Source organism: Streptomyces corchorusii (genome assembly GCF_001514055.1).
Classification (GTDB): Bacteria; Actinomycetota; Actinomycetes; order Streptomycetales; family Streptomycetaceae; genus Streptomyces; species Streptomyces olivaceoviridis.
Genome location: NZ_KQ948351.1, coordinates 1 through 57,671, shown reverse-complemented (window position 1 = coordinate 57,671; position 57,671 = coordinate 1). Strand labels below are relative to the sequence as shown.

Genomic DNA, 57,671 nt, shown 5'->3' with positions numbered 1-57,671 from the left:
CGGGCGCCACGTACGCGGGCGTGCCGACGAACTCGTGGGTGCGGGTCAGGCCCGGGGAGTCGGCGAGGCGGGCGATGCCGAAGTCGGTCAGCATCGGGTGCATCTGGCCGCCGTGCTGCATGAGCAGCACGTTGGCGGGCTTCAGATCGCGGTGGACGACGCCGTCGGCGTGGCTCGCGGCGAGGGCGTCGGCGATCTGGGCGGTCAGCAGGGCCGCGGCGACCGGGGTGAAGGGGCCGTTCTCGCGCAGGTAGCGGTGCAGGTCGGGGCCGTCGACGAGGTCCATGACCAGCGCCAGCAGATCACCCTCGACGACCAGGTCGCGGACCCGGACGATGTTCGGGTGGGTGAGCCGGAGCAGCACGGAACGCTCGCGCAGGAAGCGCATCACGATGTCCGGGTCGCTCGCCAGCTCCTCCTTCAGGACCTTGATCGCGACCGTCTCTCCCGGCTGTCCGGGCACGGCCGCCTCGGCGCCCGCGGTCTCGCGCTGGCGGGCACGCCAGACGGTGCCTGTGGCGCCGCGTCCGAGCGGTTCCTCAAGCAGGTATTTGCTGCCGACTGGCCGCACGTCTCGCGCTCCCTGCTGGTTGCTGTTGCTTCGCTTGCCTGCGTTCCGGTGCTCCGACCCACTGTAGGCCGTGCCCCGCGGCACCACGCACGCGTTCCCGACCGCGTTCGCGGGCTCGACGGGAAGACGCGCCTCCGGGTCCGCTGGTTGCCGGGGAGGGACGTGACCGATCTCAACTGATCGCCGGTGACGTATTGGTCAGGCACTTTTGGGGGCAGAGCCGACCAATCAAGATCACTTCTGCCCGGGTCACGGGCGCGTTGTCGGTGGCAGGTGCGAGGATGCGTGCAGCAGCTCCCTGGGATGCCTTCAGTGACTGCTGGCCGACGTGCTCGTGCGGGGGTGGGGGGAAGTCCGCGCCCGCGCAGATCCGCGCAGAAGGGACCGCTGACGCCGATGCAGATCCGGCTGACCGTCGTAGACCCGCTCGGCCCGTCCCCGCAGCGGGGCCGCGCCGCGAGCCGCGACGTGCTGGTCACGGCTCCCGCGGGCACGGAGCTGGCCGCGGTCGCGTCGGCGCTGGCCGGGGCGGTCACCGGAGAGGGCGGCACGGGGCGGGAGACCGGCGGCGCGTCCGTGGTGCTGTACGCGGGCACCGAGCGGCTCGACCCGCGCCGCAGCACGCTCGGCGAACCCCCGCTGGTCGACGGCGCCGTGCTGTCCCTGGGCGCCCCGGCGGCACCCGAGCCGCACCCCGAGCTGGACGACGCGCCGACCCAGCTGCACGTGGTCGCCGGCCCCGACGCGGGCGGGGTCCATCTGCTGCACGGCGGCCGGATCACGGTCGGCCGCTCCGCCGACGCCGACGTCCCGCTGGACGACCCCGACGTCTCCCGGCTGCACTGCGTGGTCACCGTCGGCGCGGACGGCCGGGTCTCGGTCGCCGACCTCGGCTCCACGAACGGCACGTCCCTCGACGGCGTACGGGTGACCGAGCGGCCGGTACGGGTCCCTGCCGGGGGCTTGCTGCGGATCGGCGAGTCCGCCCTGCGGGTGACTCCGTCCGGGGGACCCGGGATGCGGGTGCGGACGGTGGCCGACGGCGAGGGGTGCGTGCGGGTCGCCGTGGGCGAGGAGCGGGGGCCGTCGGACGCGGGTCCGCCGGAGGCCGGTGCCGCCGTGCCGCCCGCACGGACGCCTTCCCCCGGTGTGAGCGGGCCCGGCCGGGCGGGTGAGGCCGGTGCCGGTGGCGCGGGGCATCCGCACGGCGTGGCGCCTTCCGGCAGCGGGCGCTCCGGTGCCTGGGGGGCCTCCGGCGGTGCCCGGCACGCCTACGACGACGGCTCCGCAGGCTGGGACGCGGGCGCCCAGGAGCACCGGCGCGGGCAGTCGCCCGTCGTGCCGGGGCAGGCCGGCGCGCCGAGCGTGGAGAGCCCGCACGGCGGCTTTGCCGGTGCGCCCGGCGCGGCGTCCGGCGCGGACACGCACGCGGGCCGGTTCGGTGTCGCGGGGACCGGTGACGAGGACGCGCGGGCGCGCGGGCGCAAGGGGACCCCGCTGCGGGGCACCGACCTCCCGCACGGTGTCCGGCGGCGCGGGCTCGGGGCCTGGGCGCGTCGGCTGGCCGGCGGGCGCGGGGAGCAGCCGGCCGGACCGCAGGAGTACGGCGGCACGGCCGCCCCCGCCGGCGGCGCCCCGGCGGCCGATGCCCCGCGGCAGCCGGAGACCTGGCCGGACCCGGCCGCCCTGCTGCTCACCGCGCTCGGCCCCGGCCCCCGGCTGTGGGAGCGCGGGCCGGGACACCCCGAGGCGCTGACCGTGCGGCTCGGCACGGCCGACCGGAGCACGCCGGACGGCACGGGCCTGCTGCCGGCGGTGCCGGTGACGGCCGCGCTGCGGGAGGCGGGCGCGCTGGGCCTGGCCGGTCCGCGCCCCCGGCTGTCCGGGCTGGCCCGCGCGGTGCTGGCCCAGCTCGCCGCGCTGCACTCCCCCGACCTGCTGGAGATCGTGCTGATCAGCGCGGACCACTCGCGGCCGGTGGCGGACCGTACCGCCGAGTGGGCCTGGCTGGGCTGGCTCCCGCACGTCCGGCCGGGCCACGGCCAGGACTGCCGGCTGCTGCTGGCCTACGACCGTGAACAGGCGGCGGCCCGCGCGGAGGAACTGCTGCGCCGGGTGGAGGACCACGCGGCGACGGGCCGTACGACGGCCCACCCCACGCTCACGCACGACGAGGCGCCCGCGGCGGGGGCGACGGGCGTCCAGGGGCCCACCGCACCGACCGCGGTCTCCGGCGCCCCGACCGCCCCGGGCCCGGCCGGCACCGACGCCCCCCACGGACCGGACGCCTCCCACGGGACCTACGACGCCACCCACGCGGCCTTGGGGACCTACGGCGGCCCTGGACACGCGGTGCGCCCCGGCAGCCCCGGCACGCCCGCCCCGGCCGCTGCCCCCTCGCCCACCGAGCCGCCCGCCCGCCGCCCCTCCTGGGCCAGGGAAGCCCCCGGTGCCGGGGGCGGCTTCGGCGGACCGTTCACCGTCGTGGTCGTCGACGGGGATCCGGGCGGCGCCGGACTGCGGGACGCGCTCGCGCGGCTGGCCGTGGCCGGGCCGCGGGCCGGGGTCCACGTGGTGTGCCTCGCCGAGACCCCGACCGCGTCGCCCGCCGCCCCGCTGACGGAGACGTACGAGGCCGCCTGCGCGGTGACGCCGACGTTCCGGCACTGCGGTGCCGTGGCGCTGCTCGGCGGAGACGTCGCCGCCACGCTGCGGCTGACCCGGGTCGCCCCGGGCGGTCCCGTCGGCCCCGGTTCGCCCGCCACCGTCGACGCCGTCTCCGCCGCCTGGGCCGAGCGGTTCGCGCGGGCGCTCGCACCGCTGCGCCCGGACGGCCCCGCCGGCGAGCACCACGCGCGCGTGGCCACGCCACTGCCCCAGTCGGCCCGGCTGCTGGACGAGTTGGGGCTGGCCCGGGCCACCCCGGCGTCGCTGATGGCCCGCTGGGCCGACGCGGCCGACGACACGCGCTCGCTGGGCGGGCGGGCCCGCGCGGTGCTGGGCGCGGGGCCGCGCGGACCGGTCACCGTCGATCTCGTGGCCGACGGGCCGCATCTGCTGATCGAGGGGCCGGCCGGCAGCGGCCGTACCGAGCTGCTGCGGGCCATGGTCGCCTCGCTGGCCGCGGCCGAACGGCCGGACCGGCTGGCCATGGTCCTGCTCGACGGCCGGGACGGGGTCGGCATGGGCGCCGGCCGCGGTGAGGGCCTGCGCGTGTGCACGGACATACCGCACGTGACCACGCACCTCATCGCCAACGACCCGGTCCGCATGCGGGAGTTCGCGCAGTCGCTGGCCGCCGAGCTGAAGCGCCGGGCGGAGCTGCTGGGCCGGACCGACTTCGCCCAGTGGCACGCCGGGCAGGAGGTCTCCGGCCGGCTGGTCGCCCAGCGCACGCCCCACCCCGGTGCCGCGCCCTCCTCCGGTGACATCGAGACGCCCCCCAGTTCCACACTCCGGCTGCGGCCGGGTGCCGCCGCCCGGCAGCGGGCCGCGGCGGTGTCGCCGTTGCCCCGGCTGGTGGTGGTCGTGGACGACCTGGACGCACTGGTCTCCCCGGCGCTCGGTTCGCCGGGCCGGCCCGCCGCCGGTTCCGTGATACGCGCGCTGGAGGCGGTGGCCCGGGAGGGCGAGCGGCTCGGCGTCCACCTGGTGGCGGCGGCCGGGGCCGGCGGCCGTACGGCGGAGTCCGAGCCGGCGCGCCGGGCCGCGCTGCGGGTCACGCTGGACGCCCCGCAGCCGGGGCCGGACCAGCCGGCGCCGGGCCGGGGCACGCTGCTGCACGCGGACGGGCAGGCCACCGGCTTCCAGGGCGGCCGGGTGACGGGCCGTATCCCGCGGACCGCGACCCAGCGGCCCACCGTCGTCCCGCTGGACTGGGAGCGCATGGGCGACCCGCCGGCCCGCCGGCCCGTGCGGGAGCTGGGCAACGGCCCGACCGACCTGGCGCTGCTGGCGAGCGCGGTGGAGCGGGCGGCCCGTGAGGTCGCGGCGGCGGAGGTGCCCTCCCTTCTCTGACCCAACCGCGTCACCCCTCCGGGGGAACCCGGCCCCCTCCCCGGCGTACCCGCCCGCCCCCCGCGCCGTCGGAAATCCACGGGCATGCGCCCCTGGTCACGAGCCGGTCACGATGAGCCGGTGGACACCACCGGTGCTCTTGCCCACCCGTCGCGGCCCGGCGTACACCGGACCGACGGGACAGAGTTCTGACGTTCAACAGCGTTCAACGAAAGAACGACGAACGGGGAAGTGATGCGCAGCAAGAGCAGCACGTTCCGGACACACAGGGCCGTCACCACACTCGCCGCACTGCTCACGGGAGCGCTCGCGCTCTCCGCCTGCTCCGGCAGCGACGACGACAAGAAGGACAACGGGGACAAGAGCGGCGGGGCCACCGCCGGCTCCACCGTCACGTTGCCGAAGCTGAACGGCGCCCATCTGGAGGTGGCCGCCGTCTGGACCGGCGGGGAGCAGGCCAACTTCAAGAAGGTCCTCGCCGAGTTCGAGAAGCGGACCGGCGCGCAGGTCACCTTCGTGCCCGCGCAGGACCCCATCATCAACTTCCTCGGTTCGAAGATCGCGGGCGGCCAGCCGCCGGACGTGGCGCTGCTGCCGCAGCCCGGCGCGATCAAGCAGGCCGTCGACAAGGGCTGGGCCAAGCCGCTCGGGGCCGAGGCCCGGCAGGAGCTGGCGAAGAACTACTCGCAGGGCTGGCAGGACATCGGCAAGGTCGGCGGCAAGCAGTACGGCGTCTACTACAAGGCCGCCAACAAGTCGCTGATCTGGTACAACGCCAAGGTCTTCGAGAACGCGGGCGCCCAGGAGCCGAAGACCTGGAAGGACCTGCTGACCGCCACGCGCGCCGTGTACGACTCGGGTGTCACCCCGTTCTCGGTGGCCGGCGCGGACGGCTGGCCGCTGACCGACTGGTTCGAGAACGTGTACCTGTCGCAGGCGGGGCCGGAGAAGTACGACCAGCTCGCCCAGCACAAGATCAAGTGGACCGATCCGTCGGTGAAGCGGGCACTGACCACGCTCGCCGAGATCTGGGGCAAGAAGGACTATCTCGCGGGCGGCCAGAAGGGCGCGCTCCAGACGGAGTTCCCGCAGTCGGTCACCCAGACCTTCGCCGGCGGCGACCAGCCGAAGTCCGCGATGGTCTACGAGGGCGACTTCGTGCAGGTGAACATCGGCGAGACCAAGGCGAAGGTGGGCACGGACGCGAAGGTGTTCCCGTTCCCCGCGGTCGGCGCGAACGCGCCGGTGGTCTCCGGCGGTGACGCGGCGGTGATCCTGAAGGACTCCAAGGCGGCACAGGCCCTCGTCACCTTCCTCGCCTCCCCGGACGCGGCCACGATCCAGGCGAAGCTCGGCGGGTACCTCTCGCCGAACAGGAACGTGCCGATCTCTGCGTACCCGAACGCGGTGCAGCAGAAGATCGCCAAGGCGCTGATCGCGTCCGGCGACGACTTCCGCTTCGACATGTCCGACCAGGCCCCGCAGGCCTTCGGCGGGACGCCCGGCAAGGGCGAGTGGAAGGACCTCCAGGACTTCCTGAAGAACCCCGGGGACGTGGCGGGCGCCCAGGCGAAGCTGGAGAAGGACGCGGCGGCGGCGTACGGGAACGGGGGCTGATCCGGTCATGGCGTCGGCAGCGGCGGCCGGGGCCCCACCGGGTCCCGCCGCGCCCCGCAGTCGCAAGAGCGTGACCGGCACCCGCAGGACCGTGGCGGTGCTGTTCCTGCTGCCCGCGCTGGTGCTGCTGGGCGCGCTCGTGGTCTACCCGATCGGGTACTCGCTCGTCCGCAGTTTCTACAACGCCTCCGGCGACGGCTTCGCCGGCTTCGACAACTACACGACCCTCTTCACCGACGACGGCATCCGCACCGCGCTGAAGAACAACGTCCTGTGGGTGGTGTTCGCGCCGACGGTCTGCACCGCCCTCGGCCTGGTCTTCGCGGTGCTGACCGAACGGGTGCGCTGGGGAACGGCGTTCAAGCTGGTCGTCTTCATGCCGATGGCGATCTCGATGCTGGCCGCCGGGATCATCTTCCGGCTGGTGTACGACCAGGAGCCGGACAAGGGCGTGGCGAACGCGGTGTGGGTGGGCGTGCACGACACGTTCGCGCAGTCGTCGGCGTTCCCGAAGGCCCACCCGGGCCGCCGGTCGCCGCTCGTGGCCCAGGGCGGGGGCTTCATCACCAGGGCCGCGGTGCACGCCGGGCAGCCGGTCGCCCTGCCGCTCGTCGGCGTCGCCCCGGACCAGTTGCCGGACGACGCGGAGAGGGCCGCCGCCGCACGGCCGGAGCCGGGGAAGGTCACCGGCACCACCTGGCAGGACTTCACCCGGGGCAAGGGCGTCGGGAAGCTCGGCGCGCCCGATCCGTCCGAGGTGGGCTATGCCGGGATGCGGATCGAGGCGGTGAAGGACGGCGAGGTGGTCGCCTCGGCGAAGGCGTCCGGCGACGGCACCTTCACCCTGCCCGCGGCGGCCGACGGAGCCCGGCTCCGGCTGCCGGCGAGCAACTTCAGGGAGCCGTACAACGGTGTCGACTGGCTCGGCCCGGCCCTGGTCACCCCGGCGATCATCGGGTCCTACGTGTGGATGTGGGCGGGCTTCGCGATGGTGCTGATCGCGGCCGGGCTCGCGGGCGTCCCCCGGGAGCTGCTGGAGGCGGCACGGGTGGACGGCGCCACCGAGTGGCAGGTGTTCCGCAAGGTCACCGTGCCCTTGCTGGCGCCGGTGCTGGCGGTCGTCGTCGTCACGCTGATGATCAACGTGCTGAAGGTGTTCGACCTGGTGTTCATCATCGCGCCGGGCTCCTCCCAGGACGACGCGAACGTGCTGGCGCTGGAGCTGTACCGCAAGGGGTTCGCGGAGGGCCAGCCGGGCGTCGCGAGCGCGATCTCGGTGTTCCTGCTGCTGCTGGTGATTCCGGTGATGCTGTTCAACGTTCGTCGGCTCAGGCGGGAGGTGCGGCGATGACGGCGACCGCCGGAAGCATCGGGAAGGCCGACCCGGCCGGGACGGTGAAGGCCGGGCAGTCGGTGGCGTCCCGGATCACGGAGCGGCTGAGCGGCGGACTGGTCCGTGCGGTCCTGATCGTGGTGGGCCTGTTCTGGCTGGTGCCGACCATCGGCCTGCTCATCTCCTCGCTGCGCACCCCGCAGGACATGAGCGCGAGCGGCTGGTGGACGGTGTTCACCGAGCCGTCCCAGCTCACCGTGGACAGCTACCAGAAGCTGCTGGAGAACTCCGACATCACCCACTCCCTGGTGAACACGGTGCTGATCACGGTTCCGGCGACCGTCCTGGTCGTGGTGGTCGGGGCGCTGGCCGGGTACGCGTTCGCGTGGATGGAGTTCCCGGGCCGGGACTGGTGGTTCCTGGGCGTGGTGAGCCTGCTGGTGGTGCCCGTGCAGGTGGCGCTCATCCCGATCGCCGAACTGTTCGGCAGGATCGGGCTGTTCGGGACGATCCTCGGGGTGATCCTGTTCCACACCGGCTTCGGTCTGCCCTTCGCGGTGTTCCTGCTGCGGAACTTCTTCGCGGAGATCCCGCGCGAGCTGCTGGAGGCGGCCCGGCTGGACGGCGCCGGTGAACTCCGGCTGTTCGCCCGGGTGGTGATGCCGCTCGGCGGGCCGGCCATCGCGAGCCTCGGCATCTTCCAGTTCCTGTGGGTGTGGAACGACATGCTGGTGGCGCTGGTGTTCACCAAGTCGGGTACCCAGCCGATCACGGTGGCGTTGCAGACGCAGGTACGGCAGTTCGGCAACAACATCGACGTGCTGGCGCCCGGTGCGTTCATCTCCATGGTGATCCCGCTGGCCGTGTTCTTCGCGTTCCAGCGGCAGTTCGTGTCCGGGGTGATGGCGGGCGCGGTCAAGTAGCCGCGGGCCAGGCGCAGTCGTGAAGGGGCGGGCCGTCGGCGGTCCGCCCCTTCATGTGCACCCGGTGTAGCCCGAATGCCGCAGGGGCCGTAACCAAGTCACTCCATCGGCCGTTCCCGGGCAGAACGCCCGCGCCGACCGACCCATGGATGTCCCTTGCCCAGGTTCAGTGTCATTGTCCCCGCGTACAAGGTCCAGGCGTATCTCCCCGAGTGCCTGGACTCGGTGCTCTCGCAGTCGTATCCCGATCTGGAACTGATCGCCGTGGACGACTGCTCACCCGACGCGTGCGGCGCGGTCATCGACGAGTACGCGGCCCGGGACGCGCGCGTGAAGCCCGTCCACCTGGACGCGAACCAGGGGCTGGGCCGGGCCCGGAACGCGGGGCTCGCCGAGGCGACCGGCGACTACCTGGTCTTCCTGGACGGCGACGACACGCTCACCCCGGGCGCGCTGCGGGCGGTGGCCGACCGGCTGAAGGAGACCGGCGACCCGGACGTCCTGGTCTTCGACTACGCGCGCACCTATTGGGACGGCCGCCAGGTCCGCAACCAGCTCGCCGCCCAGCTCACCGAGCAGGGCCCGGCGCCGTTCCGGCTGGAGGACCGGCCGGGGCTGCTGCGGGTGCTGATGGTGGCCTGGAACAAGGCGTACCGGCGGGATTTCGTCGCCCGGCACGGCTTCACGTTCCCGCCGGGCTACTACGAGGACACCCCCTGGACCTTCCCGGTGCTGCTGACGGCCGAGTCGCTCGCCACACTGGACCGGGTGTGCGTGCACTACCGGCAGCGCCGGCGGGGCAGCATCCTCGGCACCACCAGCCGCAGCCACTTCGACCTGTTCGAGCAGTACGACCGGGTGTTCGCGTACGTCGAGGAGCGGCCCGAACTGGCCCGCTGGCGCCCGGAGTTGTTCCGCCGGATGCTCGACCACTACGCCGTGGTGTTCACCAGGCCGGGCCGGCTGCCGCGCGGCAGCCACGGCGAGTTCCTGCGCCGGGCCCGCGCCCACTACCGCCGCCACCGCGTGCCGGGAGCGCGCCCGCGGCTGCGGCACGGCCTGATCCGCTTCGGGCTGCACCGCACGTTCCGGGCGCTGCGGCTGGCCGCGGCCGTCCGCCGGCGCGGGCTGAGGTCGGCGCTGAGGCTCGCCCGCGCCCTGCGCACCGGCGCGTTGCGGCTGCACTACGGCATCCAGCTGCGGCTGCCGCTGCGGTCCGACCGGGCGGTGTTCGCCGCCCGGGAGGGGTACGGCGACCCGGCCGCGCTGGAGGAGGCGTTCCGGGCACACGCCCCGCGGCTGCGCACGGCGTGGGTCGCCACGCCCGGGGGCGCGGTGCCGCCGGGCCCGCGCCGGCTGACGCCCGGCACGGCCGCCTACTGGACGGCGCTGGCCCGCTCCCGCTACCTGGTCAGCGACGCCCGCTTCGAGCGGCGGCTGCGCAAGCGGCCCGGGCAGGTCGTCGTGCGGGCCCTGGAGGGCACCCCGCTCGGGCACGCGGGCCTGGACCTGCTGGAGCGCCCGGCGGCGGCCCGTGACCTGGACTTCGCGGAGCTGCTGCGGGACGTCGACCAGTGGGACTACGTCCTGTCCGGCAACCGGCACGCCACCCTGACCTGGGAGCGGGTCCTGCCAGGCGGCTACACCACGCTGGAGTACGGGCTGCCCCGCAACGACGCCCTCCAGCGGGCGACCGCGGCGGACGTGGCCCGGATCCGGCAGAAGCTGGGCGTCCCGGAGGGCGCGGTCGCCGTCCTGTACGCGCCCGCGCACCGCGACCACCGGCGCACCCAGCGTCCGCTGCTCGACCTGGAACGGATCCTGCGCCGCCTCGGCCCGCGCTTCGTGGTCCTGGCCCGCACCCACGTCCCGGTCCGGGGCACCCGGATCATCGACGTCAGCGGCCATCCGGACCTGGCGGAGCCGTGCCTCGCCTCGGACGCGCTGCTCACCGACTACGCGCCGGTCCTGTTCGACTACGCGGGCCTGGACCGGCCGATCGTGGTGCACACCGAGGACTGGGCGGCGTACGAGGCGTGCCGTGGCGCCTACTTCGATCTGCGCCGGTTCCCGCCGGGCGCGGTGGCCCGCAGCGAGGACGAGCTGATCGACATCTTCGCCTCCGGGCACTGGCGCGGCTCGCGCTCGGCTCAGTTGCGGGCGGCGTTCCGGGAGCGGTTCTGCCCGTGGGACGACGGGCGCGCCGCCGAGCGGGTGGTGCGGCGGGTGGTCCTGGGCGAGACCGAGCCGCCGCCGGCGGTGCCCCTGGCGGACCGCACCCCGGCCCCGTCGTCCTGCGCGCGCTCCCCGCTGGCCACCGTGCCGCAACCTTCCGGCCCCGTCCCCGTCACCGAGAGCCGCTGAACGGCGTTGGTCATACCGGGAGTTCCCATGCCCCTCGGCTCGACGCGGCCCACCCCGAGCCGGCCGTCCACCTGGCGTCCGGCGGGACGGCCCGGCCGCGTCCGCAAGACGACAGAAAGAACAGAATGCCCCGCTTCAGCATCATCGTCCCGTCCCACGGGGTCACCGGCCGGCTGTCCCAGGCGCTGGACTCGGTCCTCGGCCAGTCCTTCGGCGACCTGCAACTGATCCCGGTCTGCGACGCCCCCGACGCCCCGGCCGCCGAGGTCGCCGCCGGGTACGCCGAGCGGGACTCCCGGGTGACCCCCGTGCACTCGCCGCCGTCCGCCGGGCTGAGCGGGGCGCGCAACGCCGGGATCCGGGCGGCGACCGGCACGTACCTGCTGTTCCTGGACGGCGACGACCTGCTGCTGCCGGGCGCGCTCGCGGCGCTGGACGCCCGGCTGTCCGAGACGGCCGGCGTGGACGTGCTGTACACCGAGCACGAGCGCGTCCCCTGGTGGGAGGGCGAGCCGACGAACCCGGCCGCGCCGCTGCTCGCCGGGGCCCCGAAGGGCGCCTTCGCCCCCGCCGACCGGCCCGCGCTGACCGGCGTCCCGTTGCCCGCGTGGAGCGCCGTCTACCGCCGCGCCTTCCTCACCGAGCGGGAACTCACCTTCCCCGAGGGCCACTTCACCGACCTCGGCTGGGGCGGGCTGGTGACGGCCGCCGCCGAGCGGATCGCGGTGCTGCGCCGGACCGTCGTACGGCACCGGCTGCGCCGCCAGGGCAGCCGGCTCAATCTGCCCGGACCGCACCAGCACACCCTGCTGGACCAGGTGGAGCGGGTGCTGACGCGGGCGGCCGAGCGCGCCCTGCCGGCCGAGCGGACCGGGCCGCTGTTCGACCAGCTGTTCGCCGTGGTGCTGAAGACGGCGTCCCGCCCGGAGCGGCTGCTCACCGGACGCCGGGCGTTCTTCCGCCGCGCGGCCCGCCTCTACCGGCGGCACCGGCCGGCCGGCCACCGGGTGCCGGGCGGCAGCCTGGGCGTGCAGCACCGGCTGCTGGCGGCGGGCGCGTACACCGCGTTCCGTGCCCTGCGCGGCGCCAACCGGGCCGCCGGCGGCGCCACCGGCCGGCTGCCCCGCCCGCACGGCGTGCGCACCCGGCTGCGCTACGCCCGCGACCTGCGCCGCCCGCTGGACCCGAACCTCGCGGTGTACTGCGCCTACTGGGGCCGCGGCTACGCCTGCAACCCGGCCGCGATCCACGCCAAGGCCCGGGAACTCGCCCCGCACATCCGCTCGGTGTTCCTGGTCGAGGCCGGCCGGGAGCACGCCGTGCCGCAGGGCGTGGAGTACGCGGTGATCGGCTCGCGCCGCTACTGGGAGGTGCTGGCCCGCGCCACGTACCTGGTCAACAACGCCAACTTCGCCGAGGGCGTCGTCAAACGGCCGGGCAGTGTGCACGTGCAGACCCAGCACGGCACCCCGCTGAAGACGATGGGCGTGGACCAGTCGACGTACCCGGTGGTGGCCGCGCAGTCCGGCAGCTTCACCAAGCTGCTCGGCCGGGTCGACCGCTGGGACTTCAACCTGTCGTCCAACCGCCACTCCACCCAGATGTGGGAGCGCGCCTTCCCCGGCTCCTACGAGCACCTGGAGTACGGCTATCCGCGCAACGACGTCTACTACACGGCGACCGCGCGGGACGTGGCCCGGATCCGGCGGGAGCTGGGCGTCCCGGAGGGCCGGACGGCCGTGCTGTACGCGCCGACCCACCGCGACCACCACACCGGCTTCGAGCCCGGCCTGGACCTGGAGGCGTTCTGCGCGGCGGCCGGCGAGGACGTCGTCGTGCTGCTGCGCGCCCACTACTTCTACGACCGGGGCGGTGTCCGGGGCTCCGGCCGGGTCATCGACGTCACCGCCCACCGCTCCTCCGAGGAGGTGTGCCTGGCCGCGGACGCGCTGGTCACCGACTACTCGTCCATCATGTTCGACTACGCCAACCTGGACCGGCCGATCGTCGTGTACGCCGACGACTGGGAGGTCTACCGGGAGACCCGGGGCGTCTACTTCGACCTGCCGGCCGAGCCGCCCGGACTGGTCGCCCGGACCCCCGGGGAACTGGCCGCCGTCTTCCGCGACGGCTCGTACGCGGGTCCGGAGGCCAGGGCGCTGCGGGCGGCGTTCCGGCAGCGGTTCTGCCAGTTCGACGACGGGCGGGCCGCCGAGCGGGTCGTGAGGCGGGTGCTGCTCGGCGAGCCGCCGGAGGCGGTCCCGGCCGTGATCCCGCTCGCGGAACGCATCCCCGCCCCCGCCGCCGCGACCCTCGTGAGGAGCTGACCCGCCGTGCCCCGCTTCAGTGTGATCGTGCCCTGTTTCAAGGTGCAGGGATTCCTGCGCGAGTGCCTGGACTCGGTGCTAGGCCAGTCCTTCGGCGACTTCGAGCTGATCGCCGTGGACGACTGCTCCCCGGACGGCTGCGGCGCGATCCTGGACGAGTACGCCGAGCGCGACCCGCGCGTGCGGGTGCTGCACCTGCCGGAGAACGTGGGCCTCGGCCGGGCCCGCAACGCGGGCATGCCGCACGCCACCGGCGACTACCTCTTCTTCCTGGACAGCGACGACACCCTCACCCCGGGCGCGCTGCGGGCCGTCGCCGACCGGCTCACCGAGGCCGAGGACCCGGACGTGCTCGTCTTCGACTACGCGCGCACCTACTGGTGGGGCGGCACCCGGCGCAACGTCCTCGCCCACGTCCTGGCCCAGGCCCCCGGCACGTTCGCCGCCTCGGAGTACCCGCAGATCCTCGACCTGCTGATGGTGGTCTGGAACAAGGTCTACCGGCGCGAGTTCGTCGCGGAGAACGGCTTCGCGTTCCCGCCGGGCTACTACGAGGACACCCCCTGGACCTTCCCGGTCATGCTCAGCGCCCGCCGGATCGCCGCCCTGGACCGGATCTGCCTGAACTACCGGCAGCGCCGGCAGGGCAACATCCTGTCCACCACCAGCCGCAAGCACTTCGACATCCACGACCAGTACGAGCGGGTCTTCGCCTTCGTGGCCGAGCGGCCGGAGCTGGCGGCCTGGCGGCCCTACCTGCACCGCAAGATGGGCGAGCACTGCCTGGACATCCTGGCCAAGCCGGACCGGCTGCCGCCCGCCGACAGGGCCGAGTTCTTCCGCCGGACGGCGGAGATGTTCCGCCGGCACCGGCCGGAGGGCGCGAGGCCGGCCGGCGAGGTCCGCGTGCTGACCGGTTCCTGGGCCGGGTACCGGGTCAAGCGGCAGGCGGCGCGGGCCGGGCGGGAGGCGGCCCGGCGGGCGGACCGGGCGCGCCGGGCCGCCGCCGAGCGGGCCCGCACCGGCTGGACGGCCCTGCACGCCCGCCGGCCGCTCGACGAGGACCTCGTGGTCTACTCGGCGTCCTCGCACCGGGGCCTGCTGGGCGACCCGGCGGCCGTCCACGCCGCCGCCCGGGAGATCGCCCCGGGGCTGCGCGGCGTATGGGTGGTGCGGGACGCGGAGACCGCCGCGCGGCTGCCGCCCGGCGTCGAGCACGTGATCGTCGGCTCCCGGCGCTACCTGGAGGTGACCGCGCGCGCGAAGTTCTTCGTCAACGACGTCAACTGGCCCGGCAGCCTCGCCAAGCGCCCCGGCAGCGTGCACATCCACACCCATCAGGGCACCCCGCTGAAGTACCTGGGCGCCGACCTGCTGGACAAACCGGGCGCCCGGCTGGGCTTCGACGTGCCGCAGATGCTGCGCCGGGCCGACCGCTGGGACTACAGCCTGGTCGCCAACCGCCACTCCGAGCTGGTCTGGGAGCGGGCCTACCCCTGCCACTTCACCTCGGTGCGCACCGGCAGCCCGCGCAACGACGTGCTGGTCAACGGCGGTCACAGCGACTTCCGGGAGCGGCACGGCATCCCGGCGGACCACACGGTCGTGCTGTACGCGCCGACCCGGCGGGACTACCGACGCGGCGGGTACGTGGAGCGGTTCGACCTGGCCCGGTTCGCGGCCGACCTGGGCGAGGGGCACACCCTGGTGGTCCGGCTGCACCCGTCGCTGGCGAACGGTCCCGCGCGCGGCATGGGCCTCGCGGAGCTGGCCCGGCGCGGGGTCGTGGTCGACGCGACCGACGAACCACGGCTGTCCGACGTGCTGCTGGCGGCGGACGCGCTGGTCACCGACTACTCGTCCGTGATGTTCGACTACGCCAACCTGGACCGGCCGATCGTGGTGCACGCCGACGACTGGGCCGCGTTCACGGCGAGCCGGGGCACGTACCTCGACATCACCGCCGAGCCGCCCGGCCGTGTCACGCACTCCTACCGGGAGCTGGCCCGGCTGTTCGCCTCGGGCGGGTGGCGGGACGAGGAGTCGGCGCGGCTGCGCGCGGACTTCCGGGCCCGGTTCTGCGCCTACGAGGACGGGCGGGCCGCCGAACGGGTGGTGCGGACCCTGCTGCTGGGCGAGCCGATGCCCGCTCCGGCGCCCCGGATCCCGGGCCAGGCGGCCTCCCCGGACGCGCTGACGTCGGCCTAGCGGGAACACCGAGGGGGCCGGCCCCGACCGGGCCGGCCCCCTCGGGCGTGCGTGGTGCCTACTCGATGACGAGGTCGACCTCGATGTTGCCGCGGGTGGCCTTGGAGTAGGGGCAGACCTGGTGGGCGCCCTCGACCAGCTTGCGGCCGGTCTCCTCGTCCACGGTGTCGGGCAGCTCGACGCGCAGGGTCACCTTCAGCCCGAAGCTCTCGCCCTCCTTGCCGATGCCGACCTCGGCGGTCACGGCCGCGTCGCTGACGTCGACCTTCGCCTGGCGCCCGACGAGACCGAGGGCGCTGCCGAAGCAGGCGGCGTACCCGGCGGCGAAGAGCTGCTCCGGGTTGGTGCCCTGGCCGTTGCCGCCCAGCTCCACCGGCATGGCCAGGGCGAGGTCGATCTTGCCGTCGGAGGAGACGGCGCGGCCCTCGCGGCCGTGGGTGGCGGTGGCGACAGCGGTGTAGAGCGCGTCCATGAAGACCATCCCTCTCGGGTGTTCGGTTCGTTGCGAGCACAAGTAGAGCACACAACTAAGTTGTGCACAACTAAATCGGCCGCAAGAGCTACCATGGACCCATGACCGACACGGAGTGGCTGCGACTGGACCGCCAGATCTGCTTCTCGCTGCACGCGGCGTCACGCGCCTTCAACAGCGTCTACCGCGTGATCCTCAAGGACCTCGGGCTGACCTACCCCCAGTACCTGGTGATGCTGGTCCTGTGGGAAGAGGGCGACCTGCCGGTCAAGAAGCTCGGCGAACGGCTGAGGCTCGACTCCGGCACGCTGTCCCCGCTCGTCAAGCGGCTGGAGGGGGCCGGTCTGGTGCGGCGCGAGCGCAGCGCGCAGGACGAGCGCTCGGTCCGGGTCCACCTCACCGAGGAGGGCACGGCCCTGCGCGAGCGGGCCCTGGAGGTGCCCCGGCGGATCATGTCGTCGACCGGCCTCGACCTGGCGGAGGTCGTCGACCTGCACGCCCGCCTGGAGCGGCTCACGACGGCCCTGGACGCGGCGGCGGAGGCTGAGGCGCGAGCAGCGGGCTGACCGGGCGGACGTACAGCCGTACGGTCAGCCCACCGCGCACGGCCTCGTCCTGGCCGAGGAACTCCCGCCCCAGCACATCGGCCTTCGCCCGCTCGACGGGACCGCCCGGGGACCCGCGGCCGGCGAGCAGCTTGCGGTCCGCGACGACCCACACCCGGTCCACCCGCGCCAGTCTGCGCCGCACCTCCGCCGGACCGGCCTCCCGCCCGTACAACGTCCCGGACCCGGCCGCCCCCGCCATCAGCGCCACGTCCCGCGTCCCCCGGAACGCCCCCGGGTACGTGAGCGCCACGTTCCGCGTCGACGCCGGCAGGAAGAGCACGGGATCGCCGGGCTCCACCTTGCGCGCGACCGCGCGGGAGACGGCACCGAGATCATCCGGCCGGCTCCGGGGATCGCGGTCCTCCTGGAGGAGGGGGAACTGGTGGAGGAGGGAGAGGGCGATGGCGAGGACGCCGGCGAGGGGGACGGAGGGGGACCGCGGGAGCGGGCGCCGTCCGACCGCCCCGGCCACCCGCTCGGCCCCCGACGCCACGAGCAACGGCGCCCCCGACAGCGCGTAGAGCACGTACCGGTCGACGTACAGCGGCGAGAACTGGGACGCCAGCATCAGCACCACCGGCGGCACCACCACCAGCGGCAACGCCACCCCCGCACACGTCGGTTCACCCCGCCGCCCCACCAACCCGACCAGCCCCACCACGGCCAGCGCGAGACACACCCAGAACACCTCGTCCGTCGGCCCCAGGAACCTGCGCAGCAACCTTTCCGCTGTGTCCGCCGTAGGCGTGCGCAACCAGGCCAGCTGCGCCGACTGTCCCCGCGAGACCACCACCATCGGCACCAGCGCGGCCACGACCGCCGCCGCCGCGCTCCCCCACCCCCGCCACACCCGCGCCCCGGCCCGGGCCAGCGCCAGCGACACCGCGTGCGCGGGGAGCAGCAGCACCGCGAACTCGTGGAGCCAGCAGGTGAGTGAGAGGACCGCGCCGTACGGCCACCACGTCCCGTCCCGCACGGCCCGGACGAACAGCAGGGTCGCCGCGGTGGCGCCGGCCGCGACCAGGGCGTACGAGCGGCCCTCCTGCGCGTAGTGGCCGGCCATCGGCGCGACGGCGTAGAGCAGCCCGGCCCACAGACCGACCCGCGGCCGGGCCAGCCGGGCGCCGAGGGCGGCGACCAGGCCCGCCGTGACGGTCGCCGCGCACACCGACGGCAGCCGGAGGGCGACCTCCCCGGGATGGACGGCGAGGACGGGCCGCAGCAGCAGGTAGTACAGGCCGTGCACCGCGTCCACGTCGTGCAGCAGGAGCCAGATCCGCGGCACCGTACGGCGTCCGACCTGGAAGCTGACGGCCTCGTCGCGCCACATGCCGCCCCGGTCCAGGCCCCACAGCCCGAGCGCGAGCATCACCAGCGCGGGCACGCCCACGACGGCGGCCCGGTGGAGGCGGGTGTGCCCCAGTACCCCGTGCGGGGGGTGGCTCGTTGCACCTGTCGGTACGTCCGTGGTCGTTCCAGCCGCCCGACGCGACTGCGGTTTCGCAGGAAGCCCGACGTTCACCATGGCCCGATCTCTTGCGATTAGCCAATATTTGCGGCCCTTGACGGCGTATCAGCATGAATACACCATCCGTACCGCTTAGGCTCCCATGTGATGAACCGTCTCCGTGTCACCCCCGGCCCGGTCCTCACCCTCGCCGTCCTGTGGCTCACCACCCGCGCCCTGATGCTGTGGCTGCTCGTCCACGGCGGCGCCCCGCTGCTGGGCGGCGGTTCGGTGACCCGTGAGGTGTGGCGGCTGTATTTCCACTGGTACGGCGTCCTCGCGCACGGTTCCTTCCCGGTGCACGACACGCTGTGGCAGTACCCGCCCGGCGCGGGCGCGGTGCTGCTGGCGCCGGGCCTGCTGCCGGGCCTGACGTACTTCGAGGCGTTCGTGGCGCTCACGCTGGCCGTGGACGCGCTGACCGCGCTCGCGCTGCTCCGCGCGGGCACCCGGCCCGGACGGAGCCTGCTCGGCGCGGCCCTGTGGACCGGCGGTCTGCCGCTGCTGCTGCACATGCCGCTCGCCCGGTACGACGTCCAGGTCACCGCGCTGGCCGTGCTGTCCCTGCTGGCCTCGGCGCGCTTCCCGCGCGCGGGCGGTGTGCTCGGGGCACTGGGCGCGCTGGTGAAGGTGTGGCCGGCGCTGGTGCTGCTGGGCACGCCCCGGGGCCGGCCGACGCGCACGGCGTGGGCGTGGGGGGCGTGGGCCGGGGTCGCGTGCCTGGCCGTGCTCGCGGCCCTCTTCACGCATCCGCTGTCCTTCCTGCGGGAGCAGGGCGGCCGGGGCGTGCAGATCGAGTCGCTCGGCGGTACGGCGCTCAATCTGGCCCGGCACTTCGGCTGGCCGGGCCGGGTCCGCTACCAGTACGGCGCGATGGAGATGACCGGCCCCCATGTGCACGCCGTCGCCACCGCCTCGCTGACGCTGACGGCGGTCGCCTTCGGGCTGCTGGTGCTGTGGCGGGTGCGCGCGCGGCACTGGAGCGCGGCGACGCCGTACGACGCGGCGCTGAGCGCGGTGCTGCTGTTCACGGTCACCAGCCGGGTCATCAGCCCCCAGTACATGATCTGGCTGATCGGGCTGGCCGCCGTGTGCCTGACCTCGCGGCACACCGGCCAGCGGCCGGTGGCGGTGCTGATCCTCCTGGCGTCCGCGCTGAGCACGCTGGCGTTCCCGATGCACTACCGCGAGGTGATCGACGGCAGTTGGACCGGGTGCCTGCTGATGCTGTCCCGGAACGGGCTGCTGACGGCCGCCGCCGTGCTGTCCTTCGTACGGCTGTGGCGGTCCACGCGGCCACCGGTCGGGAACTCGGCGCCGCGGACGCAACCCCGGCCCGGTCCCGACCGTCTTCCGGAGCGAGTACTGACCACCTCTTGAGCGAGTGCCAAGCGCCTCTTGACGGTGTGTTGCCGAATCCTCCTACGCTCCCGGCCCGTGGACCCCATGCATCCAGAACCGCGAGACCCGCGTCCGGCACCGGTGGCCCAGGTCGCCGTGGTCGTCATCGGCTACAACGACCGCGCCCATGTGGGCGAGGCGGTGCGCTCGGCGCTGGCGCAGGGGCCCGCGGTCGCCGAGGTGATCGCCGTGGACGACTGCTCCACGGACGGCAGCGACGCACTGCTCACCGGGCTGGCCGCCGGTGAGCCGCGGCTGCGGGTGGTGCGCCGGAGCGTGAACAGCGGCGGCTGCGGCAGTCCGCGCAACACCGGGATCGACGCGGTGACCGCGCCGTACGTGATGTTCCTGGACAGCGACGACGTGCTGCCGCCCGGCGCGGTGGACGCGCTGCTGGCGGCGGCCACGGATGCGCGCGCCCAGGTCGCGAGCGGTCTGTGTGTGCGCCGGGAGCTGCCGTCGGGGCGCGAACAGCCCTGGCAGGCGCCCCTGTACACGGCGCACTCCGTCCTCGCGCGCCCCTCGCAGCAGCCCCGGCTGGTCCACGACACGCTGTGCGTCAACAAGCTGTACCGCACCGACTTCCTGCGCGACCACGGCATCCGCTTCCCCGAGGGCCGCTTCCTCTACGAGGACTTCGTCTTCACCGCGCGCGTGCTGGCCGCGTCCCCGCGCATGGCGCTGGTGCCGGACCGCGTGTACGTGTGGCAGGTGCGCCGGTCGGCCGGGCGGCTGTCGCTCTCGCTGGACCGGGGCGGCATCGAGAACTGGACGGCGCGCGTCCAGGCGTGCGCGCTGGCGTACGACATCCTGCTGGGCGCCGGGCAGCAGGAGCTGGCGCGGGCGGCACGCGCCAAGTTCCTCGACCACGACGTGCGCATGTACGCGCGCGAGCTGGGGTTGCGCGACGCGCCCTACCGGCGTGCCTGGTGGGAGCACACCCGTGCGTACCTCGCGCGCTACGACGCGGCCGGCCGGGAGTTGGCCCCCGACGCCCCCGGCCGGCTGCTCGCGCGGGTCGTCCTGGCCTCCCCCGAGCCGCGCGACCTGCCCCGCCTGCGCGAGCTCGCCGCCCGCCCGGCCCGCCTGCTCCCGCCGTACGCCCGCGCCCCCGAGGGCGACCCGGTCTGGTCCGCCGACCTCCCCGAGGTCTCCCTGGCCCCCCTGCTGACCCGGCCCGTCGCCGCGCTCCCGCTCGCGGTCGACGCGGAACTGCGCCCCCGCGCGCGGGCCTCGGTGCTGCGTCTGCGGCTGCACGAGTTCTACGGGAAGGTGGCCGAGGCGGGCCCGCCCGAGGTGGACGTGGCGTGGCACGGGCGCGAGGACGAGCGCGGGCGCGGGCGCACGACGGTGGCGCTGACGCCCTCGGGTCCGGACAGCTGGTCCGCCGAGGTCCCCGTCGACCTGGCACGGCTCGGCTCGGGCACCTGGGACCTGCGGCTGACCCTCCGCTTCCCGGACGGCACCCGGCGCGAGACCACGGCGCACGCCCTCGCGGGCGCGGGCCGGCTGCGCCGGCGCGCCGTGCCGAGCGCCCTGCACGGCGTGCTCCTGGCACAGCCGTACGCCACGCACTCCGGTGCGCTGGCCCTGCGGGTGGCCACCGGGCTCCACGGCGCGCTGACCGTGGCCCGCGGCCGGCTCCGCCGCCTGCTCCACTGAGACACGGGTACGACGGGCACGGCGGCTCGGGAGGCGGCGGGGTCGCGGGAGACCGCTCACGCGGTTCCCCGCGTCCCTCACGGGCGCCTCACAGCGCCTTCAGCGCACCCGCCGTCGCCCGTGCCAGCTTCTCCAGGTACCCCTTCGGCAGTTTCGGGGAGCGGATGACCACCGAGCGCCAGTACAGCGGCCCGGAGATCAGGTCCAGGGCCAGGTCGGGATCGACGCCCGCGCGGACCTCGCCCCGCCCCTCGGCCGCCGTCACGATCCTGCTCGCGACCCCTTCCTGCCCGTCCCGCAGCGCCTTCTGGAAGGCCTCCGCGATCTCGGGGTTGCGGGCCGCCTCGGCCTGGAGGTCGGGGATGATCTGGGACGCGACCGGATGGCGCAGGGCGCGGGACGTGAGCTCGTAGAGGAGCCGCAGGTCACCCTCCAGGGAGCCGGTGTCGGGCACCGGGAACCCGGTCACCGCCATCGCCGAGACGACGTCCAGTACCAGGTGGAGCTTCGAACGCCACCGCCGGTAGACGGCCGTCTTGCCGACCCCGGCCCGCCGGGCGATCCCCTCGATGGACATGCGCGCGTAACCGACGGCCGCCAGTTCCTCGAAGACGGCGGCGCGGATCGCCTCGGTCACGTCCTCCCGGAGCACGGCCGCGCCGGCGGGCGCCCGGCGGCGCGGACGCGCCGGTGGCTCGTCGGCGGACTCGGCGGCGTTCGTCGTCATACCCACAGCATAGGGCGTTACGACGAAACGGTTGCGTTCCGACGTCGATTGCGCCTACGCTCGCGTTGCGACGATACGGTCCCGTCCCGACGTAAGAGAACGTGAAGAGAAGCGTAAGGAAACGCCGGACGACGGGCACGGACGCGGCGGTCCGGCGAAGGCCGGGCGCAGCACCCCCCTCCCCCGAGCGAAAGCAGCGGATGTGAGCCAGGTCCTCCACACACCGCCCCCCACCCGGGCCCCGGCAGACGACGATCTCGCGGCGCTGGCCGCCCGGCACGGCCTGTCGGTCAGCGGCGCCCGCCCCACCCTGCCGGAGTACGTCCGCCAGCTGTGGGCCCGCCGCCACTTCATCGGCGCCTTCGCCACCGCCAAGCTCACCGCGCAGTACAGCCAGGCGAAGCTCGGCCAGGTCTGGCAGGTCATGACCCCGCTGCTGAACGCGGCGGTCTACTACTTCATCTTCGGCGTGCTGCTCGGCACCAAGCACGGCGTGCCCGACTACATCCCGTTCCTGGTCACGGGCGTGTTCATCTGGACGTTCACGCAGAGCTCGATCATGGCGGGCACCCGCGCGATCTCCGGCAACCTCGGCCTGGTCCGCGCCCTGCACTTCCCGCGCGCCGCCCTGCCGATCTCCTTCTGCCTCCAGCAGCTCCAGCAGCTGCTGTTCTCGATGGCCGCGCTGGTCGTCATCCTGCTCTGCTTCGGCGTGCCGGTCTCCGTCTCCTGGGTGCTGGCCGTCCCGGCCCTGGCGCTCCAGTTCACGTTCAACGCCGGCGTGTCGATGATCATGGCGCGGATGGGCGCGAAGACCCCGGACATCGCCCAGCTGATGCCGTTCGTGCTGCGCACCTGGATGTACGTGTCCGGCGTGATGTGGAGCATCGACAAGCTGGCCGACAAGGACGACCTGCCGCGCATCGTCACCGTCCTGCTGGAGATCAACCCGGCCGCCGTCTACATCGACCTCATGCGGTTCGCGCTGATCGACAGCTTCCACGCCAGCCAGCTGCCCCCGCACGTGTGGGCGGCGGCGATCGGCTGGGCCCTGGCCGCGGGCATCGGCGGCTTCATCTACTTCTGGAAGGCTGAGGAGACGTACGGCCGTGGCTGAGCGCAGCGAAGAGAAGGTCCCCACCGTCGTCGCCGACCGCGTCGACATCGTCTACCGGGTGAACGGCACCGGCGCCGGGCGGGGCTCCGCCACCGCCGCACTCAACCGCATCCTCCGTCGCAAGCAGGCCGAGAAGGCGGCCGGCGTGCGCAAGGTGCACGCGGTGAAGAAGGTGTCGTTCGTCGCCCACAAGGGGGAGGCGATCGGGCTCATCGGGACGAACGGCTCCGGCAAGTCGACCCTGCTGAAGGCGGTCGCGGGCCTGCTCCCGGTGGAGAACGGGCGTATCTACACCGACGGCCAGCCCTCCCTGCTGGGCGTCAACGCGGCCCTGATGAACGACCTCACGGGTGAGCGGAACGTCTTCCTCGGCGGGCTCGCCATGGGCATGTCCCGGGAGCAGATCAAGGAGCGCTACCAGGACATCGTCGACTTCTCGGGGATCAACGAGAAGGGCGACTTCATCACCCTGCCGATGCGCACGTACTCCTCCGGCATGGCGGCGCGCCTGCGCTTCTCCATCGCCGCCGCCAAGGACCACGACGTCCTGCTGATCGACGAGGCGCTGGCCACCGGCGACCGCTCCTTCCAGAAGCGCTCCGAGGCACGCATCCGCGAGCTGCGGCAGCACGCGGGGACGGTCTTCCTGGTCAGCCACAACAACAAGTCGATCCGTGACACCTGCGAGCGGGTCCTGTGGCTGGAACGCGGCGAGCTGCGCATGGACGGGCCGACCGAGGACGTCATGAAGGAGTACGAGGCGTTCACCGGCGACAAGAAACCGGCCCCTAAGAAGCCCGCGCCGAAAGCGGATGCCGCAAAAGCGAAGCCGGCTGCCACAAACGCGAACACACCGCAACCGGACGCCCCGAAAGTCGGTCTTCCTTCCTGAGCGCAGCTCTTACGCCAACCGTAGTTATCCCTTTCATCCGCTTAATGACAGTATGTTATGAAGGGTTCGCCGGGAGACGACGAGTCGAAGGAGTCCATCGCGATGCCCCAGTTGAGCGTGATCGTCCACGGGCCGAACGCACAGGGGCATCTGACCGATCTGCTGGACTCCTTGGCGGCCCACCCCCTCCCCGACGTCGAGGTGATCGTCGCCGCCGTCGGCGACTGGGCCCTGGAGACGGCCGAGCACCACGCGCTTGAGGCGATCGTCGTCCCGCTGCCGGACGGCACCGGCGACCCGGCGGCCCGGGCGGCCGGCGCCGCCCGGGCGTCCGGCCGCTGGCTGCACTTCGTCCACGCCAAGGACGGCCTGCCGGCCGGCGCGCCCCGCCTGATCGCCGAGCGGACCGCCGAACTGGACGCCACCGCCGAACCCGTCGACGTCCTCCTCTTCGACCACGTCACCACCACCTGGCAGACCGCCGCCAGACCCTCCCGCGACGGCCGCCACCTCGCCGCCGTCGGCCGGGCGGGCCGGCCCCTGGACGAGGCCGCCGACCTGCTGCGACTCACCCCGCTGCTGGGAAACCGCGCCCTGCGCGGCGCGTTCTGGCGGGCCTACGGGGAACGGCTGGACACCGACGACGAGCCGCGCGCCGCCCACGCGGCCCTGCTGTACGCCGGCCGGGTCGCCTGCCTCAACCAGACGGCGTACGAGCACCGCGTGCTGCGCCCCGAGAGCCTGCCGCCGCGCTCCCCCGAGGACCGGCTCCGGCTCATCGACCGCTACGAGTCCCTGCTGTCGCTCACCAAGGACCGCCGCGCCCCCCGCGCGGTGCTGTACGACCTGATGGTGCGCGACCTCATCCGCACCTTCGCCCGCGAGGAGCTGCCCGACCCGGTGGCCCGCGAGTTCTTCCGCCGCGCCTCCGTGGCCGCGGTCCGCTGGCGCCCCGAGGACCACCGGCGCCCGGCGGGCCTGGAGGGCGTCCGGCACGCGCTGCTGGAGGAGGGCGCGTACACCAAGTACCGCGCGTTCCAGGCCGCCAACCGCACCCGCCGTGCCGCCCGCAAGGCCGTACGCACCCGCAAGCGGCAGCTGAGCACCAGGATCCGCGACCACCAGTACCAGCGCGCCCTGAGCCGCCCGGTGGACCCGAACCTCGCCGTGTTCGCGGCCTACTGGGACCGCGGTGTGGCCTGCAACCCGGCCGCCATCGCCGCCAAGCTCGCCGAACTCGCCCCGCACATCCGCCCGGTGTGGGTGGTGAACAAGCAGAGCGAGGCCCTGCTGCCGCCCGGCACCGACCACGTCGTCCCCGGCACCCGCCGCTACTGGGAGACCCTCGCCACCGCCAAGTACCTGACGAACAACGTCAACTTCCCGAACGCGGTGGTCAAACGCCCGGACGCCGTCCACCTCCAGACCCACCACGGCACCCCGCTCAAGCGCATGGGCCTGGACCAGATGGACCACCCGGCCGCCGCCAAGGGCCTGGACTTCGCCGCCCTGCTGACCCGTGTCGACAAGTGGGACTACAGCGTCAGCGCCAACAGCCACTCCACCCGTATGTGGGAACGCGCCTACCCCTCCCGCTACACGTCCCTGGACCACGGCTACCCGCGCAACGACGTCTTCTACACGGCCACCGCCGCCGACGTCCGCGCGGCCCGCGACCGCCTCGGCATCGCCCCGGGCAGGACCGCCGTCCTGTACGCCCCCACCCACCGCGACTACGAGGCCGGCTACACCCCTCGCCTCGACCTCGCCGCCCTCGCCGACCGCCTCGGCGACGACACCGTCCTCCTCGTCCGCGCCCACTACTTCTACGGCGGCGCCGCCTCCCCGCTGACCGGCCTGCGCCGCTCCGGCCGGATCATCGACGTCTCCTCCTACGACCCCGTCGAGGAGCTGTGCCTGGCCGCCGACGCGCTGGTCACGGACTACTCGTCGATCATGTTCGACTACGCCAACCTGAACCGCCCGATCGTGATCTACGCCGACGACTGGGAGACGTACCGGACCACCCGCGGCGTCTACTTCGACCTGATGGCCGAGCACCCCGGCCAGGTCGCCCGCACCCAGGAGGAGCTGGCCGAGATCTTCCTCTCCGGGGCCTGGCGCGACGAGAACGCGGCCAAGGCGCGGGCCGCGTTCCGGCGCCGGTTCTGCGAGTACGACGACGGGCGTGCCGCCGAACGGGTCGTACGCCGGGTGTTCCTGGAGGAACCGGAGGACGCGCTGCCGCCCGTGCTCCCCATCGAGGACCGCACCCCCGCCCCGACGCCCGAGGAGGCCACGGCATGACCCGCCCCGACGTCACGGTCACGGTCATCGTCTACAACGACGCGGCCCGCCTGCCCCGCGCGGTCGCCTCGCTGCGCGCGCAGACCCACGCGAACATCGAGATCGTCATCAGCGACGACCACTCGACGGACGAGACCCCCGCGGTGGCCCGGGAGCTGGCGGCCCAGGACCACCGCATCCGCTACATCCGGCTGCCCGAGAACAGCGGCGGGTGCAGCGCCCCGCGCAACCGGGCCATCGAGATCGCCCGGGCGCCGTACCTGATGTTCCTCGACAGCGACGACGAACTCCCGCCGCGCGCCGTCGAGTCGCTGCTCGCCGCGCACCGCGAGCGGGACGTCGACTTCACCATGGGCGCGGTCCGCCGGGTCCGGGTGGACAACGGCCGCCGCTCGACCTGGATGCCGCACCTGGTCGCCGAGCGCCGCACGCTGGAGGGCATCGAGGCGGACCCGCGTCTGCTCTTCGAGCACCTGTCGACGAGCAAGATGTACGCGCGCGCCTTCCTCGACCGGCACCAGCTCCGCTTCCCCGAGGGCATCCACTACGAGGACCAGCTGTTCTCGGCGCAGGCGTACTGCCTGGCGGAGGCGTTCACGATCATCCCGGAGCCGGTGTACGTCTGGTACATCGAGCCGTTCGCGGACGCGTCCTCCGCGTCCATCTCCAACCAGCGGCACAAGATCTCCAACGTGGCCGACCGGGTGCACGTCCAGCGGCTGATCGACGAGTTCCTGGTGAGCAGCGGGCACGCGGGGCTGCGGGAGGACAAGGACTACAAGTTCCTCAAGCACGACTTCCGGATGTACGCCGGTGACCTGCCGTACCGGGACGAGGAGTGGCTGACGTCCTTCGCGGAGATCATGAACCCCTACCTGGACACGCTCTCCCCCGAGGCGTACGGCCGGCTGCCGCGCGCCGAGCGGGTGGTGCTGGAGCTGCTGCGGGACGGCCGCCTGGCCGAGGCCCGGCTGGCGGCGCGCGGGCTGGGGCACGCGGTGGCACCGCGGCGGGTGACGACCGACGGTGCGGGGGTCCCGTACTGGGGTGACACCGTGCCCTCGACGGACCGCGCCCGCCGCGAACTGGACGTCTCCGAGCTGGAGTTGGACACCCGGCCGTTCCCGACCGCCCTGTTCCGGCACGAGATCACGGAGCTGACGCCCGGCGCGGGGGCGACCCTGACCCTGGCGATCCGCACCTACGACCCCGGCCTGCGCCTGCCGGTCGGTCCCCAGCGCGCGTCCTTGCTCCTCAGCCCCGGCCGGCGCCGTATGACGGTCCCCTTCCGTCTGGACCCGGTCCGCCCCGGCGTCTTCGAGGGCACGGTCCGCCTCGACCTCGTGTCCGCGCCGGTCCCGCTCCACGGTTTCCAGGGCGTACGGCACCCCGTGGTCCGCCTGGACCAGCAGGGCCTGTCCCACTCGGGTCTGCTCCTGGCCCCGTTGGACTTCCCGGCCCGCACCGCCCGCATCGACTACCACTCCGGCGCGGCCCCCCACGAACTCACCGTCGAACCGGAAGGCCGCAACCCCGGCCGCCTCCAGCTCCGCTGGCGTCCGGTGGGGGTGACGGCCCGGATCACCCGGCCCGCCATCCGCCGTCTGGCCCGACCCCGCGTCCGGAACGCCGCACGGCTGGTGGCAAGTGCGCTGAAGTAACGGAGGTTTCCAGCGCCGTCGGGGTTCTCTTGAGCGGCTCAGGAGAGCACTCGGTACAGCACCTGCCCGCCCGGACCGACGGCCGTCCTGCGGAGCCACGGCGCCTCGCTGCCCCCCAGGACCCACTTCACCCCGTACTCCCGCAGGATCCCCCGCCGTTCCCCGGCGCCCGCCGCCGGCGAGAAGTACCGCTCCACCGCCGCCTCCCTCCGCCCGGCGTCCGGGAGGAAGAAATCCGGGTACCCGGGCGCCACGGTGTACGGACCGTACGCGGGGATCTGCCGGGCCGGGAACCTACGCGCCATCACCACGTCCCCGTACCGCACCCCCGCCCGCATGATCCACTGGTAACCCGCCCACGGCGTCCGGTACTTCGCCGCGACCACCCCGGGCAGCGCGTCCCGCGGCACCGCGTACCCGAGTGTCCCGGCCTGCGTCCACGCCCCCACCGCCAGCGCGGCGAGCAGCACGCACGCCCACCCCCGCCGCACCAGGACCCGCCCCGCCGACACCGCCTCCAGCGCCGCCGCGAGCTGCGCCGGGATCAACGCGGCGGGCAGGGCGCGGCCCCAGGAGTAGTGGCCGGTCAGACCCCCCGCCGCGAACACCAGCACGCCGAACAGGAAGAAGAGGGCGAGGGGGTCGCGGTGGTCCCTGCGCAGGCGGAAGCCCAGCGCCACCACCCCGAGCAGCACCAGTCCGAACCGCCCGACCAGGTGCTGGTACAGCGGCCGGTGGACGGCCTCCAGGTCCGCGCCCGCGGAGAACAGCGCGAAGAAGTCGTAGTACGGCCACAGCCACAGCACCAGCAGGCCCAGGAGCACCCCGGCGCCCAGCCGGAGCAGCGCGCCGCGCGCCGGCCGGGCCGCGAGCACCGTCGCCAGCCCGCCCAACGAGGCCACCACGCCGGTGAACTGGTGGCACAGCAGGATCACCGCCCACAGCGCACCCAGCCCCAGGCACGCCCCCCACGCCACTTCCCCGCGCACCGTCCGCGTCAGCCAGGCCCAGAAGTGGAAGGTGAGCCCGAGCGCGAACACGCTGGGGTACGACACCGTCAGCGCGAGGGAGTTCAGCCCGAGGAAGCCGCTCCAGTTGAACAGCAGCGGACCCCAGAGGAAGACCAGGCTCAGGAAGGCCAGCGCGGGGGCGGCGCGGTGGCCGCTCAGCGTGCGGACGTAGCGTCGGACGCCCGTCACCAGCAGGCCCAGCCCGGTGAGCGCGGCCAGGCGCAGCACCACGAAGACCGACAGGCCCGTCAGCTTGGCGACGGTGCCGAGCAGCAGCATCCAGGGCGAGTGGTACGGGCTCGGCGTGTCGGCGTCGACCAGCGGGTTGCCGGGGTGCAGCAGGCTGTGCCGGAACCGCTGGACCGTGGCCGCGTGCATGCCGAGGTCGCCCGCCCACGGCAGGCGGACGACGACACACAACATCAGCACCACGACGAGCGCGGCGGCGACCTGCGGCAGCTCACGGCCCACGCGCGACGCGGAGCCTCCCGGTGGTGCCGTACGGCCCACCTGTTCGGTGTCAGACGGCGCGGTGTGCACACGCCGACCCTATCCGAACCCTCGCGAAGAGCAGGAAAAGGTAAATTCGCCGCACGTTCCGGACGAGAAACGGGCAAGAAGAAGGGCGCCCCGGGGAGACGGTCCCCGGGGCGCCCTTCCTTGCCGTACGGCTACGAGTGCGTCCGCAGCAGCGTCCGCATCGTGCGCATCGCCACCGACAGGTTGGCGAGGTCGAACGAGTCCGAGCTGCGGATCTCGTCCAGGGTGGTGCGGGCACGGCCCAGGAGCGCGCTGTTCTTCTGCTCCCACGCCTTGAACCGCTGCTCCGGCGTCGAAGTGCCGTTGCCCACCGCGAGGACGTCCGCGGTGAGGGCCGCGTGCGCCGCGTACAGGTCCTCACGGATGGAAGCGCGGGCCATGGACTGCCAGCGGTCGGCGCGCGGCAGCTCGATGATGCGGTCCATGAGCTGCGTGATGTCCAGCCGGTCGGCGAGGTCGTAGTAGACCTCGGCGACGTCCAGCGGCTCCTTGCCCATGCGGTCGGCCACCGACACGATGTCGAGCGTCGGGAAGGCGGAGGAGAAGCCGGCCACGCGGGTGGCGAGTTCGTCCGGGACGCCGGCCGCGGACAGCTCGTCGTACACGTGCTGGTACCACTCCGCGTCCGCGCCGCGCAGCAGCTTCGGCAGCTCCTGCCAGACCCGCTCGACCCGCTCGGCGAAGAACTCGACCGTCTCGGCGAGCTGGAGCGGCTGCGGCCGGTTGTTGAGCAGCCAGCGGGTGCCGCGCTCGACCAGGCGGCGCGAGTGCAGGCGGATGCGGGTCTGGACGGCCGCGTCGACCTGGTTGTCCAGGCCCTCGACGGCGTCCCACACGGGCGCCGAGCAGAAGATCGCGCGGGCCGCGGTCTGGGCGCGGACGATCTCCTCCAGGGAGGCGCCGGTCTCCTCGCGCAGCCGGTGCAGATACGTCGTACCGCCCGTGTTGACCGTGTCGTTGACCAGCACGGTGGTGGTGATCTCGCGGCGCAGCGGGTGGTTGTCGATCGCGTCGGCGAACCGCTCGCGCAGCGCCGTCGGGAAGTACGCGTGCAGCAGCCCGCGCAGGTACGGGTCGTCCGGCAGCGAGGTGTGCAGCAGTTCCTCGGCGACCGTGATCTTCGTGTACGCGAGCACGACGGCGGTCTCCGGGCTGGTCAGCCCCTGGCCCTGGGCGAGGCGCTCGCGGATCTGCCGGTCGGTGGGCAGGAACTCCAGCGCCCGGTCCAGGTGGCCCTCGCGCACCAGGTGGCGGATGAACCGCTGCTGGGCGTGGAGCATGTCCTTCGCCTGGAACAGGGCGTTGGCCAGGGCGGTGTTCTGCGCGTAGTTGTTGCGCAGCACCAGCGCGCCGACCTCGTCGGTCATCTCGGCGAGCAGCTTGTTGCGCTGCTTGACGGTCATGTCGCCGTCCGCGACCAGGCCGTTCAGCAGGATCTTGATGTTCACCTCGTGGTCGGAGGTGTCCACACCGGCGCTGTTGTCGATCGCGTCTGTGTTGATCTTGCCGCCGTGCAGGGCGAACTCGATCCGGCCGAGCTGGGTCAGGCCCAGGTTGCCGCCCTCGCCGACGACCTTGACCCGCAGGTCCTGGCCGTCGACGCGGATGGCGTCGTTGGCCTTGTCGCCGACGTCCCCGTTGGACTCCGACGACGCCTTCACGTACGTGCCGATGCCGCCGTTCCACAGCAGGTCCACCGGCGCCGTGAGGATCGTCTTCATCAGGTCGGCCGGGGTCATCTTGGTGACCTTGCCCTCGATGCCCAGCGCCTGGCGGATGTGGCTGTTGAGCGGGATCGACTTGGCCGTGCGCGGGAAGATCCCGCCGCCCGCCGACAGCAGCTCGGTGTTGTAGTCGGCCCAGCTGGAGCGGGGCAGCTCGAACAGGCGGCGGCGCTCGGCGTAGGAGACGGCCGCGTCCGGGGTGGGGTCGATGAAGATGTGCCGGTGGTCGAAGGCGGCGACCAGCCGGATGTGCTCGGACAGCAGCATGCCGTTGCCGAACACGTCACCGGACATGTCGCCGATGCCGACGACCGTGAAGTCCTCGCTCTGCGTGTCCACGCCCAGCTCGCGGAAGTGCCGCTTCACGGACTCCCAGGCGCCGCGCGCGGTGATGCCCATGCCCTTGTGGTCGTAACCGGCGGAGCCGCCGGAGGCGAAGGCGTCGCCGAGCCAGAAGCTGTAGGTGTTCGCGACCTCGTTGGCGATGTCCGAGAAGGTCGCGGTGCCCTTGTCCGCGGCGACCACCAGGTAGGTGTCGTCGCCGTCGTGCCGGACCACGTCCCGCGGCGGCACGACCTCGCCGGCCACCATGTTGTCGGTGATGTCGAGCAGCGCGGAGATGAACGTCCTGTAGCTGGCGATGCCCTCGGCGAGCCAGGCGTCGCGGTCCACGCTCGGGTCGGGCAGCTGCTTGGCGACGAAGCCGCCCTTGGCGCCGACCGGCACGATGACGGTGTTCTTCACCATCTGCGCCTTGACCAGGCCGAGGATCTCGGTACGGAAGTCCTCACGCCGGTCGGACCAGCGCAGGCCCCCTCGGGCGACCTTGCCGAAGCGCAGGTGCACGCCCTCCACGCGCGGCGAGTACACCCAGATCTCGTACGCCGGGCGCGGCGCGGGCAGGTCCGGGATGGCCTGCGGGTCGAACTTCATGGAGACGTAGTCGTGCGGCCGGCCGCCGGACGCGTCCTGGAAGAAGTTCGTGCGCAGGGTCGCCTTGATGACGGTCAGGAAGGACCGCAGGATGCGGTCCTCGTCCAGGCTGGCCACCTGCTCCAGGGCCGCGTCCAGCTCCTCCAGCAGCGCGTCGGTGATCTCCACACCGGCCTGCTGCCGCTCCGGGGACATCCGCGCCTCGAACAGGGAGACGAGGAGCCGGGTGGTGTGGACGTTGTTGCGGAGGGTGTCCTCCATGTAGTCCTGCGAGAAGGTCGAGCCGGCCTGCCGCAGGTACTTGGCGTAGGCGCGCAGCACCATCGCCTGCCGCCAGGTCAGCCCGGCGCTCAGCACCAGCGCGTTGAAGCCGTCGTTCTCGGCCTGGCCGGTCCAGGTCGCGGCGAAGGCCTCCTGGAAGCGCTCGCGGGCGTCGTCGCCGAGGTACTCCCCGCCGCCCGCCGCCCTGGGCATGCGCAGACCGAAGTCGTAGATCCAGGCGGTCGTGCGGTCCGCGCAGCGCAGCTCGTACGGCCGCTCGTCGGTGACCTCGACGCCGAGCCGGCTCAGCACCGGCAGCACCTTGGAGAGGGAGACCGAGCCGCCCTTCTGGTAGATCTTGAAGCGGCGCTCCTCGGGCGCGGCACCCACCGGCTCGTACAGGCTCAGCGAGAAGGTCTTGTCCTCGCTGAGCTGCTCCAGGTGGACCAGGTCGGCGACCGCGGCCCGCGGGCTGTGGTCGGCCTTGTAGCCCTCGGGGAAGGCGTTGTTGTAGCGGCGCAGCACCTCGGCCGCGCGCTCCTCGCCGCACTCGGCGGTCAGCGCCTCGGCGAACGCGTCGGCCCAGGAGCGGGCCGCCTCGACCAGGCGGGCCTCGATGCGCTCCTTGTCGGCGTCCGACAGCTCGGGCAGCTCGGTGCCCGGCGGGACCCGGACGACGAAGTGCAGCCGGGACAGGATCGACTCGGTGTTCCAGGCGGTGAAGTCGACGCTGATGCCGCCCAGCTCCTCCTTCAGGATGTCGATGATCCGAAGGCGCACACCGGTGGTGTAGCGGTCGCGCGGGAGGTAGACGAGGGCCGAGTAGTAGCGGCCGTACTCGTCCTGGCGCAGGTACAGCCGCAGCCGGCGGCGCTCCTGGAGGTAGAGCACGCTCGTGGCGATGGACTGGAGCTCCGCGACGGGCGTCTGGAACAGCTCGTCGCGCGGGTAGGTCTCCAGGATCTGGAGCAGGTCGCGGCCGTCGTGGCTGTTGGGCGAGAACCCGGCGCGCTCCAGCACCTCGTCCACCTTGCGGCGGATGACCGGAACGCGGCGCACGGACTCCGTGTACGCGGCGGAGGAGAACAGACCGAGGAAGCGCCGCTCACCGACGACGTTGCCGTCCGCGTCGAACTTCTTGACGCCGATGTAGTCCAGGTACGACGGCCGGTGCACGGTGGCGCGGCTGTTGGCCTTGGTCAGCACGAGCAGCTTGTGCTCGCGCGCCTTGGCCCGGGCGTCCGCCGGGAGGCGCTCGAAGGAGGGGCTGACCGGGTGCTGGTCGGCCTCGGCGTGGTGCGGGTCCGAGCGCAGTATGCCGAGACCGGTGCCGGGCACGGCAGCGAGCGTGTCGTCGTCGCGCAGCTGGTACTCGCGGTAGCCCAGGAAGGTGAAGTGGTCGTCGGCCAGCCAGTGCAGCAGCTCGCGGGCCTCCTCGACCTCCGGTCCGGGCAGGTCGCCGGGGACGGGCTCGCCCTCCAGGCCGTCGGCGATCCGGATCGCCGAGTCCCGCATCTTCTCCCAGTCCTCGACGGCCTCGCGGACGTCGGACAGCACGCGCAGCAGGTCGGCGGTGATCTGCTTCAGGTCGGCGCGGTCGGTCTCGCGGTCGATCTCGACGTGGATCCAGGACTCGACGTGCGTGTCGTGCGGGAGGTCGCCGGTGAGCCCGGCGGACTGGGCTGGCAGCACCTCGATCAGCTTGCCGGTCAGGTCCCGCCGCACGACGAACTGCGGGTGGATCACGACGTGGATGCCGCGCCCCTGCCGGGTCAGCTCATTGGTGACCGAGTCCACGAGGAAGGGCATGTCGTCGGTGACGACCTCCACGACGGTGTGGCTGCACGTCCACCCGTTCTCCTCCACCGTCGGGGTGTGCACCCGGACGTTCGCGGTGCCCTGGGGACGGGTCTCGGCGAGACGGTAGTGCGAGACCGCGGCGCCGAAGACGTCGACCGGGTCGCGGTCGGCGAGGTCCTCCGGGGCGGTGTGCAGGTAGTAGCGCTGGAGGAACGCGAGCACGGATTCGCTGTCCGGGGTGCCGGGGGTGCCCTCGCTCGTCGTCCCGGTCGGTAGGTGCCCCCCGACCGGGCTGTTCTCAGCTACCCGGGCGGCCCGTTCGAGCAGCTCGGCCTTGGCTTCGTCCAGCTTGGTCTGCATTGTCCTCTGGCTCCTGTCGCGCGCCGTTGCGTGACGTAGAAGGAAGTACGGTCTCTTTCCCTCCGGCTCGACGCCACGGCCCGGGGTGTCCGGTCCGATCCGACGCTATGCCGCGAGGTGAGATGAGCGGGGGGAATTCGGCCATTCTCGGCACGTCCGTGGAGTGTGACGCTGCTCTCGGCACCGCCGTGTCCCGGGCCGTCCTCGGCGTCCTGGAGGCGTCCGCGCCCCCGTCCCGCCCGCGAAGACCAGCGACCACGGCCCGGTCACGGAGGTGTTCCGTGCAACCCGGGCGCAGGGCAGGAGCAGGATCGCCCCCGCGAGATATCGCGCTGATCACGCCACAAGGCTATCGCCACTTACCCCGGGCCCGTCATGAGCCGTATGTGTACAAAACCGAGGGGCGAAGTTTGACGTTCTGCACAGCGGCGGGGCGGGGGCGGGTGGCGTAACCGACGGCCGGCCGACGGCTGGTTCCCGCCCGGGTCACCCGGTCGCGCCCCCGTGTCCGTGGCCGCACCCTGAAAATCACCGGGCCCTCTTGGCAAGGGGCGCCCGGCGGAGGCACGGTGCCCAGGACACTGTGTGGAGTCTCCCCGGAGGAGCCGACATGCCCACCAAGATCCTCATCGTCACCGGCGACGCGGCGGAGTCCCTGGAGGTGCTCTACCCCTACCAGCGGCTGCGCGAAGAAGGCTACGACGTCCACATCGCCGCCCCCACCCGCAAGACCCTCCGCTTCGTCGTGCACGACTTCGAACCCGGTTTCGACACCTACACCGAGAAGCCCGGCTACACCTGGCCCGCCGACCTGGCCTTCTCCGAGGTCGACCCGGGCGACTACGCGGCCCTCGTCATCCCCGGCGGCCGGGCCCCGGAGTATCTGCGCAACGACCCCGAACTGCGCAAGATCCTCAAGGCCTTCTTCGACGCCGACAAGCCGGTCGCCCAGATCTGCCACGGCCCGCTGCTCACCGCCGCGATCGACTCGCTGCGGGGCCGCCGGGTCACGGCCTACCCGGCGCTGGAGCCGGACATGCAGGCAGCCGGCGCCGGCTTCCAGGACGCCGAGGCGGTCGTCGACGGCACCCTGGTCTCCTCCCGCGCCTGGCCGGACCATCCGGCGTGGATGCGGGAGTTCCTGACGGTGCTCCGCTCCAAGGCGCCGGTGAACTGAGAGACGTCCGCCTGACGCCGTCCGGCTCGCGGAACGTCGGCGGCGTCAGGCCGCGCTCGGGGTACGCCGGCAGGTCGCGCTCGGTGCGCCGACGGCGTCAAGTCGCGCTCGCGGTACGCCGACGGCTTCAGGTCACGCTCGCGGTGCGCCGACGGCGTCAGGTCGCTGTGGCCGGTCGCGCGGTTGCCCGCGCCCCGGGGAGCCGCAGCAGCCGGCATGGCATGCCCTCCCCCGGTCGGCCACGGCGCCCGGCGCCCCCGCAGACCCGCGCCCGCGCCCCGCAGGGCTACGCCGCCATCCTCCGTGCCTCGGCCACCGCCTCGGCCAACGTGTCCACCACCGGCACCCCCACCCCCTCCAGGCTCACCCGGCTGTGCGACCCCCCGCTGTACAGCACGGCCCGCGCCCCCACGTGCCGCGCGGCGACCGCGTCGTCCGCCGCGTCCCCGATCACCACGGTCCGCTCGGGCGCCACCATTCCGGCCAGCGCCTGAAGATGCCGCACCATGTGCTCGGCCTTGCTGCCGCCGGACGGCCCCGTACGCCCGTCGACCCGGACGAAGTGCGCCTCGATCCCGAAGCCCCGCACCAGCGGCACCAGGTCCTCGTGCCCGTACATGCTCAGCAACGACTGGCTGTGCCCTGCCGACCGCCACCCCGCGAGCAGGTCCTCCGCGCCCTCGGTCAGCCGGCACCGCACCCGGTGCTCGGTGTAGTAGCGGTGGAAGACCCCGTCCATCAGCTCCCACTCGGCGTCGGTCGGCAGCCGGCCGAGCAGCCGCTCGTAGAACTTCGGCACCGGCACGCAGTACAGCGCCCGGTACTGCTCCAGTGTGATCGGCGCCAGCCCCAGCTCCGCGAAGGCCGCGTTCGTCGCCCCGATGATCGCGTCATTGTCGTGGAACAGCGTCCCGTTCCAGTCCCAGACGATGTGCGCGCTTCCCTGCGTCCCCATGTCCAAGACCGTACCCGCCCCCACTGACAATCAGGGCACCACCGGGATCGGCGCAGGTCAGCGCAGCCCCACCAGGTTGGGGATCTCCTGTGTGGCGTACCACAGCAGCTCGTGGTCGTCCGCCCCGTCCACGACGAACTGCGCGTCGTCGTCCCCGCCGTCCGCCGCCTCCAGCGCGTCCGCCGCGGCGGCCACGTCCGGCTCCGCGTCCTCGGCGTCGACGTGCACGGAGGCCGCCTTCGCGAGCGGCACCGCGACCCGCACGGTGACCTCGCCGAGCGCGGCGGATTCGAGCGCGCGGTCCGGGTCGACGCTCGCGGCGCCGTCGGGCACGTCCACGGCGACCACGACCCGGCGCCGTACCGCGTCCGGGTCCGCCGCGAGCAGCCGCAGCGAGGCCAGCGCGGCCCGGCCGAGCGCGGCGTACTCCAGCTCCTCGATGTCCTCGGAGAGGTACCACTCGCGCAGCGCGGGCGTGACGGCGTACGCGACGAAGGGGTCGGTCCCCAGCTCACCCGTCTTGTACGCCTCGGCGAGAGCGGGGAGTGTCACGGGGACGTAGACGCGCATGCTGGCCGCTCTTTCCTGTTCCTGGTCAAAGGCTTTCGCTGGGCCTCGGGGAGGGCGGCTGGCGCGTCTCCCGGAGGGCCTTCAGGATACGTGCGGCCGTCCCCCTTCGGGCCCCTGCCCGCACCCGCTCAGGCGTCCACTCCAGGCCGTCGATTCACCCTCGCCGGCCGCTTGGCCATGGGGTGCGGGGCTCCCCCGGTCCCTCGGATAAGTGAACATCGCCGGCCCCCTCCCGCCCGCCGCCGCTCCTTGCCACTCTCTCCGGCGCCCCGTACAAGATCCCCACCATCCAGTTACCGCCCGGTATCCCCCGGGCCCGCCGAACGGGGACGCCCCATGAACAAGGTCATGAGCCGTACCGCCCAGCCCCGCCCGCGGCACCGCCCGCCGACCCGCCGCGACTCCCGCCGCCCCGGCGGCGCCCCGCCCCGCACGGCCGGCCGCCCGGCGGCCACACGGCCGGTGGCGGCCCGTACACCGACCGGAGCGGCCGTGCGGCAGCCCCGGCCCACCGACCTCTTCGCCGAGCGCCTGCTGGCCGTCCTGAGCGGTCAGCGGCCCGTCCACTGGATGCTGCGGCACACCGCGGGGCGCGCCTACGACGACCTGGCCCGCCTGGCCGAACACAGCCCCCTGCGCACCCTCGGCTCCCGTCCGGTCGTCCAGGACATCGGCTACTACGTCCCCAGCCGGGGCGCCCTGGAGGTCTTCGCCCGCATCGCCGCCGGTGACCAGCTACGCGCCATGGCCTTCCGCCTGGAACTGGGCAAGGACCTCCGCTGGCGCTGCACGGCGGTGGAGACGGGCACGACGTAGGGGCCGAGGCGGCGCGGGCCGCCCCTCGGGGCGGCCGGTACCCGCGCGGCCGCGGCAGCGCGGGGCACCGACCAGCGGGCAACGCGGCAGGGCCGGGCCCCGGAAGGGGACCCGGCCCTGCTCGACCGCTGAAGCGCCGCGGGCGACCGCTACTTCTTGCGGCGCCGCCCGCCCTTGGCCTGCCGGCGCCGCTCGGCCCGCGTGAGCCCGTCCGACTCGGACCGCACCGGCTCGTCCTCCTCCAGGTCACGCTCGACGATGCCGCCCTCACCGTCCACCGTCGGCGCGGAGAAGTGCAGATCCCGCCGCTGCGGAACGTCCAGCCCCTTCGCACGGATCTCGGGACGCGCGCCCGCCTGCGCCGGAACGGTGTCCTGGACGCCCTCGCCCACCGGCTGGGCCTCCTCGACCGGGACCTCCTCGACCTGCTGCTCGACCTGGACCTCCAGGTTGAACAGGTAGCCGACGGACTCCTCCTTGATGCCGTCCATCATCGCGGTGAACATGTCGAAGCCCTCGCGCTGGTACTCGACCAGCGGGTCCTTCTGCGCCATCGCGCGCAGGCCGATGCCCTCCTGGAGGTAGTCCATCTCGTAGAGGTGCTCGCGCCACTTGCGGTCCAGGACCGACAGCACGACCCGGCGCTCCAGCTCACGCATGATCTCGGAGCCGAGCTGCGCCTCGCGGGCCTCGTACTGCTGGTAGATGTCCTCCTTGATGGACTCCTCGATGAACTCGGCGGTGAGGCCGGCCCGGTCGCCGGCCGCCTCCTCCAGCTCCTCGATGGTGACCTTCACCGGGTACAGCTGCCGGAAGGCGCCCCACAGCCGGTCCAGGTCCCAGTCCTCGGGGAAGCCCTCGGAGGTCTCTGCGCGGACGTACGCCTCGATGGTGTCGTCCATGAAGTGCCGGACCTGCTCGTGCAGGTCCTCGCCCTCCAGGACGCGCCGGCGCTCGCCGTAGATGACCTCGCGCTGCCGGTTGAGGACCTCGTCGTACTTCAGGACGTTCTTACGGGTCTCGAAGTTCTGCGTCTCGACCTGGGCCTGCGCGGACGCGATGGCGCGGGTGACCATCTTGTTCTCGATCGGCACGTCGTCCGGCACGTTGGCCATCGACATCACGCGCTCGACCATCTGGGCCTTGAACAGGCGCATCAGGTCGTCGCCCAGCGACAGGTAGAAGCGGGACTCGCCCGGGTCGCCCTGACGGCCGGAACGGCCGCGCAGCTGGTTGTCGATGCGCCGCGACTCGTGCCGCTCGGTGCCGAGGACGTAGAGGCCGCCCAGCGCCTCGACCTCCTCCTTCTCCGCCTTGACGGCCTGCTCGGCCTTCTCCAGGGCGGACGGCAGGGCGGCGGCCCACTCCTCGATGTGCTCCTCGGGGTCGAGGCCGCGCTGGCGCAGCTCCGCCTCGGCGAGGTCCTCGGGGTTGCCGCCGAGCTTGATGTCGGTACCACGGCCGGCCATGTTGGTGGCCACCGTCACGGCGCCCTTGCGGCCGGCCTGGGCGACGATCTGCGCCTCGCGCTCGTGGTGCTTGGCGTTCAGCACCTCGTGCTGGATGCCGCGCTTGCTGAGCTGCTGCGAGAGGTACTCCGACTTTTCGACGGAGGTCGTGCCGACGAGGATCGGCTGGCCCTTCTCGTGCTTCTCGGCGATGTCGTCGACGACCGCCTCGAACTTGGCCACCTCGGTGCGGTAGATCAGGTCCGACTGGTCCTTGCGGACCATCGGCTTGTTGGTCGGGATCGGGACCACGCCGAGCTTGTAGATCTGGTGGAACTCGGCTGCCTCGGTCATCGCCGTACCGGTCATGCCGGAGAGCTTCTTGTAGAGGCGGAAGAAGTTCTGGAGGGTGATCGTGGCGAGCGTCTGGTTCTCGTCCTTGATGTCCACCCCTTCCTTCGCCTCGATCGCCTGGTGCATGCCCTCGTTGTAGCGGCGGCCGGCGAGGATACGGCCGGTGTGCTCGTCGACGATCATGACTTCGCCGTCGATGACGACGTAGTCCTTGTCCTTCTTGAAGAGCTCCTTGGCCTTGATGGCGTTGTTCAGGTAGCCCACGAGCGGGGTGTTCACCGACTCGTACAGGTTGTCGATGCCCAGCCAGTCCTCGACCTTGCTGACACCGGACTCGTGGATGGCGACCGTGCGCTTCTTCTCGTCGACGTCGTAGTCGCCGGTCTCCTCCACGCCCTTGAGCGGGTTGCCGGCCTCACCGCGCTTGAGGCGCGTGACCAGCTTGGCGAAGTCGCCGTACCACTTGGTGGCCTGGTCGGCCGGGCCGGAGATGATCAGCGGCGTACGGGCCTCGTCGATGAGGATGGAGTCGACCTCGTCGACGATGGCGAAGTTGTGGCCGCGCTGCACCAGCTCGTCCTTCGACCACGCCATGTTGTCGCGCAGGTAGTCGAAGCCGAACTCGTTGTTCGTGCCGTAGGTGATGTCGCACGCGTACTGCTCGCGGCGCTGGGCCGGCGTCATGTTGGCGAGGATGCAGCCGACGCTTAGGCCCAGGAACTTGTGGACGCGGCCCATCATCTCGGAGTCGCGCTCGGCCAGGTAGTCGTTGACCGTGATGAGGTGGACGCCGTCCCCGGACAGGGCGTTCAGGTACGCGGGCAGCGTGCCGACGAGGGTCTTGCCCTCACCGGTCTTCATCTCGGCCACATAGCCGAGGTGGAGCGCGGCACCGCCCATCAGCTGCACGTCGTAGTGGCGCTGGCCGAGGACGCGCTTGGCGGCCTCGCGGACCGTGGCGAACGCCTCGGGGAGCAGGTCGTCCAGGCTCTCACCGTCGGCGTAGCGCTGCTGGTACTCCGCGGTGAGGGCACGCAGCTCGGCGTCGGAGAGGTCGACGAAGTCCTCTTCGATGGAGTTGACCTGGTCCGCGATGCGGTGCAGCTTGCGCAGGATCTTGCCTTCGCCTGCACGCATGATCTTCGAGAGGACGGACACGGGGGCTGGTCTCCTTGCCGGTCGGGCCTGGGACGGTCGGTTTTCCTTCTGACGTACTGAGCAACGGCCATCGTATGCGAGGACCCGGCTGCGCCGGGAGGCCTGGCGACCCGACGGCTGCCTCACCCAGGACAACGGACGGGGCGACCCGATGGTGCCGCGTCGGCGCGGGGAATTACGCGAAACGTGATCACCCGCTCACGCATCGCGAAAATCCATGGCCGGGGCGGGGCGTCCCGAGCAGAATCGGGCGATGGAACCCGTCACGCTCACCACGGACCGCCTGCTGCTGCGCCCGGTCGGCCCCGCCGACACCGACGCGGTGTACGCGGCGGCGCAGGACCCCGACATCCAGCGCTGGACGCTGGTCCCCTCGCCCTATCTCCCGGAGCACGCGATCGGCTTCACGGAGCAGATCGTCCCGGACGGCTGGTCGCAGGGCTCGACGTTCACCTTCGGCGTCTTCCTCACGGCCGGCGAGCTGGTCGCCATGCTCGCCCTGATGATGCGCTCACTGGGCACGGCCGAGGTCGGCTTCTGGGCGGCCAAGGAGCACCGCGGCAACGGATACGTCGCGGAGGCCACGCTCGCCGCCTGCCGGTGGATCTTCACCGAGGTCGGCGTCGACCGGGTCGAATGGCGGGCCGAGGTCGGCAACCACGCCTCCCGCGCGGTCGCCGAGCGCGCGGGCTTCACCATCGAGGGCACCCTGCGCTCCGGCCTCAACAACAAGGGCGTGCGCCGCGACTGCTGGGTCGGCTCCCTGCTCCCCTCGGACCTGGGCCTGCCCTCCACGGCCCCGTACCTGCCCGCGCGTTCCTGAGCCGGTTCGCCGTTCCCGAGGAACGGACAGCTCGTCGCGGGCTGTCAGTGGCACCCTCTATCGTCCGACGCATGACGACCCTTCCGCGCCCGACCACCACTCTCACCGCGGACGACGCCCGCCGGATCGCCCTGCGGGCCCAGGGCCTGCTCGGCGCGCCCGACCGGCGCGCGGGCGTCCGCGGGGTGCTGCGCCACCTCGGCGCGGTCCAGCTCGACACGATCTCGGTGCTCGCCCGCTCCCACGAACTCGTGCCCTACGCCCGGCTGGGCGCGGTCGGCCGCAAGGCCGTGGAGGCCGCGTACTGGACCGACGCCCACGCCTTCGAGTACTGGTCGCACGCGGCCTGCATCCTCCCCATCGAGGAGTGGCCGCACTTCGCCTTCCGCCGCCGCGCCTACCGGGACCGGCCGCACTGGCATCACGAACTCCCCGACGGCGCCTACGACCAGGTCATCAAGCAGCTCCGCGCGGAGGGCCCGCTGACCGCCACCGAACTGGGCGGCGCGAAGAAGACGAACGACTGGTGGGACTGGTCGGGCGCGAAGGTCGCCGTGGAGCGCGCGCTGATGTACGGCGAGGTGGTGTGCGTGGAGCGGCGCGGCTGGAAGCGGGTGTACGACCTGGCCGAGCGCGCCGTCCCGGCCGCGCTGCTCCACGACGAGCTGGACGACTCCGAGTGCCTGCGCCGTCTGGTCCGGCTGGCGGGCGAGTCGCTCGGGGTCGGCACGCGCGCGGACATCGCCGACTATCACCGTCTCAAGGCCGAGCAGGTCGACGCGGTGATCGCGGACTCGGGCCTGGTGCCGGTCGAGGTCGAGGGCTGGGGCAAGCCGGCCTGGGCGGACCCGGCGGCCCTGGTGACGCCGCCGCGCGGCCGGCACCGCACCACGCTGCTGTCGCCGTTCGACTCGCTGATCTGGGAGCGGGCGCGCACGGAGCGGATCTTCGGCTTCACCCACCGGCTGGAGGCGTACGTCCCCAGGCCCAAGCGGGTCCACGGCTACTTCGCGATGCCGGTTCTTGCGGGCGGCCGGCTGGTCGGGCGTGTCGACCCGGCCCGGGAGGGCCGCACGCTGGTGGCCAAGCAGGTCACCCTGGACGGAGTGAAGGCGGTCCCGGCGGTGGCCCAGGCCCTGGTCGAGGCGGCGACGTGGGTGGACTGCACCGACGTCCGCGTCGAGCGCGTGGACGCACCCGAGCTGCGCGAGCCCCTGGACAGGGAACTCGCCGGGCTGCTCGGCTAGGCGCTAGCGGATCTCCAGGATCTTCTCCCGCATCGCGTAGACCACGGCCTCCATCCGGGAGTGCAGTTGCAGCTTCTCCAGGATGTTGCGGACGTGGTTCTTCACGGTGTTCTCGGAGATGAACAGTTCCTTGGCGATGTCCCGGTTGTTCATGCCCGTGGCGACGAGCTTGAGGACCTCCAGCTCCCGGTCGGTCAGCCGGGGCGCGGGCACCAGCCGGCGTTCGTCGGTGCGCTGGATCATCGACTTGAACTCGGTGAGGAGTTTCGACGCCATCGACGGGCTGATCTGCGACTGTCCGTCGGCCACCGCGCGAATGGCGGTGGCCACCTCGTCGGTCGAGATCTCCTTGAGGAGGTATCCGGTCGCGCCCGCCTTGATCGCGTCGTAGAGGTCGGCCTCCTCGTCGCTGATCGTCAGCATGATGATCTTCGCGCTGGGGGCGACCTCCTTGATGGAGGTGCAGGCCTCGATCCCGCCGCGCTTGGGCATGCGAACGTCCATCAGCACGATGTCGGGCAGCAGGTCGGCGGCCTTGTCGACGGCCTCGGCCCCGTCGCCCGCCTCACCGACGACCTGGATGTCCTCCTCGGCCGCGAGCACGATCTCCAGGCCGCGCCGGAAGAGGGCGTGGTCGTCCACAACCAGGACTCTGATCGGCTCGCGCGACGAGCCCGCGTCCGGGTCCCTGCCGATGACATGGTCGTCGGCGTCCCCGTCCCGCATCGGTCCGAAGGTGTCCGCCATCGTTCCTCCCCCTGAAGGCTGTGGCCTGTGGTCCTGTGCCATCGCCAACCCAAGGCAGCGGCCCACCGGTTGGGCCGGTGCGGCCATGATTTCATGCCCGGGCGGCACCGAGGTGACATGCGGGGCGCGAAGTGGTCGCACACCGGTGCCCCTGGGGGCGCACACGCGCTCCAGGGGCACCCGCACAGCTTCAGCCGGGAGGGATCAGCCGCCCAGCGTGCCACCCGCCGCGGGGGGCTGCGCCTGCGCCTCGGCGATCATCGGGTCGGTGCTGAGGTGGATCACGCCGTAGTCGTAGGCGTGTCGCCGGTAGACGACGCTGGGTTCCTTCGTCTCGGAGTCGACGAACAAGTAGAAGTCGTGGCCGACCAGTTCCATCTCGTAGAGGGCCTGGTCGAGCGTCATCGGGGAGGCGACGTGGGTCTTCTCGCGGACGACCAGGGGGCCTTCACCCTTGATCTCCAGCGAACCGATCTTCTTGGTCGGCACTCCGTCCGTCTCCTCCTCGTGGACGGGGAGGCCGCTGCCGTTCAGTGTCGCCGCGCCGGGGACGTGGTCGGGGACCTCTGCCGCGGAGATCCGGCGTGCGCCACGGCGCGAGAACCGCTTGTCGTGCTGCTTGCGCAGCCGGGCGTCCAGCTTCTCCGCCGCCAGATCGAGCGCCGCGTACGGATCGCTGGCCGCTGCCTCCGCCCGGATCACCGGACCGCGGGAGCGGAGCGTGATCTCCACTCGGTCACAGCGGTCGGCCTGTCGGGGGTTCGGCTCCTTGGACACCTCGACGTCGAGGCTGATCACCTTGGCATCGAGCCTCTGGATCTTCTCCAGCTTCAGCTTCTCGGCCACGTGCTTGCGGAACCGCTCGGGCACCTCGGTCTTGCGGCCCTTGACGACGATGTCCACGCAGAACTCCGTTCCCGGATCGCTCCGCTGCGTCGGCGGAGCATCTCCCTTTCGCACCAGGTCCGGTGATCACCGGACCTCGGACTCGGTGACTTCCACCTCCTCCTCCCCCATGGGCGAGATCTCCACCCCACCGGTGCGGGTGATTGCAGAAAACCCGCAGCGCGGCAATCGGATATGAGAGGTGTGGCCTGCGCCTTTCCTCACACCCGAACATATCTCGCCCGGACGGATGTCGTCACCCTCTACTGCGACGTACCTCCATTCAGGTGAATTCCCCTGTCACTAGCTGGAACGATGCACGTTGACGATCAGTTCCTGTTCATTTCGAAAGAATCGTGAGGAGCTGCGATCACGGCGGCATGGAGGATCCGCCGCAGGGCGTTCGGCACCGCATTTTCCGGTGCACTATGCACCGACTCCCTTCTCCCCGGCGGTGCACCGATCCGTCGTTCCTCCCTACCTTCCCGAGTTGCGGCCTCATACACGGCCGTCCTGCCCTCGGGACGGGACAGGCCCGCCTCCCGCAGGGCCCGCGCCGCCTCCGCGAGGCTGGCGCCCGTCGTCATCAGGTCATCGACGAGCACGACGGGGCCCGCGCCGAGCAGCCGGCCGCCTCCCGGACTGACCTCCAGCGCCCCGGCGAGGTTCTCCAGACGCCGCCGTGCGTCCAGCCCCGCCTGGTCGGCCACGGCCCGCCGTTGGCGCAGCACGGCCGCCATCCGGGCCGCCGTCCCGGTGCGCCGCAGCTCGCCCGCCGCCGCGAGCGCCATCCGCCGCACCGGATCGTGCCCACGCGCCCGCACGGCCCACCGGGCGGAGGGCACGGGAACCAGCAGCACGGGCCCGCGCCCCGGCCACCCGGCCGACCCGGCGCCGGCGTGGGCACCGCGGTCCGCGCCGGCGTGGGCACCGCCGCCCGGGCGGACACCGGCACCCCCGTCCGCGCCCAGGCTCGCCCGCACGGCTCCCGCCAGCGCCGTGCCCAGCGCTCCCGTGAGCGTCAGCGCACCCCGTTCCTTGTGCGCGAGCAGCAGCGCGCGCACCTCGGCCGCGTAGGGAGCCACCGCGTGCACCACCGGCAGCCCGGCCGGCTCCGGCACCGGCCGCACCCGCCGCGCCGCGCTCCCGTGCAGCGTAGCCCGGCACCGCGGGCAGAGCGCCGTACGAGGTGCACCGCAGCCCGCGCAGTCGGCCGGCAGCACCAGGTCGGTGAGGTCCTGCCACCACCCCCGCATGACCACCACTGTGCCAACGCGACGGCGGGTCGGCCACCCCTGTGGACAACGCCCTGTGGATAACTCGGCGCGCGACTACGGGAGGGACGTTCTGCTCTGAGCCGTCCCGCGCGTGTCCGTCTCGCGCTCAGCGCGGGTACACCGCCTCAGCCGTCCCGCGCTCAGCCCGGATAGACCGGCGCCGACCCGTCCTTGTCGACCTTCTGCCACTGCGCCCCGGACGGCAGTCGTACGATCCCGTCCTCCGAGTAGGCCACCAGCGGCACCCGCTCGTCCTCGGACGCGGCGATCGCCTTGACGCTGGTGAGCGCGCCCGGTGCCGGGCCGTCGAGGGTGGAGCCGTCGACCTGGACGTACCGCATCTGCTGCACGCCCCCCTGCTCCTGGCCGACGACCAGCAGCCTGCTGTCCCCGGCCCAGGAGATGGCGCTGACCTGCTCCAGGTCGGGTGCCGCCGACCGCAGTCCGTCCACCGAGATGCCCTGCCCGGTTCCGTCGTCGCGCTGGATCCGCCCGATGAAGAGGGACTGCTTGCCGTCCTTCTCCACGACCAGCGCGATCCGTGCCCCGTCGGCGGCCACCCGCGCGTCCTCGATCTGGCCGGACAGGTCCGGGACGGCGACCGGCTCCGGCTTGTCGGCGCCCTGCTCCAGGACGAACAGCCGCGGCCGGTGCGGGTCGCGGTCGGCCACCCACAGATCGCCGCGGGCGTCCCAGCTCGGCGTGGCGAGCCGGTGATCGGGAGTCGTACCGGCGCTGGTCAGCAGCGGATCACCGAGCGAACCGTCCGACGCCAGCGACGCCACGTACAGCGTCCTGCCCTCGTCGCCGACCCCGGCCGCGGTGTGCTCGTCCCGCGACACCGCCACCGACTGCAAGCCCCTGCCGCTCTCGCCCAGCGGACCCGGCACCGGCACGGACGCCGTCCCGGTGCTCCCGGTCTGCATCCGCACCATCCGGTGCTTGCCGTCGAGGAAGTACAGGTAATCGGGACGCTTGGACGACCCGTGCCAGGCGACGGACTCGGCGCGCTCCCCGTTCAGTTCGCACAGCCGGTCGCCGCCGGTCCCCCGCAGCTCGACGGAGTCCAGCGTCGGCGCCAGGTTCCGCAGGGTGAACAGCATCTGCGTCGCCATCTCGGTGCACTTGCCCTGCGCCACCCGGGACGGCTTGAGGTTCAGCGGCACCGTCAGCTTGTTCTGGTCGTCCGGTGCCAGCCCGGAGACACCCTTCTGCAACGCCGTACCGGTCGGGAAGCTCGACCTGACCACCGGTCCGAGCCATGTCGTGGGACCGTTCAGCAGCGAGCGGACCAGCTGGGTCATCGGGTCGACCTTGCTGCGCACGAACACCGGGTCGGCGACCGCCACCGGCTGGCCGCTCGCCCCGACGGACGCGTCGGAGGCGAAGTAGTACTTGTCGACGGACCTGTAGTTGCGCTGGAAGTCCGACTTGCCCATGACGACCCCGTTGGGCAGCCCGTCGATGCGCCACTGCCCGTTCTTCGGGTCCTTCGCGAGGTGCAGCTTCTTGCGGTAGGTGCCGTCGGCGGGCTGGTAGGCCTGCCGCTCGTCGACCGTGGCGACCTGGCTGCCGGCCAGCACGCAGGTGACGCTGTTGATCTCCTCCCGGCCGCCCGGACGGCAGTCGGTCTCGATGGTCGGACCGTTCGCGAGGACGGTGGTCGACTGCTCGGGCCGCCAGGTGCGGGCCGCGTCGGCCGTCAGGTACTTGCGAGCCGTGTCATATCCCGGGTCGTCGCTGGTCAGCGCCTCCAGGAAGCCCTGCATGATCTCGCCCGGACCGGCGCCGTCGGCCGGCGGCATGGCGAACACCCGGACTCCGGTGTCCTGCCGCGGCGTGGACTCCACGTCCCGCAGGTCCCCGCTGTCGGGCATCGAGGCACAACCGGCCAGCAGTACGACACCCAAGGCGGCGTACGCCACCGCGCGCCACGACCGCCGCCGTGCGCCCCCCTCGCGGTCAGCGGCCACGAAATGCCTCCCCTGGCTCGGTCGAGTCCTCCGGCGTGGCCGCGTCCGGCCGGCCCGCGTGCGCGCCGGGCGCCGGACGCGCGGCGGTCCCGTCGACCGGACGCCGTGCGCCGGCGGTGGGCCGGGGCACGACGCGCGCGCCGTTGCCGTTGCCGGGCAGCGCACTCGGGTCGACGGCCGGGGTGGCAGCGGCCAGCCGCGGCGCGATCTCCGCCCGCGGCGGCAGCGTGGGCGCCTGGACGCCGTTCTGCTGCACCGGAACGGTCGCCCGCTTCTCCTCGCCCGCCCTGGGCAGGCCGGCGTCGTCGAGGCCGCGGTTGCGGCGGGAGTCCTTGGGCTCCAGCGGTATCGGCGAGCCCCGCAGCGGCTCGTCCGCCGTCCTCGGCAGCGTCAGCCGGAACTGGGAGCCACCGCCCGGCTCGCCCCACGCCTGCAACCAGCCACCGTGCAGCCGCGCGTCCTCCAGGGCGATCGACAGCCCGAGGCCGGTACCACCGGTGGTACGCGCGCGTGCCGGGTCGGCCCGCCAGAAACGGCTGAAGACCCGGGTCGCCTCACCGGGCTTGAGTCCTACCCCGTAGTCCCGCACCGCGACGGCCACGGCTCCGCCCGCGGCGGCCAGCTTGACGACGACGTCCTTGCCCTCGCCGTGCTCGACGGCGTTGACGACGAGGTTGCGCAGGATCCGCTCCACTCGCCGGGCGTCCGCCTCGGCGACGACGGGCTGCTGGTCACCGAGCACCCGTATGCGCGTGCCCTTGCGCTCGGCGAGCGGCTCGGCACCGCTGACGACCCGCCGGACGACCTCCCTGAGGTCTATCGGCTCGGCCTCCAGCGCCGCCGCCCCTGCGTCGAAACGGCTGATCTCCAGCAGGTCGGCGAGCAGCGACTCGAACCTGTCCAGCTGGTCGGCGAGCAGCTCGGCCGACCGCGCGGTGACCGGATCGAAGTCCTCGCGCGCCTCGTGGATGACGTCCGCGGCCATCCGGACGGTGGTCAGCGGGGTGCGCAGCTCGTGCGAGACGTCGGAGACGAACCGCCGCTGCATCCGCGACAGGTCCTCCAACTGCTGGATCTTGCCCTGCAAGTTCTGCGCCATCTTGTTGAAGGCCTCGCCCAGGCGCGCGATGTCGTCCTCGCCGGTGACCTTCATCCGCTCCTGCAACCGCCCGGCCGACAACCGCTCCGCGATCCCGGCCGCCATCCGCACCGGCGTGACGACCTGCCGCACCACCAGCCAGGCGATCGCGCCGAGCAGGACGACGACGAACAGCCCCGCGGTGGCGAGCGTGCCCTTGACCAGGCTCAGGGACTTCTCCTCCTGCGTGAGCGGGAAGAGGTAGTACAGCTCGTACGGGCGGCCGTTGGGGTCGTTGACCTGCTTGCCGATGACGAGCCCCGGCTGCGAGTCCTTGCCGCCGAAGTAGACGATCCGCGTGTTGCTCTGGACGGCCGACGTACCGCTGTTGACCCGCTCGCGCAGAGCGACCGGCACGCTGGACGTCGGATTGACGTTCCCGGAGCCGCGCGGACTGCGTCCGCCACCGCTGTCGTCGCCCACGGGCAGCGTCACCACGTCGAAGGCGCCCGCGCCGCCGCTGGACAGCGACTCCACGAGGTCGCTCATCCACTGGATGACGTTCTGCGACTGCCGCCCGTCCCCGGTCGCCGTGCCGTCAGCGGTACCGGCCCCGGCTCCCGCACCGGCCCCGCCGGCCGCCTCGTCGGCCTTCTGCTTGGCCACCGCGAACCCGCCCGTGGCCTGGCTCTGCGACGCCTTGACCTTCGCGTCGAGCAGGCCGTTGCGCACCTGCCCGATCACGACGAAGCCCAGCAGCAGAACGACGCCGAGCGACATCAGCAGGGTGGTGGCGACGACCCTGAGCTGGATGTTGCGCCGCCACAGCCGCATCACCGGCAGCAGCGGACGGCGCACCCAGCGCAGGAACAGGCGAAGGACCGGGCTGCCCTGGACCCCGCCCTCAAGCAGCCCGCCGTCGAACATGGCCCGCCAGCGCGCACCCGCCGCCGTCCGGCCGACAGGCCGCCCCGGACGGGCCCCAGAACCGCCGGGAGCCGAAGCGGCGCTGTCCCCGGACATGTCAGCTCGGTCCCGCCTTGTAACCGACACCACGGACGGTCACCACGATCTCCGGCCGCTCCGGGTCCTTCTCGACCTTGGAGCGCAGCCGCTGGACGTGCACGTTGACGAGCCGCGTGTCGGCCGCGTGCCGGTAGCCCCACACCTGCTCCAGCAGCACCTCACGGGTGAACACCTGCCAGGGCTTGCGCGCGAGCGCGACCAGCAGGTCGAACTCCAGCGGGGTCAGCGCTATCGACTGCCCGTCCCGCTTCACCGAGTGCCCGGCGACATCGATGACCAGGTCACCGATGGTGAGCTGCTCCGGCGCCGGCTCCTCCGACCTGCGCAGCCGCGCCCGGATCCGGGCCACCAGCTCCTTCGGCTTGAACGGCTTGACGATGTAGTCGTCGGCGCCCGATTCCAGGCCCACGACGACATCGACGGTGTCGCTCTTGGCCGTGAGCATCACGATCGGCACACCGGACTCCGCCCGGATCAGCCGGCACACCTCGATGCCGTCCCGTCCGGGCAGCATCAGGTCGAGCAGCACCAGATCGGGCTTCGCCTCACGGAAAGCGGCCAGCGCCTTGTCGCCGTCGGCTACGAAAGACGGCTCAAAACCTTCACCACGCAGCACGATGCCGAGCATCTCGGCCAGTGCGGTGTCGTCGTCGACGACAAGGACTCGTCCCTTCATAAACGACATCATCCCATTCTCATAACAGCGACAGGCGCCCTGGTGAGGGAGGTCACTGGCCGGTGACGATAGTCGTACGGGGCCGTCACTGTCTGCCCCTGTCCGTCGACGACGCTGCCGGGCACCGACGTCAACTAGACGCCTGCGGGGCCCCGGCGGGAGCCCGGGCGCACAGTTCCGCGAGCGCCTCGGCCGTCACGGGCGAGACCACTCCCTCCTCGGTGACGATCGCTGTCACCAGTTCGGGCGGGGTCACGTCGAACGCCGGGTTGTACGCCTGCGTCCCCAGCGGTGCCATCGGAATCCCGCCTCCTGCTCCCGCCGCCTGGGGCGCCGCCACCTCGGTCACCTCGAAGCCGGGACGCTGCTCGATCTCGATGGACGCCCCGTCGGGAGTGCCCGGGTCGACCGTCGTCAGCGGCGCCACCACGATGAACGGCACATGGTGGTACCGGGCGAGCACGGCGAGCGGATAGCTCCCCACCTTGTTCGCCACCGAACCGTCGGCCGCGATCCGGTCCGCTCCGATCAGCACCGCGTCCACCTCACCCGCCGCGAACAGGGAACCCGCCGCGTTGTCCGTGAGCAGGGTGTACGCCATACCGCTGCGGGCCGCTTCGTACGCCGTCAGGCGAGCGCCTTGCAGCAGCGGACGCGTCTCGTCCACCCACAGCCGCCGCAGCCGGCCCGCCCGGTGCGCGGCGAGGGCCACCGCGAAGGCCGTGCCCTCCCCGCCCGACACCAGCGACCCCGTGTTGCAGTGGGTCAGGATCCGGTGCCCGCCGCCGGACAGCAACTCGTCCAGCAGCGCCAGGCCGTGGGCCGCCATCCTGGCACTGGCCTCGGCATCCTCCTGGTGCAGCGCCCGCGCCGCGGCCAGCGCCGCCACGGCGGCCGCGGTCGGGTCGCCGGTCCGGGCCAGCTCCGCCTGGTGCGCCGCCCGCGCCCGGCGCACCCCGACGGACAGGTTCACCGCGGTGGGCCTGGCCTCTTCGAGCGCCCGCGCGGCCTCGGCCACGTCGAAGCCCCGCGCGGCGGCGAGCGCGACACCGTACGCCCCCGCGATCCCGAGCAGCGGCGCCCCGCGCACGGCGAGCGAACGGATCGCCTCCACCAGCGCCGCCGCGTCCGTGCACACCAACTCGACCTCTTCGGCCGGAAGCCTCGTCTGATCAAGAAGGACCAGTACGGGACCTTCTGGTGGTTCCTCCCATCGGATCGCCGGTATCTCGGTCGGCCGCTTGTCCCCGCCCGTTCGCGCCTGCTGATCAACCATGCCGTCAGTCTGCCCCGGATCCGGCGGACAATTGAAGGCATCCAGCCCCCACCGTGGCCGATCCCCCGGTGACCAGGCCATGGCACGATGGCTGCCAACCTGCCGCCGCGACCGCGGACGGGCACCGAGAAGGAGCTTCGATGACTGACACTCCGGGCTGGGCCTCGCCCGGATCCGCCCCGTCGTCCGAGGGGCGGGAACCCGGTGCGTCCGGCCCCGCCGAGCCCGCAGACCGCCCCGGCCCCAGCGAACCCGCGCCGCAGCCGGGCACGGACCCGCAGGGCCCAGGCTCGAAGTGGTCCACGGCGCAGCCGCCGGCCGGCCAGTGGTCCGCGCCCACCGGTGCCCCGAGCCCGAACCAGGCACCCCCGCCCCCACCACCCGGCCCGGGCTGGGGCGGCGGGCAGCCCGGCGGCCCCGGCCCCGGCGGCTACGGTGCCCCCGGCGGGTACGGCGGCCCCCCTCCCGGCTACGGCGGTTACGGCACCCCGGGCGGCTACCCCGCCTGGGGCGGCGGCTGGGGAGGCCCCCCGCCGGCGGCCAAGCCCGGCGTCATCCCGCTGCGCCCGCTCGGCGTCGGCGAGATCCTCGACGGTGCCGTCTCCACCATGCGCACCTACTGGCGCACGGTCCTCGGCATCGCGCTGGCCGTCGCCGTCGTCACGGACACCTGCCTGGTCCTCGTCCAGGGCTTCTTCGTCAACGACGCCCTCGCCCGCACATCGCTCGACACCCGCACCGCCACCCTCGACGACGCCTACCGCTCCCTGCGCGATTCCATGATCGGCACCGGCATCGTCACGGTGATCTCCGCAGCCGCCGTCATCGTGGCCACCGCCCTGCTCACGACCATCACCAGCCGCGCCGTGCTCGGCAGGCCGGTCAGCACCGGCGAGGCCTGGCGCGAGGCCCGTCCGCAGATCCCGAAGCTGGCCGGACTGCTCATCCTGCTCGGCCTGATCACCATCGGAGTGATCGTCGCCGGCGCACTGCCCGGCTTCCTGGTCCTGCTGAGCGGCGGCAGCGACGCCGGCGGGGCCGCCCTGTTCGCCCTGGGCATCCTCGGAGGAGTCGTCGTCGCGGTGTGGCTGGCCATCCGCTACTACCTGGCCGCTCCCGCCCTGATGCTGGAACGCCAGAGCGTCACCAAGGCCATGAGCCGCTCCGCCAAGCTGGTGTGCGGCTCCTGGTGGCGCGTCTTCGGCATCCAGCTGCTCGCCTGGCTCATCGCCAACATCGTCTCGGCCATCGTCACCATCCCCTTCGCCCTCGTCGGCACCGCCGTCAGCGGTGACGGCATGGACGACTTCCTCGGCACCAGCGGCGGACACGTCGGCTGGGCGTTCCTGATCATCCGGGGCATCGGCTCCCTGATCGGTACCACGCTCACCCTCCCGATCAGCGCCGGCGTCACCGTGCTCCTCTACATCGACCAGCGGATCCGCCGCGAGGCCCTCGACCTCGAACTGGCCCGCGCCGCCGGCGTCCCCGGCCCCGTCCCCGGGAGCTGATGCGGTGAGCCTCTCGGGGGGAGTTCTCACGGTGGCGCCCCCACCGGGCGCCGCCACCGCGGTCGCGGGCCGGCTGCTGCGTGCGACGGACCGGGTCGTGCTGGCGGCCGGCGGCTCGGGAGACGAGCCACCGGTGACCATCGGGCGCGATCCCGCACGCGAGGCGGCCCGGCGCGAGCTGTCCAAGGGCATGTACCACGAGAACGACCCCAGCCTGTTCCAGCGTGCCCTGAACGCGTTCTGGGACTGGCTCGACCGCGCCCTCGGCTCGGCTGCGTCGGCGACCCCCGGCGGCGCGGTCGGCCTGGCCGTCGTCATCCTGTTCGTCGTCGCCGTCCTGGCCGCCCTGTGGTGGCGCCTGGGCACCCCCCACCGCCGGCCCGCCACGGCAGCCGTCCTCTTCGACGAGCGCCCCCGCAGCGCCGCCGAACACCGCGCCGCCAGCGAGGCCCACGCGGCCCAGGGCCACTGGAACCAGGCCGTCCAGGAACGCATGCGGGCCCTCGTCCGCTCCCTGGAGGAACGGGCCCTGCTCGACGTACGCCCCGGCCGCACCGCCGACGAAGCAGCCGCCGAGGCCGGACGCGTCCTGCCCGCGCACACCGACCGACTGCGCGCCGCCGCCCGTGAGTTCGACGACGTCACATACGGCGGACGCACGGCCGGCGAGCCGTCGTACCACCGCCTCGCCGAACTCGACCGCGACCTGGAACACACCAGACCGGCCCTCGCCAACAGCCCCGCCAGCGCCACCACCAAGGCCCAGAACACCCGCCAGGGGGCCGCCGAGTGACCACCGAGGCCGCCCCGGCGACCACCTCCACCGCGCCCTCCGGCCGCCGGCTGTGGACCCGGACACGAGGCATCGCACTCGCCGTCGTCCTGCTTCTGGCCGCGGCCGTCGCCATGGCCGCCGTACGCTCCACCACCCGCCACGGCGACCTGGACCCGCGCTCGCCCGACCCCTACGGCAGCCGCGCCGTCGCCCGACTCCTGGCCGAGCGAGGCGTCTCCACCCGCGTGGTCACCACCCTCGGGGCGGCCCGCGCCGCCACCGGCCCGGACACCACCCTGCTCGTCGCCGTACCCGACCTGCTGACCCACCGCCAGCAGACCCAGCTGCACGCGGCAACCGCGTCCTCCGGCGGGCGGACCGTCCTCATCGCGGCCGGCAGCTGGTCCGTCGAACGGCTCGCCCCCGGGGTCGCCGCGGACCCCGCCACCAGCGACAGCTCCACCCTCGACCCGGACTGCACACTGCCCGAAGCCCGGCGCGCGGGCCCCGCCGACACCGGCGGCACCCGTTACACCACCACCCGCCTCGACGCCGACTCCTGCTACCCCAGCGAGCGCCTCGCCACCCTGCTGCGTGTCCCCGCGACCTCCGGAGGCGGTGACACCGTCGTGCTCGGCGCGCCCGACATCCTCTACAACGACCGCCTCGACGAGCAGGGCAACGCCTCGCTCGCCCTGCAACTCCTCGGCTCCCGCCCCCATCTGGTCTGGTACCTCCCCTCGCTGTCCGACGCCTCCGCCACCGAGAACGGCGAGCGGAAGAGCTTCCTGGACCTGCTCCCCTCGGGATGGCTCTGGGCCACCCTGCAACTGTTCATCGCGGCAGCCCTCGCCGCCTTCTGGCGGGCACGCCGCTTCGGCCCCCTCGTGCCCGAGAAACTCCCCGTCGCGATCCGTGCCTCCGAGACCGCCGAAGGCCGCGCCCGCCTCTACCGCAACGCCAACGCCCGCGACCGCGCCGCCGGCGCTCTTCGCTCCGCCACCCGCACCCGCCTCGCCCCCCTCGTCGGCATCCCCGCCACCCAGGCGCACACGCCCGAGGCCCTGCTTCCCGCCCTGTCCGCCCACCTGGCCGGCGACGGACAGGCCCTGCACCCCCTCCTCTTCGGACCGCCACCCGGCGACGACGCGGCCCTCATCGCCCTCACCGACCAACTCGACGCCCTCGAAAGAGAGGTACGCCGTTCATGATGGACCCGACCACTGACAACGCCGGGCGGAGCGGGGACCCGGGCGCCGCCCGGGCCTCCCTGGAAGCCCTGCGCGCCGAGATCGCCAAAGCCGTGGTCGGCCAGGACCCCGCCGTGACCGGACTCGTCGTCGCCCTCCTCTGCCGCGGACACGTACTACTAGAAGGAGTCCCCGGGGTCGCCAAAACGTTGCTCGTCCGCGCCCTCGCATCCGCACTCGAACTGGACACCAAGCGCGTCCAGTTCACCCCCGACCTGATGCCGAGCGACGTGACCGGCTCCCTCGTCTACGACACCCGCACCGCCCAGTTCTCCTTCCAGCCCGGCCCGGTCTTCACCAACCTCCTCCTCGCGGACGAGATCAACCGCACCCCGCCCAAAACCCAGTCCTCCCTGCTGGAGGCCATGGAGGAACGCCAGGTCACGGTCGACGGCACCCCCCGCCCGCTCCCCGAGCCCTTCCTCGTCGCCGCGACACAGAACCCGGTCGAGTACGAGGGCACCTATCCCCTCCCCGAAGCCCAACTGGACCGCTTCCTGCTCAAACTGACGATCCCTCTGCCCTCCCGGCAGGACGAGATCGACGTCCTCACCCGGCACGCCTCGGGCTTCAACCCGCGCGACCTGCGCGCCGCCGGCGTACGCCCGGTCGCCGGCCCCGCCGACCTGGAGGCGGCCCGTGCCGCGGTCGCCACGACGGCCGTCTCCCCCGAGATCACCGCCTACGTCGTGGACATCTGCCGCGCCACCCGCGAGTCCCCCTCCCTCACCCTGGGCGTCTCCCCACGCGGCGCCACCGCCCTGCTCGCCACCTCGCGCGCCTGGGCCTGGCTGACCGGCCGCGACTACGTCATCCCCGACGACGTGAAGGCCCTCGCCCTGCCCACGCTGCGCCACCGGGTCCAGCTGCGCCCCGAGGCCGAGATGGAAGGCGTGACCGCGGACTCGGTCATCAACGCGATCCTCGCCCACGTCCCGGTCCCCCGCTGATGGCACTCACCGGACGCGCCGCCCTCCTCGCGGCCCTCGGCTCGATCCCCGTCGGCATCCTGGAACCAAGCTGGACGGGCATCCTCGCGGTCAACGGCCCCCTGGCCCTGGCCTGCGCCTGCGACTACGCACTGGCCGCGCCGGTACGCCGTCTCCAGCTCGCCCGCTCCGGCGACAGCTCCATCCGTCTCGGCGACACCGCCGACGTCACACTCATGGTCACCAACCCGTCCCGCCGCCCGCTGCGGGCACGGCTGCGGGACGCCTGGCCACCGAGCAGCTGGCAGCCAGGCACCGAGATCGACGCCTCCCGGCACCTGCTGACCGTGCCACCGGGCGAGCGTCGGCGCGTGACGACCCGGCTGCGCCCCACCCGCCGCGGCGACCGCCAAGCCGACCGCGTGACGATCCGCTCCTACGGCCCCCTCGGACTCTTCTCCCGCCAGGGCACCCACAAGCTCCCCTGGACAGTACGGGTTCTGCCCCCGTTCACCAGCCGCAAGCACCTCCCGTCGAAACTCGCCCGATTGCGTGAACTCGACGGCCGCACCAGCGTGCTGACCCGTGGGGAGGGAACGGAGTTCGACAGCCTGCGCGAGTACGTCCCCGGTGACGACACCCGCTCGATCGACTGGCGTGCCACGGCCCGGCAGTCGGCCGTCGCCGTCCGCACCTGGCGCCCCGAACGCGACCGCCACATCCTGCTCGTCCTGGACACCGGCCGCACCTCGGCCGGCCGGGTGGGCGACGCACCGCGCCTGGACGCCTCCATGGACGCGGCCCTGCTGCTCGCTGCTCTCGCCTCGCGCGCAGGCGACCGCGTGGCGCTGCTGGCCTTTGACCGCCGGGTCCGTGCCCTGGTCCAGGGACGTGCGGCGGGTGATGTGCTGCCGTCCCTGGTCAATGCGATGGCGACACTGGAGCCGGAACTCGTCGAGACCAACGCTCGCGGCCTCACCGCCACCGCCCTGCGTACCGCGCCTCGCCGCTCCCTGATCGTGCTCCTCACGACGCTGGACGCGGCACCGGTGGAACAGGGACTGCTTCCCGTGCTCCCGCAACTCACTCAACGCCATACCGTTCTGGTCGCCTCGGTGGCGGATCCGCACATTGCCCGTATGGCACAGGCCAGGGGTGACACCGAGGCGGTGTACGAAGCGGCGGCGGCGGCTCAGGCACAGAGCGAGCGCCGGCGCACTGCCGAGCAGCTTCGCCGTCATGGGGTGACGGTGGTGGACGCGACGCCTGAGTATCTGGCGCCGGCGCTTGCGGATGCGTATCTGGCTCTCAAAGCGGCGGGTCGACTCTGAAATGCTTCGACCCGTCGGTGTCCCCTCGGGGACGTCGAATTGCCCGC

Annotated in this window: 39 protein-coding genes (1 of these 39 running past the window's edge); 23 read left to right on the top strand and 16 right to left on the bottom strand. The window is 72.9% G+C overall.

Features of this window, described 5'->3' with window-relative positions; genetic code table 11:
* Window positions 1–571, bottom strand: the start of a protein-coding gene (locus AQJ11_RS00195) for a serine/threonine-protein kinase (protein WP_059261425.1). The gene continues 1,193 nt to the left of window position 1, outside the view; 571 of the gene's 1,764 nt are visible here — the first part of the coding sequence; its start codon is at window positions 569–571; the stop codon falls past the left edge of the window.
* Between the two features lie 396 nt (window positions 572–967).
* On the opposite strand from AQJ11_RS00195, the gene AQJ11_RS00190 reads away from it, so the two are divergent.
* The 7 genes from AQJ11_RS00190 to AQJ11_RS00160 all read left to right on the top strand — a co-directional run bounded on the left by AQJ11_RS00190 (window position 968) and on the right by AQJ11_RS00160 (window position 15,360).
* A complete protein-coding gene (locus tag AQJ11_RS00190) occupies window positions 968–4,588 on the top strand; it encodes an FtsK/SpoIIIE domain-containing protein (protein ID WP_059261424.1) in 3,621 nt (1,206 codons plus the stop codon).
* 234 nt (window positions 4,589–4,822) lie between these two features.
* Window positions 4,823–6,205: an ABC transporter substrate-binding protein gene (locus AQJ11_RS00185; RefSeq protein ID WP_059261423.1), complete on the top strand. Its 1,383-nt coding sequence runs from the start codon at window positions 4,823–4,825 to the stop codon at window positions 6,203–6,205.
* A gap of 70 nt (window positions 6,206–6,275) precedes the next feature.
* The gene (locus AQJ11_RS00180) at window positions 6,276–7,556 is read left to right on the top strand and encodes a carbohydrate ABC transporter permease (RefSeq protein WP_059261422.1); all 1,281 of its coding nucleotides are present in this window, start codon (window positions 6,276–6,278) and stop codon (window positions 7,554–7,556) included.
* The gene (locus tag AQJ11_RS00175) at window positions 7,553–8,461 is read left to right on the top strand and encodes a carbohydrate ABC transporter permease (protein ID WP_014673049.1); all 909 of its coding nucleotides are present in this window, start codon (window positions 7,553–7,555) and stop codon (window positions 8,459–8,461) included. Before AQJ11_RS00180 ends, AQJ11_RS00175 begins: the two co-directional genes overlap by 4 nt.
* A 156-nt stretch (window positions 8,462–8,617) precedes the next feature.
* Window positions 8,618–10,825: a bifunctional glycosyltransferase/CDP-glycerol:glycerophosphate glycerophosphotransferase gene (locus AQJ11_RS00170; RefSeq protein WP_059261421.1), complete on the top strand. Its 2,208-nt coding sequence runs from the start codon at window positions 8,618–8,620 to the stop codon at window positions 10,823–10,825.
* Window positions 10,826–10,950: 125 nt separating this feature from the next.
* Complete coding sequence (locus AQJ11_RS00165) at window positions 10,951–13,152, top strand: bifunctional glycosyltransferase/CDP-glycerol:glycerophosphate glycerophosphotransferase (RefSeq protein WP_059261420.1); 2,202 nt, start codon at window positions 10,951–10,953, stop codon at window positions 13,150–13,152.
* A 6-nt stretch (window positions 13,153–13,158) separates the two neighbouring features.
* A complete protein-coding gene (locus AQJ11_RS00160; protein WP_059261419.1) occupies window positions 13,159–15,360 on the top strand; it encodes a bifunctional glycosyltransferase/CDP-glycerol:glycerophosphate glycerophosphotransferase in 2,202 nt (733 codons plus the stop codon).
* Between the two features lie 58 nt (window positions 15,361–15,418).
* On the opposite strand, the gene AQJ11_RS00155 is transcribed toward AQJ11_RS00160, so the two are convergent.
* Window positions 15,419–15,832, bottom strand: coding sequence for an organic hydroperoxide resistance protein (locus AQJ11_RS00155; protein ID WP_041665938.1), 414 nt, complete (start codon window positions 15,830–15,832; stop codon window positions 15,419–15,421).
* Between the two features lie 101 nt (window positions 15,833–15,933).
* Here AQJ11_RS00155 and AQJ11_RS00150 point away from each other — a divergent pair, with 101 nt between their 5' ends.
* Entirely contained in the window at window positions 15,934–16,398 is a 465-nt protein-coding gene (locus tag AQJ11_RS00150; protein WP_058080753.1) for a MarR family winged helix-turn-helix transcriptional regulator, read from the top strand.
* On the opposite strand, the gene AQJ11_RS00145 is transcribed toward AQJ11_RS00150, so the two are convergent.
* A complete protein-coding gene (locus AQJ11_RS00145; protein ID WP_059261418.1) occupies window positions 16,346–17,830 on the bottom strand; it encodes a glycosyltransferase family 39 protein in 1,485 nt (494 codons plus the stop codon). The two genes, AQJ11_RS00150 and AQJ11_RS00145, sit on opposite strands and share 53 nt — an antisense overlap.
* Window positions 17,831–18,055: 225 nt before the next feature.
* Between AQJ11_RS00145 and AQJ11_RS00140 the strand changes: the two genes are divergently transcribed.
* Window positions 18,056–19,327: a glycosyltransferase family 87 protein gene (locus AQJ11_RS00140; RefSeq protein WP_208616411.1), complete on the top strand. Its 1,272-nt coding sequence runs from the start codon at window positions 18,056–18,058 to the stop codon at window positions 19,325–19,327.
* A 66-nt stretch (window positions 19,328–19,393) separates the two neighbouring features.
* On the top strand, window positions 19,394–21,010 hold the full coding sequence (locus AQJ11_RS00135) for a glycosyltransferase family 2 protein (RefSeq protein ID WP_208616430.1): 1,617 nt from the start codon (window positions 19,394–19,396) through the stop codon (window positions 21,008–21,010).
* Window positions 21,011–21,098: 88 nt separating this feature from the next.
* On the opposite strand, the gene AQJ11_RS00130 is transcribed toward AQJ11_RS00135, so the two are convergent.
* Window positions 21,099–21,737, bottom strand: a complete 639-nt coding sequence (locus tag AQJ11_RS00130; protein ID WP_014673057.1) for a TetR/AcrR family transcriptional regulator — start codon at window positions 21,735–21,737, stop codon at window positions 21,099–21,101.
* 202 nt (window positions 21,738–21,939) lie between these two features.
* Between AQJ11_RS00130 and AQJ11_RS00125 the strand changes: the two genes are divergently transcribed.
* From AQJ11_RS00125 to AQJ11_RS00110, 4 genes are all read left to right on the top strand, one after another.
* Entirely contained in the window at window positions 21,940–22,854 is a 915-nt protein-coding gene (locus tag AQJ11_RS00125) for an ABC transporter permease (RefSeq protein ID WP_014673058.1), read from the top strand.
* A complete protein-coding gene (locus AQJ11_RS00120) occupies window positions 22,847–23,746 on the top strand; it encodes an ABC transporter ATP-binding protein (protein WP_014673059.1) in 900 nt (299 codons plus the stop codon). The genes AQJ11_RS00125 and AQJ11_RS00120 overlap by 8 nt, the downstream gene beginning before the upstream one ends.
* 102 nt (window positions 23,747–23,848) lie before the next feature.
* Window positions 23,849–26,053 carry a CDP-glycerol glycerophosphotransferase family protein gene (locus tag AQJ11_RS00115; RefSeq protein ID WP_059261874.1) on the top strand — a complete coding sequence of 735 codons (2,205 nt, stop codon included), beginning with the start codon at window positions 23,849–23,851 and terminating at the stop codon, window positions 26,051–26,053.
* Window positions 26,050–27,714: a glycosyltransferase family 2 protein gene (locus AQJ11_RS00110; protein ID WP_014673061.1), complete on the top strand. Its 1,665-nt coding sequence runs from the start codon at window positions 26,050–26,052 to the stop codon at window positions 27,712–27,714. Before AQJ11_RS00115 ends, AQJ11_RS00110 begins: the two co-directional genes overlap by 4 nt.
* A 38-nt stretch (window positions 27,715–27,752) precedes the next feature.
* On the opposite strand, the gene AQJ11_RS00105 is transcribed toward AQJ11_RS00110, so the two are convergent.
* Window positions 27,753–29,147, bottom strand: a complete 1,395-nt coding sequence (locus tag AQJ11_RS00105; protein ID WP_244218089.1) for a hypothetical protein — start codon at window positions 29,145–29,147, stop codon at window positions 27,753–27,755.
* Between the two features lie 248 nt (window positions 29,148–29,395).
* Complete coding sequence (locus tag AQJ11_RS00100) at window positions 29,396–34,342, bottom strand: NAD-glutamate dehydrogenase (protein ID WP_059261414.1); 4,947 nt, start codon at window positions 34,340–34,342, stop codon at window positions 29,396–29,398.
* A gap of 610 nt (window positions 34,343–34,952) precedes the next feature.
* Here AQJ11_RS00100 and AQJ11_RS00095 point away from each other — a divergent pair.
* Entirely contained in the window at window positions 34,953–35,519 is a 567-nt protein-coding gene (locus AQJ11_RS00095) for a DJ-1/PfpI family protein (RefSeq protein ID WP_059261413.1), read from the top strand.
* 286 nt (window positions 35,520–35,805) lie between these two features.
* On the opposite strand, the gene AQJ11_RS00090 is transcribed toward AQJ11_RS00095, so the two are convergent.
* Both AQJ11_RS00090 and AQJ11_RS00085 read right to left on the bottom strand, forming a co-directional pair.
* Window positions 35,806–36,474, bottom strand: a complete 669-nt coding sequence (locus AQJ11_RS00090; RefSeq protein WP_014673065.1) for an HAD family hydrolase — start codon at window positions 36,472–36,474, stop codon at window positions 35,806–35,808.
* 57 nt (window positions 36,475–36,531) lie between these two features.
* On the bottom strand, window positions 36,532–37,044 hold the full coding sequence (locus AQJ11_RS00085) for a DUF6912 family protein (protein WP_059261412.1): 513 nt from the start codon (window positions 37,042–37,044) through the stop codon (window positions 36,532–36,534).
* A gap of 336 nt (window positions 37,045–37,380) precedes the next feature.
* Here AQJ11_RS00085 and AQJ11_RS00080 point away from each other — a divergent pair, with 336 nt between their 5' ends.
* On the top strand, window positions 37,381–37,860 hold the full coding sequence (locus tag AQJ11_RS00080) for an Rv3235 family protein (protein WP_059261411.1): 480 nt from the start codon (window positions 37,381–37,383) through the stop codon (window positions 37,858–37,860).
* A 149-nt stretch (window positions 37,861–38,009) separates the two neighbouring features.
* Here AQJ11_RS00080 and secA read toward each other — a convergent pair whose 3' ends face one another.
* Complete coding sequence (secA, locus tag AQJ11_RS00075; protein WP_014673068.1) at window positions 38,010–40,820, bottom strand: preprotein translocase subunit SecA; 2,811 nt, start codon at window positions 40,818–40,820, stop codon at window positions 38,010–38,012.
* A 253-nt stretch (window positions 40,821–41,073) separates the two neighbouring features.
* Here secA and AQJ11_RS00070 point away from each other — a divergent pair, with 253 nt between their 5' ends.
* Both AQJ11_RS00070 and AQJ11_RS00065 read left to right on the top strand, forming a co-directional pair.
* The gene (locus AQJ11_RS00070; protein WP_014673069.1) at window positions 41,074–41,643 is read left to right on the top strand and encodes a GNAT family N-acetyltransferase; all 570 of its coding nucleotides are present in this window, start codon (window positions 41,074–41,076) and stop codon (window positions 41,641–41,643) included.
* 71 nt (window positions 41,644–41,714) lie between these two features.
* Entirely contained in the window at window positions 41,715–42,890 is a 1,176-nt protein-coding gene (locus tag AQJ11_RS00065; RefSeq protein WP_059261410.1) for a winged helix-turn-helix domain-containing protein, read from the top strand.
* Between the two features lie 3 nt (window positions 42,891–42,893).
* On the opposite strand, the gene AQJ11_RS00060 is transcribed toward AQJ11_RS00065, so the two are convergent.
* From AQJ11_RS00060 to mtnA, 7 genes are all read right to left on the bottom strand, one after another.
* A complete protein-coding gene (locus tag AQJ11_RS00060) occupies window positions 42,894–43,637 on the bottom strand; it encodes a response regulator (RefSeq protein ID WP_014673072.1) in 744 nt (247 codons plus the stop codon).
* A 204-nt stretch (window positions 43,638–43,841) separates the two neighbouring features.
* On the bottom strand, window positions 43,842–44,540 hold the full coding sequence (gene hpf, locus AQJ11_RS00055) for a ribosome hibernation-promoting factor, HPF/YfiA family (RefSeq protein ID WP_058080764.1): 699 nt from the start codon (window positions 44,538–44,540) through the stop codon (window positions 43,842–43,844).
* Window positions 44,541–44,851: 311 nt separating this feature from the next.
* Window positions 44,852–45,778 carry a ComF family protein gene (locus AQJ11_RS00050; protein WP_059261409.1) on the bottom strand — a complete coding sequence of 309 codons (927 nt, stop codon included), beginning with the start codon at window positions 45,776–45,778 and terminating at the stop codon, window positions 44,852–44,854.
* 161 nt (window positions 45,779–45,939) lie between these two features.
* Window positions 45,940–47,772 (bottom strand): LpqB family beta-propeller domain-containing protein, encoded by a 1,833-nt coding sequence (locus tag AQJ11_RS00045; protein WP_208616410.1) that lies wholly within the window; start codon window positions 47,770–47,772, stop codon window positions 45,940–45,942.
* Window positions 47,762–49,873 carry an MtrAB system histidine kinase MtrB gene (mtrB, locus tag AQJ11_RS00040; RefSeq protein WP_208616409.1) on the bottom strand — a complete coding sequence of 704 codons (2,112 nt, stop codon included), beginning with the start codon at window positions 49,871–49,873 and terminating at the stop codon, window positions 47,762–47,764. Before mtrB ends, AQJ11_RS00045 begins: the two co-directional genes overlap by 11 nt.
* Window position 49,874: 1 nt before the next feature.
* Window positions 49,875–50,564 (bottom strand): two-component system response regulator MtrA, encoded by a 690-nt coding sequence (mtrA, locus tag AQJ11_RS00035; RefSeq protein ID WP_005316841.1) that lies wholly within the window; start codon window positions 50,562–50,564, stop codon window positions 49,875–49,877.
* Window positions 50,565–50,682: 118 nt separating this feature from the next.
* On the bottom strand, window positions 50,683–51,828 hold the full coding sequence (gene mtnA, locus AQJ11_RS00030) for an S-methyl-5-thioribose-1-phosphate isomerase (protein ID WP_041665234.1): 1,146 nt from the start codon (window positions 51,826–51,828) through the stop codon (window positions 50,683–50,685).
* Between the two features lie 140 nt (window positions 51,829–51,968).
* Between mtnA and AQJ11_RS00025 the strand changes: the two genes are divergently transcribed.
* From AQJ11_RS00025 to AQJ11_RS00005, 5 genes are read left to right on the top strand one after another with little or no spacing between them, the layout of a single operon-like run.
* Window positions 51,969–53,339: a glycerophosphoryl diester phosphodiesterase membrane domain-containing protein gene (locus AQJ11_RS00025; RefSeq protein ID WP_059261407.1), complete on the top strand. Its 1,371-nt coding sequence runs from the start codon at window positions 51,969–51,971 to the stop codon at window positions 53,337–53,339.
* A gap of 4 nt (window positions 53,340–53,343) precedes the next feature.
* The gene (locus tag AQJ11_RS00020; RefSeq protein ID WP_398779964.1) at window positions 53,344–54,132 is read left to right on the top strand and encodes a DUF4129 domain-containing protein; all 789 of its coding nucleotides are present in this window, start codon (window positions 53,344–53,346) and stop codon (window positions 54,130–54,132) included.
* Window positions 54,129–55,325, top strand: coding sequence for a DUF4350 domain-containing protein (locus AQJ11_RS00015; protein ID WP_059261406.1), 1,197 nt, complete (start codon window positions 54,129–54,131; stop codon window positions 55,323–55,325). Before AQJ11_RS00020 ends, AQJ11_RS00015 begins: the two co-directional genes overlap by 4 nt.
* Window positions 55,325–56,314 (top strand): AAA family ATPase, encoded by a 990-nt coding sequence (locus tag AQJ11_RS00010; RefSeq protein ID WP_107120758.1) that lies wholly within the window; start codon window positions 55,325–55,327, stop codon window positions 56,312–56,314. Before AQJ11_RS00015 ends, AQJ11_RS00010 begins: the two co-directional genes overlap by 1 nt.
* Window positions 56,314–57,624, top strand: coding sequence for a DUF58 domain-containing protein (locus tag AQJ11_RS00005; RefSeq protein ID WP_059261404.1), 1,311 nt, complete (start codon window positions 56,314–56,316; stop codon window positions 57,622–57,624). The genes AQJ11_RS00010 and AQJ11_RS00005 overlap by 1 nt, the downstream gene beginning before the upstream one ends.
* Window positions 57,625–57,671 lie beyond the last annotated feature (47 nt).

Bases quoted from the DNA above. Each gene is read 5' to 3' on its own strand.
- AQJ11_RS00060 (WP_014673072.1), bottom strand. From the start codon at position 43,637: ATGGCGGACACCTTCGGACCGATGCGGGACGGGGACGCCGACGACCAT.
- mtrB (WP_208616409.1), bottom strand. From the start codon at position 49,873: ATGTCCGGGGACAGCGCCGCTTCGGCTCCCGGCGGTTCTGGGGCCCGT.
- AQJ11_RS00100 (WP_059261414.1), bottom strand. From the start codon at position 34,342: ATGCAGACCAAGCTGGACGAAGCCAAGGCCGAGCTGCTCGAACGGGCC.
- AQJ11_RS00190 (WP_059261424.1), top strand. From the start codon at position 968: ATGCAGATCCGGCTGACCGTCGTAGACCCGCTCGGCCCGTCCCCGCAG.
- AQJ11_RS00115 (WP_059261874.1), top strand. From the start codon at position 23,849: ATGCCCCAGTTGAGCGTGATCGTCCACGGGCCGAACGCACAGGGGCAT.
- AQJ11_RS00050 (WP_059261409.1), bottom strand. From the start codon at position 45,778: ATGCGGGGGTGGTGGCAGGACCTCACCGACCTGGTGCTGCCGGCCGAC.
- AQJ11_RS00085 (WP_059261412.1), bottom strand. From the start codon at position 37,044: ATGCGCGTCTACGTCCCCGTGACACTCCCCGCTCTCGCCGAGGCGTAC.
- AQJ11_RS00090 (WP_014673065.1), bottom strand. From the start codon at position 36,474: ATGGGGACGCAGGGAAGCGCGCACATCGTCTGGGACTGGAACGGGACG.
- mtnA (WP_041665234.1), bottom strand. From the start codon at position 51,828: ATGGTTGATCAGCAGGCGCGAACGGGCGGGGACAAGCGGCCGACCGAG.
- AQJ11_RS00140 (WP_208616411.1), top strand. From the start codon at position 18,056: ATGAACCGTCTCCGTGTCACCCCCGGCCCGGTCCTCACCCTCGCCGTC.
- AQJ11_RS00065 (WP_059261410.1), top strand. From the start codon at position 41,715: ATGACGACCCTTCCGCGCCCGACCACCACTCTCACCGCGGACGACGCC.
- mtrA (WP_005316841.1), bottom strand. From the start codon at position 50,564: ATGATGTCGTTTATGAAGGGACGAGTCCTTGTCGTCGACGACGACACC.
- AQJ11_RS00010 (WP_107120758.1), top strand. From the start codon at position 55,325: ATGGACCCGACCACTGACAACGCCGGGCGGAGCGGGGACCCGGGCGCC.
- AQJ11_RS00025 (WP_059261407.1), top strand. From the start codon at position 51,969: ATGACTGACACTCCGGGCTGGGCCTCGCCCGGATCCGCCCCGTCGTCC.
- AQJ11_RS00005 (WP_059261404.1), top strand. From the start codon at position 56,314: ATGGCACTCACCGGACGCGCCGCCCTCCTCGCGGCCCTCGGCTCGATC.
- AQJ11_RS00110 (WP_014673061.1), top strand. From the start codon at position 26,050: ATGACCCGCCCCGACGTCACGGTCACGGTCATCGTCTACAACGACGCG.
- AQJ11_RS00150 (WP_058080753.1), top strand. From the start codon at position 15,934: ATGACCGACACGGAGTGGCTGCGACTGGACCGCCAGATCTGCTTCTCG.
- AQJ11_RS00175 (WP_014673049.1), top strand. From the start codon at position 7,553: ATGACGGCGACCGCCGGAAGCATCGGGAAGGCCGACCCGGCCGGGACG.
- AQJ11_RS00080 (WP_059261411.1), top strand. From the start codon at position 37,381: ATGAACAAGGTCATGAGCCGTACCGCCCAGCCCCGCCCGCGGCACCGC.
- AQJ11_RS00095 (WP_059261413.1), top strand. From the start codon at position 34,953: ATGCCCACCAAGATCCTCATCGTCACCGGCGACGCGGCGGAGTCCCTG.
- AQJ11_RS00070 (WP_014673069.1), top strand. From the start codon at position 41,074: ATGGAACCCGTCACGCTCACCACGGACCGCCTGCTGCTGCGCCCGGTC.
- AQJ11_RS00135 (WP_208616430.1), top strand. From the start codon at position 19,394: ATGCATCCAGAACCGCGAGACCCGCGTCCGGCACCGGTGGCCCAGGTC.
- AQJ11_RS00130 (WP_014673057.1), bottom strand. From the start codon at position 21,737: ATGACGACGAACGCCGCCGAGTCCGCCGACGAGCCACCGGCGCGTCCG.
- AQJ11_RS00165 (WP_059261420.1), top strand. From the start codon at position 10,951: ATGCCCCGCTTCAGCATCATCGTCCCGTCCCACGGGGTCACCGGCCGG.
- AQJ11_RS00185 (WP_059261423.1), top strand. From the start codon at position 4,823: ATGCGCAGCAAGAGCAGCACGTTCCGGACACACAGGGCCGTCACCACA.
- AQJ11_RS00155 (WP_041665938.1), bottom strand. From the start codon at position 15,832: ATGGACGCGCTCTACACCGCTGTCGCCACCGCCACCCACGGCCGCGAG.
- AQJ11_RS00105 (WP_244218089.1), bottom strand. From the start codon at position 29,147: ATGTTGTGTGTCGTCGTCCGCCTGCCGTGGGCGGGCGACCTCGGCATG.